Here is a 55252-nt window from a genome sequence, read left to right on the forward strand (position 1 = left end):
AGGCGGGGACCCAAGTCTGCTTGCGCTGCTAGAACGCGTAGCGCCTTGGATCCCCGCCTCCGCGAGGATGACGATGCAAAGTCCACGGGATCATTCCAAGCCGATAAATAAAAACAGGCGCAGCCGTTTCCAGCTGCGCCCGCCTTGTTCAATGAACCGACAATCAGGCCGCGCCGGCCGTCTTGTCCCCGCCCGGTCCCAGTGCGTTGGAACCGATGGCTTGCTGGTTGTTCGCCTCGATGGCGGCGGCTCCCTGGTGGTCCGAGCTGGCGTCAACCTTCTCCGGCGCCACTTCGATGCGCGTGATGCTGGATTGGATGGACACCGGGTCGCTGGCCGGAAAAGTCATCTCGACGGCGTCGTCGATCAGGGCCTCCTTGGCCACATTGCCGCTCGGCTCGGCTTCGGCAAAAGCCATGGTGCGGATCGCACGGGCCCATTTGACGGCCTTGAGTTCAGCCAGTTCGCCGATGGTGTTGATGCCGAAGGCATCGCGCAGGGCGTTGGCCTGCTGCTCAGTCATCCCGCGCAGCGCCGTGACCGGCTGGTCTACCAGTTCGCGGAAGCATTTATCGTGGTGGGTATCATTTACGATGATTTGAATATTCATGTCTGTCCTTTCAAGTTGGCGCCTGTCGTTTTCACTATCTCACACCCGCCTGCGCCGCGTATGTGCGGCACCGAACCATGGACCATGGGGGTGCGTGCTATCATGACCAATTGCAACACTTTTTCTAGAATTATTTTGCAATGGGGTACGCTCTGCTATCCTTTGCGAAGTTTGTGAATACAATGTATTGACCCCTCTGGTAAGAGCCGTGCCGAACACCGATAAGCCGAAAATCCTCGTCGTCAACGACGATGCCGCCAGCCTGCTGGCGCTCACCAGCCTGCTCGAGCAGTGGGCCGAGGAAAGCAATTACGACGTTTTGTCGGCCCGCTCGGGGCAGGACGCGCTGCGCCAGGTGCTGCGCCACGATTTTGCCGTCATCCTGCTGGACGTGAACATGCCGGGCATGGATGGCTTCGAGACCGCGGAGGCGATCCACCAGCGCCCGCGCTCGGCGGACATTCCGATCATTTTCGTGACGGCCTTCCTGGCCGACGAGATCGACCGCCTGAAGGCCTACCAGCGCGGCGCCGCCGACTTCCTGTTCACCCCGGTCATCCCGCAGGTGCTGCGCGCCAAGGTGCAGGTGTTCGTGGCCCTGGCCACCAAGAATGAACAGCTCAAGCGCCAGGCGGAAAAGCTGTCGCAGCGCACCACCGAGCTGACCGCCACCAACAAGCGCCTGGTGCGCGAAATGGAAGAACGGCGCGCGGCCGAGCGCAAGAGCAGCGCCAAGGACGAATTCCTGGCGATGCTCGGCCATGAGCTGCGCAACCCGCTGTCGGCCATCAGCAGCGCCTCTTCGCTGCTCGGCATGCCGGGCGCCGGCGCCGAATCGATCGGGCGCGCGCGCCTGATCATCCAGCGCCAGACCCAGCACCTGTCACGCATCGTGGACGACTTGCTCGATCTGTCGCGTGCGATGTCCGGCAAGATACTGCTGTCGAAAAAACGCATCGATATCGGTCCGCTGGTGTCGAGCTGCCTGGACACTTTTCGCGCCACCGGGCGCACAGCCGGCTACCAGCTGAGCAGCCGGATGAACGCCGGCTGGGTCGACGGCGACCCGACCCGCCTGGAGCAAGTCGCCACCAACCTGATCGATAACGCGCTGAAATACACCCCCAGCGGCGGCGACATCGAGATCGCCGTCGATACCCTTGGCGAGGAAGTGGTGCTGACCGTGCGCGACTCCGGCGTCGGCATTGCCCCCGAACTGTTGCCGCAGGTGTTCGACGTGTTCGTGCAGGGTTCGATCTCGATCGACCGCTCGCAGGGCGGACTGGGCATCGGCCTGTCGCTGGTGCGGCGCCTGGTCGAGCTGCACGGCGGCAGCGTCAGCGCCACCAGCGCCGGCAGCGGCGGCGGTTCGACCTTCGAGATCCGCCTGCCGCGCACCGAGCCGGCCGTGGTCCAGGAAACGCCGGGCGGCGCCGTCACCGTGTCCGCCAGGCCGACCGTGCTGCTGGTCGAAGACAACGACGATGGCCGCGAGATGATGGCGACCATGCTCGCTTCCTATGGGTATCCGGTGCTCCAGGCGCGCGATGGCCTGGAGGGTGTGAAACTGGCCTCCGCCGAGCTGCCCGCCGTCGCCCTGGTCGACATCGGCCTGCCCGGCATCGACGGCTACGAAGTCGCACGCCGGCTGCGCCAGCATCCCGGCACTGCCGACATCCGCCTGATCGCCCTGACCGGCTACGGCCTGGCCGAAGACCAGCGCCGCGTGCTGGACGCAGGTTTCGACCTACACCTGGTCAAGCCGGTCGACCTGGCGACCTTGCTGGCGCGCCTGGCCGAGCCGGCCGAACCGGCACCGAAGGCAGCCAGCCCGGCCAACGCCTGATCGAAACCCTGATTACAGGGTCGACAGGATTTCCTGCTTGCGCTGCGCCATTTCCTGGCCCAGCGCTTTCATGTCCAGGCCGCTTTTCCTGGCCTTCGGGAACATCTCCTCTTCCTCTTCCTTGACGTGGTGCTCGATTTCTTCGCCGAGCACCTTGACCTTGGCGTCGTACAGGTCTTCGTCCGGGTCCATTTCCTGCAGCTGCTGGATCAGGTCCTTTGCGGCCTGGTGCTCGACCACCGCCTCGTCCATCATGTCGTCGGCGTCCTTGACCTCCGCGCGCACGGCCGGATAAAAGATTTCTTCCTCGATCTGGGTGTGGGCAATCAGCGACTTGCAGATCTTTTCGACCAGCTTCTGCTTGCTGGCCTTGGCGCGGTCGCCCAGCTCTTCGAACTGCTTGAACATGTCCGAGACTTCGCGGTGGTCGGCTTTCAGCAGGGCGATCGCATCCTGGCCGCTGATGTTTGCAGCGTGGATGGCGGCGTTTTTCGCGGCGTTAGCGGAAGTTGCATTCGACTTGGTGCTCATGGTATTCCCCTCGTGATTGGATGGCTGCGCTTGTAGCAGTGGCATCAGCTTGGCCCAAGCGTCACTTGCCGACTGTACGGAAACACACATTTCCATTTCCTGCGCGCCGCCTGGAGCCAAGCTGTTGTATCATTTTGGGAAACATTATTTGGTTGCTTTCATGAAAGCCTCGCTACCCCAAGCACCTTCACCCAATCAGGATGGCGACCCGGCCGCGCGCGTCGCGGAAATCACCGAACTGCTCGGCCACCTCACCACCTGCTGGGACGAGGAGCGGCGCCTGCTGGCGCGGCGCCTGCATGACAGCCTGGGTTCGTCGATGACGGCGCTGACCATGCACCTGGGCCTGTTGTCATCGCACCTGAAGGAACAGCCCCAGCGCGACCGCGCCGCGCAGATGAGGCAGCTGCTGAACAACATCATCGAAACCAACCGCAAGATGCAGCTGGCGCTGTGGAACGACAAGCTCGAATTCCTGGGCCCGAAGGCCGCGATCGCCGAGCTGGTCGCCGAATGGGGCCAGGAGCACGGAATCAAAGCGCGCGCCAGCCTGCCGGACGAAGAACCGGAATACTCGCGCGCCCAAGGCGTGGCCCTGCTGCGCGTCGCCGAGGAAGGCCTGCGCAACGTGGCCGCCCATGCACAGGCCAGCGAGGTCCAGGTGATCCTGGACGACGATGGCGACCAGGCGATGCTGACCGTGCGCGACAATGGCGTCGGGACCGGGGCGGATGCTGGCAGTTCGCTGAGCTGCCATGGCCTGCGGCTGCTGCGCGAGCGGGCCAGGCTGCTGGGCGGGTCGATTACGATCGGCCCGGGGCCGGAGGGTGGGACGGCGTTGACTTTGATACTGCCGAAGCAATAGGTTCGTCGTGCCAGGCATGGCCCGACCCGACTTCCCGCGAATTAACCGCCGTCATTCCCGCGCAGGCGGGAATCCAAGTTTTTCGAACCGCAACGAACTTGGGTTCCCGCCTGCGCGGGAAAGACGGTTGAACTCAGTGCAGCTTCACCAAAGGCGTCGTCCGCCGGATCAAGAACCGCGCCAAGGCCAGCACCCCGGTCCGCATCGACCCCAGAATCGCCTGGTGGTGCATCAGGTGCAGGCTCAAGTACATGATGCGCGCCAGGAAGCCCTCGACGAACCAGCTCGCGCGTAGCGAGCCCATCAGGTTGCCGACCGTGGTCTGGTGCCCGATCGACACCAGCGAGCCGTAATCCTTGTAGACATACGGGTCCTTCGGCGGCGCATGCCCCGCGTCCATACTCATGAAGGTCTTGAACAGATAATCGGCCTGCTGGTGCGCGGCCTGGGCGCGCGGCGGGACCGGCTTGCCGCCGCCGTCGATGCAGGCGGCGCAGTCGCCCAGCGCATACACGCCATCCACGCCCTTTACGCGCAGGCGGTCGTCGACTTCGATCGCCCCGCCTTTATTGGTCGGCAAGCCCAGCGAGGCCAGGAATTCCGGCGCGCGGATGCCCGCGGCCCACACGCAGATATCGGACGGATACACATTGCCTTCCTTGTCGATCACCTGGTGGGCGTCGATCTGCGTGACGCGGCAATCGGTGACGACGCGGATCGCGCGTTCGTCGAGCAGGCGCGCGGCCGAGGCGGAGACCTTTTCCGGCAGCGGCGCCAGGATGCGCGGCGCGCCCTCCAGCAAGGTGATGCGCACGTCGCGCTGGACCTGCAGGCGGTTGAAGCCGTAGGCGGCATAGACGCCCGATGCTTCGCGCAGCTCGGCGGCCAGTTCGACGCCGGTCGCGCCGCCGCCGATGATCACGATGTCGAGGCCCGTAGCGGGGCTGTTCGGCTTCAGGCCCGCATCGCTTACGGCGGCCGGGTTCGCCGTCAGGGTCGCTGCCGCGGTGGCGGCCCTTGCGTCCCCGCCCTTGGCTTCGGCGGCGCGCGCGAGAAGGCGCAGCAGGCGCAGGCGGAAGCGCTCGGCGTCTTCGGTGGCGTTCAGGGAAATCGTGTGTTCGCGCGCGCCGGGCACGCCGAAATAATTCGAGGTGCTGCCGACGGCAATCACCAGGGAACGGAAGGAAATCGTGCGCGCGGGGAAGATCTCTTCGCCATCGCTGGCGGCCTTGACGGCGCCCACGCCGATGGACTTGCCGGCGTGATCGAGCGCCGTCATGGCGCCGTAGACGAAGGTGAAGCCGCGGTCGTGGGCCAGCATCTGGTAGGACAGGCCCTCCTGGTGGATGTCCAGGGTGCCGGCCGCCACCTCGTGCAGCGAGGGCTTCCAGACATGGTAGAGCCGGCTGTCCACCAGCATCACTTTGGACGGGCCCAGCTTGCGGCCCAGTTTGCAGGCGAGCTCCAGTCCGCCTGCCCCGCCTCCGACGATCACAATCTCGCTATGCAAAACTGCCTCCCTCGTAGCGCCCGAATTGTCGGGCTAACAAGGCCAGTTTACTACGAGGGCGGAAAGGCCGCTGGCGGGGCATATTGACGGCTCGGGCGGCTTGGCAATCGTGGGCACGGTGTGCCCACCCTACTAGGACTCAGTCGTGACCGCGGCCGTGGCCATTGCCGTGGCCATTGCCGTGGCCATTGCCGTGGCCTTCGCCATGACCGCGTCCGTGCCCCTCGTCACGGCCGCGGCCGTGTTCTTCCCAGCGGCCGCCGTGGTCGCGGCCGCGGTCATGGCCGCGGTCGCGGTCGCGGTATTCGACGCGCTCGACCACGCGCACCTCCGGACGGCGATAGCCGCCGCCGTGGTAATGCTCGCGGTAGCGCGGCACATAGGTGTTGGTATACCAGTCGTCGCGCACGAACAGGACCGGACGGCCGCAGGCGTTGTAGCGGCCGCAGAACCTCGACCAGTGCTTGCGGTGGCCCGGCGGCACCCGCAGGTAGATCGGCTCGGCCGCGTAGTACGGATCCTGGCGGATGATCACCGGCTGCGGCGCGTACAGCACCGGCCGCGGTGCGAAGTCGCCGATGTCGACACGCCCATAGAAGCCGGGCTGGCCGACGCTGATGCTGACATTGGTCTGGGCCAGGGCCGGGAATGCTGCTGCGCAGAGCGCGGCGCCGAAGATGATCGATTTCATGGGCTTCTCTCCATATCAGTATGTGGCGAGTTTACCAAAGGGAAAGTAGCATTCCGTTCGCTGCAACACATAATTACATCCGTTACCGATACAATGCCGGCTTTCCGTTTCTCAATCTTGAAGGCAGAACGATGTTTATGAGATATGTTCCCCTGGCAGCCGCCCTCCTCGCCGCCGGCGCCGCCCAGGCGCAGGTCGGCATCACCGCGGACCTCGGCACCACCGGCGCAGGCTTTCACCTCGTGGTCCCGATGGAGTCCTACCTGAACGGCCGCTTTGGCGCCAACTATTTCAAGCACGACTTCGACCGCCGTACCGACCAGGTCAATTACGCGATCAAGGGCAAACTGCAGACCTTCGACATCCTGTTCGACTGGTATGTGCGCGAAGGCAGCCCCTTCCACCTGACCGGCGGCCTGGTCTACAACGGCAACCGCTTCGACGCCACCGCCCAGGGCGACCAGCTGGGCCAGCTGACCCTGAACGGCCATAGCTATTACGCGCCCGACATCGGCATCGTGAAGGGCCACGTCGATTACCGCAAGGCCGCGCCCTACCTGGGCATCGGCTGGGGCAATGCGCTGAAGAGCCAGGGCCGTTGGAGCTTCAACGCCGACCTCGGCGCCTTCTTCCAGGGCAATCCGAACGTGACGCTGGGCGGTTATGGCTGCACGATCTCGAAGCAGCTCTGCGACGTGATCGCCAATGACATCGCCGCCGAAGGCCTGCGCCTGAAGGACGACATCGACAGCTTCAAGGTCTATCCGGTGCTACGCGCCAGCCTGAACTACAGCTTTTGATTTATCCGGCATTCGGCGCTAGGATGTCTGCATGGAGGGGATCATGCATAATCATGCGCTGCGCTGGAGCCTGGTGCTCCTGGTCTGCCTGATGGCGGTGGCCTGCCAGGACCGGCGCGAGCCGGTCAAGCCGACCGTCGACCTGTCCGGCGGCGCCGTCACCGTATCCTGACGCCGCGGGCCTCCGCGGTCTCGCCCGCCGCCTTCGATGGCGGCGCGGTACACTGTCGCCTTTCCACCCTTATTTTCACCTCTTACAAGACCGCCCGCCCATGTCGTTCGCTTCGCTCGGCCTGATCGACCAGATCGTCCGTACCCTGTCCGCCCTTTCCTACACCACGCCGACGCCGGTCCAGTCGCAGGCGATTCCCGCCGTGCTGGAAGGCCGCGACGTCATGGCCGCCGCCCAGACGGGCACCGGCAAGACCGCCGGCTTCGCCCTGCCGCTGCTGCAGCGCCTGGTCACGGATGGCATGCAGGTGAACAGCAACTCGGCGCGCGCCCTGGTGCTGGTGCCGACCCGCGAGCTGGCCGAGCAGGTACACCAGAGCGTGCGCGCCTACGGCGAAGGGCTGCCGCTGCGCACCATGGTGGCCTACGGCGGCGTCAGCATCAATCCGCAGATGATGCGCCTGCGCAAGGGCGTCGACGTGCTGGTGGCCACGCCCGGCCGCCTGCTCGACCTGCAGCGCCAGAACGCGCTGCGCCTGAACCAGGTGCAGACCCTGGTGCTGGACGAGGCCGACCGCATGCTCGATCTCGGCTTCTCGCGCGACATCGACCAGCTGCTGGCCCTGCTGCCGAAGCGCCGCCAGACCCTGCTGTTCTCGGCCACCTTCTCCGATCCGATCCGCGCGCTCGCCACGAAACTGCTGCGCGACCCGGTCAGCATCGACGCCAGCCCGCGCAACACGACGGTGAAAGCAATCCGCCAGTGGATCGTCCCGGTCGACAAGAAGAGGAAGCCCGAGCTGTTCCTGCACTTGCTGAAGCGCCACGCCTGGCCGCAGGCGCTGGCCTTCGTCAAGACCCGCAAGGGCGTCGACCAGCTGGTCGAGCTGCTGGACGCGAAAGGCATCTCGGCCGACTCGATCCACGGCGACAAGCCGCAGCCCGCGCGCCTGCGCGCGCTGGACCGCTTCAAGGCCGGCGAGGTACGGATCCTGGTGGCGACCGACGTCGCCGCGCGCGGCCTCGACATCGACGAGCTGCCGGTGGTGGTGAACGTGGACTTGCCGATCGTCGCCGAGGATTACGTGCACCGCAGCGGCCGCACGGGCCGCGCCGGCGCCTCGGGCGAGGCGGTGTCGCTGGTCTGCGCCGACGAGGTGCAGCAGCTGGCGGCGATCGAAGCCCTGACCGGCCAGACGCTCGAGCGCAAGGAAGAACCGGGCTTCTCGCCCGACCACCGGGTGCCGGAAACGAATGCCGGCGGCCAGATCGTCAAGAAGCCGAAGAAACCGAAAAAGCCCAAGCACGGGGCTTCTTCGGCCAAGGGCGAGGCGCCGGTGGTGCAGGAAGACGTGCGCTTCAGGCGTTGAACCGATTATCCGTCGTTCCCGCGAAGGCGGGAACCCAAGTTTGCAAGCGCTTCGTTATCGTAAGCAGAACTTGGGGGATTGGTGCCAGTGGCACCAATCCGCCTTCGCGGGGACGACGACCGGATATCGCGCCTTTAATCACTGAGACCGCATCTCCGCATCGATCTTCGACTGCTTGCTGGTATCGCGCATGAACCAGCACACCGCCAGCGTGCAGGCGATCACCGCGGTCGCGTACCAGTAAAAGCCGCTCTCCATCTGCTCGGCCTTGAACCACAGCGCCAGGTACTCGGCGGTGCCGCCGAATACCGACACCGCGAAGGCGTAGGGCACGCCGACGCCGGTGGCGCGGATCGAGGCCGGGAACAGCTCGGCCTTCACCAGCGCGTTGATCGAGGTGTAGCCGGACACGATCATCCAGGCGCAGGCGATCAGGAGGAAGGCTTCCCACGGACCGCTGGCGTGGCGGATCGCGCTCAAGAGAGGCACGGTGAACATCGTGCCGAGCAGAGCGAAGCTAAGGAGCAGCGGACGGCGGCCGATACGGTCGGACAGCGCGCCGTACAGCGGCTGCAGGCACATCGCGAACAGCAGCGAGGCGGCCGAGACGGCGGTGGTCTGCGCGTCCGTCAGGCCGACCGACAGGCGCAGGAACTTCTGCATGTAGGTGGTGTAGACGTAGAAGGCCAGGGTGCCGCCCATGGTCAGGCCGACCACCAGCAGGACTTCCCGCGGATGCTGGGCCAGCTGCTTCAGGCCGCCCATCGGTTTCGACTTTTTACGCGCGGCTTCGAAGGACTGGGTTTCCGGCATGTCGTGGCGCATGCGCAGGGCCAGCAGCGCCAGGCAGGCGCCGGCGAAGAACGGGATGCGCCAGCCCCAGGCTTTCAGCTGCTCGGCGTCGAGCAGGAAGCGCTGCAGGACCAGCAGCAGGAGCAGCGCCAGCAGCTGGCCGCCGATCAGGGTCACGTACTGGAAGCTGGTGTAGAAGCCGCGGCGCTTCGAGTCCGCCATCTCCGACAGATAAGTCGCGCTGGCACCGTACTCGCCGCCCAGGCTCAGGCCCTGCAGCAGGCGCGCCAGCAGCAGGATGCAGGGCGAGAGGATGCCGGCCGTCGCATAGGTCGGCGCGCAGGCGATCAGCAGAGAGCCGAAGCACATCAGCAGCACCGAGGTCATCAGCGCTTTCTTGCGGCCGAGGCGGTCGCCGATATGGCCGAACAGGATGCCGCCGATCGGGCGCACGAAAAAGCCGAGGGCGAAGATGCCGGCGGTGGACATCATCTGCGCGGTCGGGTCCTGCTTCGGGAAGAACGAACCCGCAAAATACAGTGCGAAGGCCGAGTAGCAGTAGAAGTCGAACCACTCGACCAGGTTGCCGGCGGAGCCGACGAAGATCGCGCGCAGGCGCTTGCCGGAGATGCGCTCGGCGGCGCCGGCGCGGCCGTCGAGGGCCGGTTTTGTTGTGACGGTGTTCATTGTTGTCTCCTTTTCCAAGGGCTCCACTATCGCGGCCGACGGGCCGGCGCGCATCCGCAATCTCGGCGCGCCCTGCTCCGTAAAACTACGGAGAGCGGTTCTCAAGCGCCGCCGCAGCTGTTATCGTCTGCCGATGTTCATCACACATCATTGGCGCAAGCTGCTGGGCGCCGCGCTCGCGCTGGTCCTGATCGCGGCCGCCGGGAGCCTGGCCGAGCAGCGCGAGCTGCAATCCCGCACCGAGGCCCTGCGCCAGGCCGCCGCGGCGAATGCGCTGGGCTTGCGCGGCATCGTCGAGAAGCACAACTTCCTGCCGCATGCCGCCGCCCGCCACCCGGACGTGCGGCAGCTGCTGCGCACGCCGCTTGATGCGGCCCTGCGGGCGCGCGTCAACGGCTACTTTGCCGACCTGCAGTCGACCACCGGCGCCGCCGCGCTCTACCTGGTCGACCGGGAGGGCCTGACCCTGGCCGCCAGCAACTGGAACCTGCCGTCCAGCTTCGTCGGCCAGTCCTACCGCCAGCGGCCCTATTTCGAAGACGCCCTGCAGGGCCGGCGCGGCCTGTTCTACGGCCTCGGCCTCACCACCGGCCAATCCGGCCTGTTCATTGCGGACCCCGTGCGCGTGCAGGGCGCGATCGCCGGCGTGATGGTGGTCAAGATCAGCCTCGAGCCGCTGCAGGCGGCCTGGATGCGCGGGCCCGATCCGGTGCTGCTGCGCGACAGCCGCGGGATCGTGTTCCTGAGCGCCGTGCCGGCCTGGCTGTTCCACGCCACCCGGCCCGTCTCCGCCGCCGATGCCCGCTGGGTGGCCGAGCACGGCCAGTACGGCAGCCGCAGGCGTTTCGAGCGCCTGCCATGGCGGATCGAGCCGCGCAGCGACACGCCGGGCTATGTCGTGCGGACGGACGTGGATGGGCGCCGCATGAAGCTGCTCGCGCTGGACACGCCCTTGCCGGAACTGGGCTGGACCCTGACCGTCACCACCGACATGCAGGAGGTGCTGCAGGCGCGCCAGGCCGCGCTCGCGCTCAGCGCGCTGGCGGTGGCGCTGCTGCTGCTCGGGGTGCTGTACTGGCGCCTGCGCGAAAAGCGCTTCGTCGAACAACGCACGGCGCGCCTCGAACTGGAGCACCGGGTCGAGGAACGCACCCGCGACCTGCAGGAGGCCCACGCCTTCCGCAAGGCGATGGAAGACTCGCTGCTGGTGGGCATGCGGGCGCGCGACCCGGAAGGGAAGATCATCTACGTGAATCCGGCCCTGTGCGCGATGGTCGGCTACAGCGCCGAGGAACTGCTGGGCCGCCGCCCGCCCTACCCCTACTGGCACCCGGATGACCTCGAAAAGCAGGCGCGCGAAAGCGACGACGCCCTGCAGGGACGGGCCGCGCCGCACGGCTTCGAATCGCGGATCCGCCACAAGGACGGGCACGACGTCATCACCATGGTCTACGCGGCGCCGCTGGTCGACGCCCAGGGCGTGCACCGCGGCTGGATGAGCTCCGTGGTCGACATCACGGCCCAGAAGCAGGCCGAGGCCCGCCAGCGCGACCAGGAACTGCGCCTGCAGCGCAGCGCGCGCCTCGCCAGCGTCGGCGAAATGGCGTCCACGCTGGCGCACGAACTGAACCAGCCGCTGATGGCGCTATCGAATTTCGCGGTCGCGGCGCGGGCGCTGGCCGCGCGCGGCGCGGCCGACATGCTGCCCGGCGCGCTGGACGGGATCGTCGAGCAATCGAAGCGCGCCAGCGAAATCGTCAAGCGGGTGCGCGCCTTCATCAACCCGCAGCGGGCGCACTACGAAACCCTGAGCATGGACAGCGTCGCCACCCATGTCGAGACGCTGCTGAAACCCGAACTGCAAGCGCACGGCGTCACGCTGCGCCTGATGCTGGAAGGCGCGGACCTGCCGTTGCGCGGCGACCGGGTGCTGCTCGAGCAGGTGCTCGTCAACCTGATCCACAATGCCATGCACGCGATGCAGGACCAGGCCGGGCGGCGCGTCATCGAACTAAGCACCGGGCGCGTCGAGGAGGGATTGCGCGTCACCGTCGCCGACCAGGGGCCAGGCATTCCACCCGAACAGCTCGAGCAGGTGTTCGCGCCCTTCTTCACCACCCGCGCCGACGGCCTGGGCCTCGGGCTGAACATCTGCCGCACCATCGTCGAAGCCCATGGCGGCTTCATGAGCGTCGAAAATCGGGATCGAGGCGGCGCGGCCTTTTCCTTCACGCTGCCTGCCGTATCATGAACACCATGAAAGACCTGCCACTGACCCTGTACGTCGTCGACGACGATGAAGCCCTGCGCCGTTCCCTGCTCCTGCTGCTGTTTTCGCAGGGCCTGGCGGTGCAGGCCTTCGGCTCCGGCGAAGCCTTCCTCGAAGCCGTCGACATGCGCCAGCCCGGCTGCGTGATCCTCGATCTGCGTTTGCAGGGCATGAGCGGCCTGGCCGTGTTCGAGCGCCTGCTGGCCGAGCACAGCCCGCTGGTGACCCTGTTCCTGTCCGCGCACGGCGACATCCCGACCGCACTGGAATCGGTGCGGCGCGGCGCCTGGGACTGGGTCGAAAAACCGGACACCCAGCAGCTGCTCGACAAGCTGCCCGCCGCCATCGCCCAGGCCAGAGCCCGCGCGCAGGCGCTAAAGCTGTGGGCCGAACTGACGCCGCGCGAGCGCGAAGTGGCGCGCCTGGTGGGACTCGGGCAGCCGAACAAGGAGATCGCGCGCATCCTGGTGCCGCCCTGCGGCCCGCGCTCGGTGGAGACCCACCGCGCCAACATCTTCAGCAAGCTGCAGTGCGCCAACGACAATGAGCTGGGCCGCTGGCTGGCGGCCCATCCCTGGCTGGATTAAGCGGCGCTCACGAAAGCGCTGATGAGCCGGTTGAACGACGCAGGATGCGTGACGTTCATGCCGTGCGAGGCGCCGGCGATGCTCTGCTTTTCCGCCTGCGGGATCCACGCCGCCAGCCGGTCGACGTTGTTGCGGTACATGCGCGGGCTGCGTTCGCCCGCGATCAGCAGGGTCGGGCATTGCACGCCGGCCGCATCGCTGCGGGTGTAGGCGGGCAAGGGATCGCGGAACTGCTTGGGCAGCGTGGCCGCATTGTCGGCCGCCATGGTGCGGAACTGCGGCGAGCTGCGGCGCCAGATCCCGGGCATGCTGACCGAGTCCACGAACATCTCCAGGCCCGCCTCGATCTCGCCTTGCGCAATGAGGTCGGCGACGTCCGCGCGCAGGCGCTCGGTGGCGGGCGGCAGCGCCGCCGGCGGCGTGCCCTCGATCTGCAGCGGACCGCCCGGATCGGCCAGCGTCAGGGTCTTGACCAGCTGCGGATACTGGCGCGCCAGGTGGAAGGCGACGCAGCCGCCGCGCGAATGGCCCACCAGGTGCACGGGGCCGAGGTCCATCGCCGCGATGAAGCCGGCGAGTTGGTCGGCGTGCGCCTGCCAGCCGAAGTCGCCCTGCGCGGACGCATCCCCGGCCGGCCAGTAGTGGCTGAGGCTCACCGCAATGCACTTGAACTGCCTGGCCAGAACGGCGGTCTGGCTGTTCCAGTAGCGGTAATCGCACAGCGAGCCGTGCACGAACAGCAGCGGTTCGCCGGCGCCGGTGGCGACATGGGGCATGTGGATGTTGACGCGTGCGTTCATGGTCTTGCTCCTTTGACGCTACTATGCCCGATACACGAAACTAAGAAAATCGCATAATATTGATCGTACCTATTCGATTATCTGATACCAAATGAAAGCACTCGACCTGGACGTGCTGGCCATGATCGTCGCGGTGGCCGACACCGGCAACATCAGCCGCGCGGCGGAAGTCGTGCACCGCTCGCAGTCGGCGGTGAGCATGCAGATCAAGACCCTCGAGACGGCGCTCGGCAAGCCGCTGTTCGTGCGCAAGCCGCGCAGCGTCACGCCGACCCAGGACGGCGAGGTGTTGCTGAGCTTCGCGCGGCGCATGCTGGCCCTGCGCGACGAGGCCTGGGCCGCGGTGGTGCGGCCGGACATCACCGGCCGCGTCGTGATCGGCGTGCCCGACGACTACGCCTCGTCCCTGCTGCCGGGGATCCTGAAGAAGTTTTCCGCGACCTACCCGAAGGTCGAGATCCAGGTGGTCGGCCTGCCCAGCGTGGCGCTGGCGCCGATGGTGAAGGACGGCACGGTGGACCTGGTGTGCGCCACGCGGGTGAAAGGGCTGAGCGGGGAATTCGTCCGCTTCGAGCCGATGGTGTGGGCGGCGAATCCCAGCGCCCAGGGGATCTGGAAGGAGCGGCCGCTGCCGATCGCGGTCTTCCTGCCCGGCAGCGTGGCGCGGGAAAATGCGATCCGCAGCCTGGAGCGGGCGAAGATTCCTTACCGGACCTCCTACGAGAGCCCCAGCCTCATGGGCCTGCTCAGCATGGTCGAGGCGGGGCTGGCGGTGGCGCCGCTGGCGCGTTGCGCCGTGCCCGGCCATCTGAGTTTGCTCGGTCAGGCCCAGGGTTTGCCGGACATCGACCCGCTGGAAGTCATCCTGGCGCGCAGCAGCAAGTCGAAGCGGCCGCCTTGCGATTTCCTGGCCGAGAAAATCATGTCGGAACTTCGGCGCTAAGAGCGCGTAACAAAGGCCTCATGGCGGCGTTGCATCGGCTCGCCGTACTAACGTACTGTCTTCGCCGATGCGCCTTGCCCTGAAGCCTTTGTTACGCGCTCTAGATCGGCTATCCTATCGACCTTGTCATCCAGCAAGTTTAAGTCATGCAAATCTTCGGAATCGGCCTCCACATCCTCGTCGCCATCTTCTTCGCGATCCACGTCGTGCGTACCGGACGCGAGATGTACTGGCTGCTGGTGCTCTTCCTGTTCCCGCTGCTGGGCAGCATCGTCTATTTCTTCGCCGTCTTCCTGCCGGCCTCGCGCTTCGACCAGTCCGCGGCCAAGGCCGGCCGGGCGCTGCAGGCCACGCTGGACCCGGGCCGCGAAGTGCGCGACGCCCAGCGCGCCTTCGAGCTGACCCCGACCGCGCACAACCAGATGCGCCTCGCGAAGGCCCTGCTGGAAACCGGCCAGGCCGCGAAGGCCGCCGAACAATACGAAGCCTGCCTGCAGGGACCGTTCGCGCGCGACGCCGAGCTGCGCCTGGGCGCGGCGCGCGCCCGCCTGGCCAGCGGCAGCGCGGCCGGCGCCATCGCGCTGCTGGAACTGCTTACCGCCGAGCAGCCGGGCTTCCGCCCCGAACAGACCGGCATCCTGCTCGGCCAGGCCTACGCCGCGGCCGGGCGCCAGGACGAAGCCGGCTCGCAGTTCGCCGCCGCGGCCCACCGCTCCGGCAGCCTGGAAGCGCGCGCCGAACTGGCCATCTGGGCGCTCGCCAACGGCAAGCCGCACATCGCCGAACCGGAACTGCAGGAGATCGAGCGCACCCGCAAGCACATGCCGGGGCATTCGCGCAAACTGAATGCGGACCTGTTCAGGCGCGTCGATGCGGCGCGGGCGCAGGCGCGCTGAAGCCGGGCGCCGCTCAGCGCAAGTTCAGCCAGAACTTGCGCACCCCCTCGTCCTCGTCCAGCGGCCCGACCGTAAAGCCCAGTTTCTTCACCAGCCCGATCACCGGCGCGTTCTGCGGCAGCGCTTCGCCGACGATCTCGCGGGTGCCGCGCGCGCGGCAGTAGGCGATCAGCTTGTCCATCAGCATGCGGCCCAGGCCCTTGCCCTTCAGGTCCGAGCGCACCGTCACCGCGAACTCCGCGCTGATGTTGTCCGGGTCCGCCACCACCCTGCCCACCCCCAGCGTCTCGTCATGGCCGTCCGGTCCCGGGCGGATGGCGACGAAGGCCATTTCGCGGTCGTAGTCGATCTGCGTGAAGCGCGCCAGCTGGGCCGGCTGCAGCTCGCGCACGCGCACGAACATGCGGTAGCGGACGTCGTCGGGCGTCAGCGCATTGAAGAAGGCGACGTGGGCCGGGCCGTCCTCGGGGCGGATCGGGCGCAGCAGCACGGTGCCCTCGGCCCAGGGAAGGACTTCTTCCAGCTCGGCCGGATAGGGACGGATCGCCAGCCGGTCCAGCGTGGAACCTGAGCGGTCGGCCATCGCAATGCGCATGCGCGCATCCAGCACCACGGCGCCGCGGCTGTCGGCCAGCAGCGGGTTGATGTCCAGTTCGACGATCTCCGGCACGTCGGCCACGAGGCGCGAGACCTGCACCAGCACCGCCTCGATCGCGTCCATGTCGGCCTTCGGGTGGTTGCGGTAGCCCTCGAGCAGGCGCGCGACGCGGGTGCGCGCCACCAGTTCCCGGGCCAGCACCGTGTTCAGCGGCGGCAGCGCCACCGCGTGGTCGCCTGCCGCCTCCACCGCCAGTCCTCCCTGGCCGAACAGGATCACCGGCCCGAAGACGGGATCGGTGGCGGCGCCGGCGATCAGTTCGTGGGCTTCGGGATTCCTCGCCATGGCCTGGACGATGAAGCCTTCCAGGCGCGCGTTCGGCCGCAGCTCGGCCAGGCGGCGGCGCATGCGCTCGGCCGCCGCCAGCACCGCTTCCGCGCTGTCGAGGTCCAGCGTGACGCCGCCGACGTCGCTCTTTTGCGCCACGTCCGGCGACAGGATCTTCACCGCCACCGGATAGCCGATCTCGCCGGCCGCGCGCACCGCCTCCTCGGGTGTGGCGGCGGCGCGGGTCGGCACCACCGGGATGCCGTAGGCTTCGAGGATGGCCTTGGTGTCCGGGTCGGCCAGCATGTAGCGGCCCTTCGCCAGCGCCTCGCGCACCAGGCGCCGCGCTTTTTCCCGGTCAGGTTCGCCGTCGCCGACCGAGGCCGGCACCTGCATCAGCAGGTTCTGGCTTTCGCGGTAGTGCACGATCTGCAGGAAGCCGTTGACCGCGTCTTCGGGCGTGCGGTAGGCCGGCATGCCGGCTTCCGCGGCGATCGTTCTCGCTTCCAGCACCGACTGCACGCCCAGCCAGCAGCCCAGCACATTGCGCGAGGAATTCTTCGCCAGCGGCGCCACCGCGCGCGCGACGTCCGCCGGGTCGACCACCGCGTTCGGCGCGTGGATCATCAGCACCGCGTTGGCGCCGGGGTCTTGCAGCAGCACTTCGATGACGTCGTGGTAGCGCTCGGGCGGGGCGTCGCCGCGCAGGTTGAGCGGACCGTCGCCGCGCCATTCGGGCACCATGTCGCGCAGCTTGCGCACCGTCTCGTCCTGCAGCACCGCCGGATGGCCGCCGCCGTATTGAAGGGCGTCCAGCGCCAGCACCACCGGCCCGGCGCCGTTGCCGAGGATGGCGAGGCGCTCGCCGTACAGGGGCTTGGCGCGCGCCAGGGTCTCGACCGCGGCGAACAGCTGCTCGGTGGTATACACGCGCAGCATGCCGGCGCGCCGGATCGCGGCGTCGTAGACGTCGTCCGGGGTGGCCAGCACGCCGGACAGGCAGGCGCCCGCCGCCGCCGCTTCCAGCGAACGCCCGGCCTTCAGCACCAGCGTCGGCTTGCTGCGCGCCGCCGCGCGGGCCGCCGACATGAACTTGCGCGCATAGCGCAGGCTTTCGATGTGCAGCAGGATGGCGCTGGTGCCGCCGTCGCTGGCCAGGTAGTCGAGCACGTCGCCGAAATCCACGTCCGCCGATTCGCCCAGCGACACGAAGCTGGAAAAGCCGATCCCGCGCGTGCGCGCCCAGTCCAGCACCCCGGTCATCAGCGCGCCCGATTCCGACACGAAGGCGATCCGTCCCGGCGTGGCGCCCCCGGCGGCGATGCTGGCGTTCAGCCCGATGCCGGGCGCCAGCAGGCCGGCGCTGTTGGCGCCGAGGATGCGCAGCAAATACGGGTTGGCCGCGTCCAGCATCGCCTGCTTCAGGCTGCGCCCGCGCGCATCGCGGCCGGTGGCGACGCCGGCGCTCATCACGATGGCGGCGCGGGTGCCCAGTTCGCCGAGCGCGCGCACGATGCCGGGCACGGTCTGCGGCGGGGTGCAGATGATCGCGAGTTCCGGCGCCGCCGGCAGGCTGGCGACGTCGGGCCAGGCGCGCAGGCCGCCGATGCTGTCGTACTTCGGGTTGACCGGATACACCTGGCCCTTGAATCCGCCCTCGCGCAGGTTGCGCAGCATGGTGGCGCCGACGCTGCCCGGGCGCTCGGTGGCGCCGACCAGGGCCACGGATCCGGGTGCGAACAGCTGGCGCAGGTTACGGACGCTCATGCCGGGCTCCCCCAGCCGTGCAAGCCGATGCTGTCGAATTGGCTACACTGGTCCCAAGAGCAGACAAGGCACAGGACCAGGACATGACGACCGGGCAGGACCAGGAAGAAAAGAAAAGCGGCTCGCTGAAGGTGATCTACGCGGCCATCGTCGCCAACCTCGGCATCGCGGTCAGCAAATTCATCGTCGCCGCCATCACGGGCAGCGCCGCCATGATGGCCGAGGGCATCCACTCGGCGGTGGACACCGGCAACGAATTGCTGCTGCTCGTCGGCGAGCGAAACAGCGCCAAGCCGGCCGACGCCAAGCATCCTTTCGGCTACGGCAAGGAGCTGTATTTCTGGGCCCTGATCGTGGCCCTGTCGATCTTTTCGCTGGGCGGCGGGCTGTCGATCTACCACGGCATCGACGCGCTGCGCCATCCGGAGCCGCTGCAGGACCCGACCTGGAACTACGTGGTGCTGGGCGTCTCGGCGCTGTTCGAGGGCTATAGCTGGAACGTGTCGCGCAAGGCCCTGAACAAGCTGAGAAAACCCGGCGCCTCGCTGTGGCAGGCGGTCCATGCGAGCAAGGACGCCACCGTGTTCACCGTCTTCATCGAGGATAGCGCGGCCCTGATCGGCCTCGCGATCGCGGCGCTCGGCATCGTCCTCGGCCACTTCTTCGACAACCCTTACTTCGACCCGGCGGCCTCGGTGCTGATCGGCCTGCTGCTGGTGGGCGCCGCCTTCACGCTGGCGCGCGAGACCGGCGGGCTGCTGGTCGGCGAGAGCATCGGCGTCGAGGCCACGCGCAAGGTGCGCGACCTGTTCGAGAAGGACCCTGCCATCGACAGCATCGCCAGCCTGCAAAGCATGCAGCTGGGCCCCGACGAGGCGCTGCTGACGGCGGCCGTGCAGTTCCGGCGCGGCATGCGCATCGACGAAGTCGAGGATGCCATCGAGCGGCTGGAAAAGGCGGTGATGGCGCTCTACCCCTCGATCAAGCATATCTATTTCGAATCGGGCGCGCTGCGCTCGGCGATGGCCTGACGGTGCCGCTGGACTCATCTTGTATGCCTCCGTGGACGATGGCGCTGCTTGGAATAATGCTATCACGGCCATGGCCGCGCCACGCCAGCCGGCTTGTCACGCGTGCTAGAATGAAGACGTGAAATCCATGTTCCGATTACTCGTGGTCTGCTTCCTGATGCTGGCGCTGCCCTTCCAGGCATTCGCTTCGGCAAGCATGCTGCCGCGCGTCGTGGACGCATCGCTGGCTGCGCACGCAATGCCGGCCGCGGAACCGCCGCCTTGCCACCAGCAGATGGCGAAGGATCACCTAGCCAAGGCGCCGTCCGCACACGATGGCGCCGCCAGCCAGCACGACAAGGGCAAGTGCGGCACTTGCGCCGCCTGCTGCGTCGGCGCGGCGATGGCTTCCAGCATGCCTGCCACGCCGGCGCCGGCGCCGCCGTCCACCACCTCGATTCCCTTCCGCGCCGGCCATCTGCCCAGCGTCGATCCCGTCCTGCCCGAACGGCCTCCCAGCCCCCTCCTCGCCTGATACCGCGCGCCGTCCTGCCCCATGGCCGACGGCTGACATCACGTTTCATTCAACGAGGAATCCGATGAAAATCCAATATCCATTGGCGCGCGCCGCCGCCTGCCTGCTGGTGGCCGCGTCCAGCGTGCACGCTCACGCCCAGCAAGCGGCCGATCCGCAAGCGCCCGTACCCGCCACCGGCTATCAATCGACCCTGGCCAAACCTGGGGAGGCCGCGCCTGCCGCCACCCCCGACGCCAACTGGGTCAAGAGCAACCAGACCGTCGCCGCCACCAACTCGATGGCCCTGACCATGAAACCGATGGCCAGCCAGGCCGCCGATCCGCATGCCGGCCACGCCATGCACGACCACGCGGCCATGCAGGGTATGCAAGGCATGAACATGGGCAAGCAGGACAGCCCGGCCATGTGCGCGCCGGGCGGCGACACCTCCGGCAAGGACAAGATGTCCTGCTGCGGCGCCGCTTGCGGGTCCTGCTGCGGCAAGGACAAGATAAAAAAGGCCAAGGAGGCGCCATGAAGCTGAAGACGCTGGGCGCGCCGCTGGCGCTGGCCGTGCTGGCCGGCTGCACGACGGTGGCGCCGGATGGCGGCTTCGCCTCGGTCGCCGCCGGCGCGCGCGAACGCATCGGCGCCGAACCCCGCCTCGCGCGCGACGATGCCGCCGCGCGCGAACTGGCGCAGCAGGTGCAAGCCACGCTGGCGCAGCCGCTGGGCATGGACGAGGCGGTGAAAGTCGCGGTGCTGGCCAACCCCGGCCTGCAGGCCAGCTACTGGAAGGTCGGCATCGCCGATGCCGACCTGGCCCAGGCCGGACGGCTGCCGAATCCGGTGCTCGCCTACAAGCATGTATCGAACGCCGGCGACCTCGCCATCGAGCGCACCTTCACCATGAACCTGGTGCAGTTGCTGACCCTGCCGCTGGCCTCGCGCCTGGAGGCCCGGCGCTTCGAGCAGGCCAGGCTGGAAGTCGCGCGCGAAATCGAGCAGCATGCGCGCGACACCCGCGTGGCCTGGGTCGATGCGGTAGCGGCCGGACAGGCGCTGGACTACGCGCGCCAGGTCGACGCCGCCGCCGAGGCCAGCGCCGAACTGGCCGGGCGCATGGCGAAGGCCGGCAACATGAGCCAGCTCGACCTGTCGCGCGAGCAGCTCTACCACCTTGAAACCCAGGCCGCGCTGGCCCGCGCCGGCAAGCAGGCCGTGGCCGCGCGAGAGAAGCTCACGCGCCTGCTCGGCCTGTGGGGCAAGGATGCGCAATACAGCCTGCCCGTGCACCTGCCCGAGTTGCCGGCGTCCCCGGCGCAGCTGACGGACATCGAGCGCATCGCCATCGGACAGCGCCTCGACGTGCAGGCCGCGAAGCTCGACGCCCAGGCGACCGCGGCCAACCTGGGGCTGACGAAGACGACGCGCTTCGTCAACGTGCTCGATCTCGGCTACGTGAACGAGACCACGACCGGTGCGCCGACCGCGCGCGGCTACGAGCTCACGCTGGAACTGCCGCTGTTCGACTGGGGCGGCGCGCGGGTGGCGCGCGCCGAGGGTGTCTACATGCAGGCGGTGCAGCGCGTGGCCCAGGCGGCCGTCACGGCGCGCAGCGAGGCGCGCGAGGGCTATCTGGATTACCGCGCGGCCTATGACCTCGCGGCCCACTACCGCGACCGCATCATCCCGCTGCGCAAGCGGATCTCGAAGGAGGTCCTGCTGCGCTACAACGGCATGCTGATGTCGACCCAGGAACTGCTTGCCGATTCGCGCGAGCAGGCCGGCGCGGTATCCGGCTACATCGAGGCATTGAAGGCGTTCTGGACCGCGCATGCGCAGCTGGAGGCGGCGCTCGGCGTGCGCCTCGGCGCGCAACACGTCGAACACCAGAGCCAGGAACACAAGGAACACGCAGAATGACATCCCGCAGGAATTTTCTCTTCAACGGCGCCGGCGCAGGCGCCGCCATGGTCGGCGCTTCGCTGGTGAGCAAGGCCGCCGCGGCCGCCATCCCCGAAGCCCCGGTCCAGAGCTCGGCCGGCACCGCGCCGCCGCTCGTGCCGCCGAACGGCCGCCCCTACAACCCGGTCGTCACCCTCAACAGCTGGACCTTGCCCTGGCGCATGAAGGACGGCGTCAAGGAATTCCACCTGGTCGCGGAGCCCGTGGTGCGCGAGATCGCGCCCGGCATGAAGGCCAATCTGTGGGGCTACAACGGCCAGAGCCCGGGTCCGACCATCGAGGTGGTCGAGGGCGACCGCGTGCGCATCTTCGTCACCAACAAGCTGCCGGAAGCGACCAGCGTGCACTGGCACGGCCAGCTGCTGCCGAACGGGATGGACGGCGTGGCGGGACTGACCCAGCCGCGCATCGAACCGGGAAAAACCTACGTCTACGAGTTCGTCGCGCGCTACGCCGGCACCTTCATGTACCACCCGCACGCCGACGAAATGGCGCAGATCGGCATGGGCATGATGGGTTCCTGGGTGACCCACCCGAAAGACCCGCGCCAGCACGCGGTGGACCGCGACTTCGTGTTCCTGCTGAACGCCTACGACATCGAGCCGGGCAGCTACACGCCCAATGTCAACACCATGCTGGAACAGAACATCTGGACCATCAACAGCCGCGCCTTCCCCGGCACCGACGCCATGGTGGTGAGGAAGGACGACCGCGTGCGCATCCGCATCGGCAACCTGTCGATGACCAACCACCCCTTCCACATCCACGGCCACCGCTTCGAAGTCGCGGGTACGGACGGCGGCTGGATTCCACCGGCCGCGCGCTGGCCGGAAGTCACGGTCGACATCGGCGTAGGGCAGATGCGCGCCATCGAATTCATCGCCGATGCGCCGGGCGACTGGGCCTTCCACTGCCACAAGTCGCACCACACGATGAATGCGATGGGCCACCAGGTGCCCAACCTGATCGGCGTCGACCACAGCGGCGTGGCCAGGAAGATCAACGACCTGGTGCCCGGCTACATGGTGATGGGCGAAAAAGGCGGCTCGATGGGCGGCATGCGCATGCCCCTGCCCGAGAACACCCTGCCGATGATGGACGGCAAAGGTCCCTTCGGCGAGATCGAAATGGGCGGCATGTTCACGATGATCAAGGTGCGCGAAGGCCTCGCGCGCGGCGATTTCCGCGATCCCGGCTGGTTCAGGCATCCGAAGGGCACGGTGGCAAAGGAGTGGACCGGCGCGATGCCGGAGCCGGTCCGGGCTCCGGCGACGGCGGCGGCGCCCGGCGAACCGGTGGCCACCGTCAAGCGCGGCGGCGGCCACGGCGGGCATTAGCCTTCGGCCTGGCCGAAGGCTGGGCCCGGAATTGCCGGATTGCGGACAAGGTCGCAGGCCCCTATGATCGGCACATGAATGCAATGATCATGACCTTTTCCGCAGGAATGGTGGCCGGGGCGATGAATGCGCTGGCCGGCGGCGGTTCCTTCGTCAGCCTGCCGGCGCTGATCGCGGCGGGCGTGCCTCCGGTACAGGCGAACACTTCCAGCACGGTGGCCCTGTTCCCGGGCGGCCTCGCCAGCGCCTGGGCCTACCGCGACGGCGCCAGATCCGTCGGCGCCGTCCCGATCCGCGCCCTGCTGGCTGCCACCCTGTGCGGCGGCCTGGTGGGCGCCCTCCTGCTGCTGCGGACCCCGTCCGCGACGTTCAGCTTCGTGCTGCCCTGGCTGCTGCTGGCGGCCTCGCTGGCGCTCGCCTTCGGCCGGCGCGTCGGCGAGGCGCTGCGCGCACGCTGGCACATCCACGCGCATGCGGTGCTGGCGCTGCAATTCGGGCTCGGGATCTATGGCGGCTATTTCGGCGGCGCGGTCGGGATCATGATGATCGCGGTCTGGGGACTGCTGGACAACGGCGATATAAAACGCCTGAATGCGCCGCGCACCTTGCTGGTCAGCGCGGCGAACACGGTGGCGGTGCTGGCATTCATCGCGGCCGGCGCGGTGCGCTGGCCGGAGACGCTGGCGATGCTGGCGGGCGCCGTCATCGGCGGCTACGGCGGCGCGCATGTCGGCAAGCGCGCGCCGGCGAACGTGATCCGCGCTGTGACGCTATGCGCCACCGCCTGCATCACACTGGTATTCTTCCTGAAGACGTACGCGCCCACGCTATTGCAGCACTGAGTCCATGCGAGGTAGCCATGCTCGAGGCACTGGCAGCAACGATAGGCACGCTGGCGATCCTGGCAAGCATCGCCGCGAAGTTCTTCCTGCATTCGGCCGGCAGCGGCGAGACCGCGGCCGCCAGCCTCCGTACGGCGCCCAGCGCTTGCGCGGGGCCGCGATCTGCTTGCGCAGGTCCGCGTTCTCGGCTTGCAGGCTGTCGCGCGCCGTCCTGGCGCCGACCAGTTCCATCTCGGCCGCCAGCCGCGCGTCCGGCAGCGTCGCATTTTGCGCCACGCCTTTCTCGAGCTGGGTCCGCAAGTCCGCCAGCTGGGCATCCTTGCCCTCGATCGCCAGCTGGTCCTTGGCCTTGCCGACCGGGGCATCCATCACCACCTGCCTGGCGTTACGCAGCTCGGCGTTGAGGCGCTCGCTTTCCAATGCATCGCCGGCTTCGCGCAGCGCTTCCAGCTCTTCCTGGTGTCGAAGGCCGTATCATACGCCGCCCCCGCCTCACTCATATCCGGAAGTCGTCCAGCGACTTGCCACCTGAGAGCCCCTCGGCGATCCACTTCGGCTGGCGCCCGCGGCCGGTCCAGGTCTGCGACTCGTCGGCCGGGTTGCGGAAGCGCGCCTGGCCGGCCTGGCCGTTGCCGCCCTTCTTCGCGCCCTTCTTGCCGCCGCCCTCCCCGGACAGCAGCGCCGACACCGGCACGCCCATGTCCTGGGCAATCGCGAGGATCTGCTCGCGCGCCTTCCTGACCTCGTCATGCTGGCGGGACTTGATCTCCTTTTCGATATCGAATTGCAGGCCCTTGAGCTCGGCGAGGTTGTAGTTCGACAGGTCGGTCTTTGCCATGTGTGCGCCTTTCATGTTCCCGGTTGTTTATTTGGCATTCTTGGCGATTCTACATGAGTGGGGAAATGCTGACGCACTGGTCAAGCGCCCAGGCTTACAGTAGAGTTGTTGCCATGCTCGAAGCCCTCCTCGAACTCCTCGGCGAATTCCTGCTCCAGGCCGCCGTCGAACTGCTGGTCGAACTCGGCCTGCACTCCCTGGCCGAGCCTTTCCAGCGGCGGCCGAATCCGTGGCTGGCCGCGCTGGCCTACGCCACCTTCGGCGCCCTGCTGGGCGGCCTCAGCCTGCTGGTCTTCCCCGCCAACTTCACGCACGGCGCCTGGCGCATCGTCAACCTGGCCGTGACGCCGGTCGCGGCCGGCCTGCTGATGTGCGTGGCCGGCCGCTGGCGGGCGCGCCGCGGCGACGATCTGCTGCGCATCGACCGCTTCGCCTACGGCTACCTGTTCGCCCTGTCGCTGGCGCTGGTCCGCTTCACGCTCGCGCACTGACCGGATAGCCGGCCGCGTCGATCGCCCGCGCAATCCTGTCCAGGTCGGCGGCGCTGTCGATCTTGACCTTCTTGGTCGGCAGGTCGATATCGACCTTCGCCGCCTGGTCGATCTCCTGCACGGCCTTGGTCACGCGGCCCACGCAGTGTTTGCAAGTCATGTCTTCCACGGTCAATTCGTACATCGTCGTTGCTCCTTCGTTTGAAACAGGGATTGAAAAAGAAACCGGCGTCCAGCGCCGCAGCAGCAAGGCATTCGTCACCACGCTGACGGAACTGAGCGCCATCGCCGCACCGGCCAGCACCGGATTGAGCAGGCCCAGCGCCGCGACCGGGATGCCGACCACGTTGTAGACGAAGGCCCAGCCCAGGTTCTGGCGGATCTTGCGGTAGGTGGCCGACGAGATCGCGATGGCGTCCGCCACCAGTTGCGGGTCGCCGCGCATCAGCGTGATGCCGGCCGTGTGCATGGCCACGTCGGTGCCGCCGGCCATGGCGATGCCGACGTCGGCCGCGGCCAGGGCCGGGGCGTCGTTGATGCCGTCGCCGACCATCGCCACCTTGCCGCGGCCGGCGTCCGCCATCAGTTCGCGCACCGCGGCGGCCTTGCCGGCCGGGAGGACCTCGGCCACGTAGCGCGTCAGGCCCAGTTCGCGCGCCACCAGCGCCGCCGCGCCGCGGTTGTCGCCGGTCAGCATGACGGTCTCGACGCCCATCGCCTGCAGGCGCGCCACTGCCGCCGCGCTGGCCGGCTTCAGGCGGTCGCCGAAGGCCAGCAAGCCCTCGACCCGCAGCGCGCCGCCCTCTTCCGCGGCCAGCCAGGACACGGTGCGGCCATCCTGCTCGTGCCGGCGCGCGGCCTCGTCCCAGGCGTCCGTGTCGGCGCCGAGCTCCTGCATCAGGCGCCGGTTACCGAGATTTACGGTGGCGGTCCCGACCCGCGCCCGCACGCCGCGGCCCGGCAAGGCGGCGGCCTCGCCCACGGCCGGCGGCAGCGGCAAGCCGCGTTCCCGCGCCGCCTGCGCCACCGCCTTCGCCAGCGGGTGCTCGCTGTACTGCTGCACGGCCCAGGCCAGCGGCAACAGCGATTCGCCGCCCTCGACCGCCACCACGCGCGGCTTGCCCTCGGTGAGCGTGCCGGTCTTGTCGAACACCACGGTGCGCAGCGCGTGCGCCGTCTCCAGCGCTTCCGCGTCCTTGATCAGGATGCCGTGGCGGGCGGCCACGCCGGTGCCGACCATGATCCCGGTCGGCGTCGCCAGGCCCAGCGCGCACGGGCAGGCGATCACCTGCACCGCCACCGCGTTCAGCAAGGCCTGCTGCCAGTCGCCGGTGGCCAGGCCCCAGACTAGCAGCGTGACGACGGAGATCAGCAGCACCGCCGGCACGAACACGGCGCTGACGCGGTCGACCAGGCGCTGGATCGGCGCCTTGACCGCCTGCGCATCCTCGACCATGCGGATGATTTGCGCCAGCATGGTGTCGGCGCCGACCTTGGTCGCTTCGACCAGCAACAGGCCCTCGCCATTCACGGCGCCGCCCAGCACCGCCTCGCCGGCGCCGCGCGCCACCGGCAGGCTTTCGCCGGTCAGCAGGGATTCGTCCAGGTGGCTGCCGCCCTCGATGACGCGGCCGTCGGCCGGCACGCGCTCGCCGGGGCGCACCACCATCAGGTCGCCGCTACGCAGCTCGGCCAGCGCGACTTCGATATCACGGCCGCCGCGCCTCACCATGGCGCTATCGGGACGCAAGGATTCGAGGGCGCGGATCGCTGCCACGGTCTGGTATTTTGCCCGGCCTTCCAGCCACTTGCCGAGCAGGACCAGGGTGATCACCACGGCCGAGGATTCGAAATACAGGTGCGGCAGCCCGTGGCCGGCCGGCGCGGCAAACAGCTGGTACACCGACAAGGCGTAGGCCGCCGAAGTGCCGATCGCCACCAGCAGGTCCATGTTGCCCGACCCCGCGCGCAGCGCCTTCCAGCCGGCGCGGTAGAAGCGCGCGCCCAGCCAGAACTGGACCGGGGTCGCCAGCAGCAGCTGGGTCCACCCCGGCAGCAGCATCTTAAAAAAGAACATCGGCAGCACCAGCGGCAGGCTGAGGATGGCGGCGGCGGCCACCGGCCACCACGCAGGCAGCGCGTGCGGGCGCGGCGCGGGCCGCGGCTGGCCGCGCTCGATCGGCGCCGCCTGATAGCCGGCCTGCACCACCGCCGCGACGATGGCGTCCGCATCCAGCGCCGTCCCATGCACGGTGGCCTGTTCAAGCGCCAGGTTAACGCTGGCCTCCGTGACGCCGGGGACCTTCATCAGCGCCTTTTCGACGCGCGCCACGCAGGACGCGCAGGTCATGCCTTGTACCGCGAGCTGCAGCCCGGCGGTGGAATCCCTGGTTTCCATGATTACTCCTGTCAGTTAATGACAGGATAATCCTTCCCACGATGGGAAGGTCAAGCGCCGTTCGCCGGATCTTCGAGATCGAAGGGTGAGGCGGCTGGCGGCAGCGGCGGCATGGGCCGCAGGTCGTAGACCATGTCGGCGCGGTCGCCGGCCGCCGGCCGGGTGATCAGGAAGCTGTCGCGGCCCAGGCGCTGCGGGCCGCCGGCCAGGCGCACGGGCCGCAGTTCGCTGTGCGCCAGCACCAGCACCACCTCGTAGCTGAGGGTCGGCGCGGCGAACAGGCCGAGCATGGTGCGCAGGGCGCGGGCGCCCTCCGCATGCGGCAGGAAGCGCTCGAACCGGGCGCGGCGCAGCGGCCCGATGCGCACGCGCACGCGCAGGTCCGGGCGCCAGCAGCGCTCGCCCAGCACCGCGGCCTGGCCGAGGACCGCGCCGGGATGCGTCATGGAGCCGCCCAGCCTGGATTGCTCCTCACGCGACAGCGCATCCCAGAAGCCGATCCCCTCTTCCAGCCCGATCGGCACGCCGAAGTGATGCGACAGCACCCGCGCCAGCACCACGGCCGAAGCCGGGCGCTGCCTGAGCACCCCGGCATAGCGCGCCAGCGTGGCGTCGTCCACCGCGCCGTGCGGCGAGCCCGGACTGAAACCCGCCAGCGCCAGCAGCAGCGGCAGGAAGGCGTCGCCGCCCTCGGCGCCAGTCACCGCGTGCTCGACCCGGTACTTGCGCCACGCGCCATAGAACAGGGCCAGCATGCGCGTGCTGAAGATGTCGAGGAAGGCGCGCGGCGCATCGGCCAGCTCGTCGTCCGGCTGCCCGGCTTCCCAGGCGGCGATGCGCTCGGTCACGTGTGCCGGCAGGGTGCCGTGGGCGCCCAGCAGGCCCATGAAGGTGGGCGTCAGGTGGAATCGGGGCGGCAGCCCGTCGAGCGCGAGGGATGGTGCGAGCGCCTCGACCTGGCCGGCCGGGAAGCCCAGCGCCAGGCTGTTACGGAAGCGAAGGTGGCGTTCCAGCGCGCGCCGCGGCGGCACGCCCTGCTCGCCCAGCCACAACAGCAGCAGCCGCACCGCCTGGAAGAATTCGAAGCGCTGCGGCTCGGCCAGCAGCCGCGCGATCAGCCCAGTGGCCGGCTGCTGTGGCGGGGTTCGCATGCAAGGAGCTCCTGGCCGGTCTGGCGCGACACGACCTGCAGCCGTGTAAAACAGTTGAGCTGTCCGTTCAGCGCAAAATAATGGTCGAGCACCCGTGCGAACACGAACAGGCTGGCGCCGGCGAAGGCTTCCTCGTCCACCGTCAGACGGATGGCGATGCCCGGCATCAGGGTCGAGACCGGCGCCGTCCGCACCCAAGCGCGCACCGCGCCGTGCTCCAGGCCCTGGATGCCGGCGATCAGGCGCTGCGCGGCCGGCGAATGCGGCAGGTCGTACAGCGCCAGCATCTTGCGGAAGTCGTCGAGGCCGGCCATGGTCAGGCTGGTGTGGCTGAGCGACAAATGGGAGATCAGGCGCCAGTGCGCGCCGCGCGCGCTGCCGAAGCGGTAGCTCGCGCTCGGTTTGCGCAGCATGCGGATCGGCGCCACGCCGGACAGCTCGTCGGTGCGCAGGTCGCCCTGCGGATCGCCGTAGCGCAGCTGGGCCGGCAGGTCGCGGTTGGTGCAGGTGAGCGTGGTCGACAGCGTGGTCCGGCACCCCGGGGCGCCGGCGCTGTCGGTGCTGCGGAAGTCGGCGTCGATCAGGGCGATGCGCATCTCGTGCCCGGGGCTGACCGCCGCCACCGCATGGTCGCGCCGCGTGATCCAGTAGTGATTGCCTTCCTGGGCTTCGCCGCCCTCGGCGTCGCCGTTCGCGGCATACAGGGGCGCGAAGCGGGTGACGCTGCTCGAGCCCTGCCCTTCGCGCACCAGGCGCACCGCGTCGACGCTGTGGATCTCGTAGTCGGCCGCGTGGGCGCCGTCGGCCAGCAGCGGGTAATCGGCGCTGGTGTAGGACAGCTGCAGCGGCGCGCCGGCTTTCGGGAACAGGTTGATGACCGGGGTGCAGGACGGCAGCAGGTTGCCCGGCTTGAGCCCGGCAAGCAGGCGCGCCGGGTCCGAATCGACGCTCAAGCCGTTCAGCACCACCTGCAGGGTGAAGCTGGTGCAGCGCGGCGGCAGCAGCGCGCGCAGGGCCGTGGTGTCGAGGTCGATGAAGTGGAATTTCTCGGGATAGCAGAAGTATTCGCTCAGCAGGCGCAGCGCCGGATGGGCGCGCGCCGGGAACGGGATCATCGCATCGTCTTCCGCGAAGCCGGCCAGCGCCAGCGGAACGGCAGGCAGCGGCAGCCACGCCGCCTCGCCACCGGCCTGGACGTAGGCGCAGGCGCCGCGCAGGAACAGCGCGTCGATCAGGGCCGCGCGCGTGGACGCTTCGCCGTCGACGAACAGGCGCAGGCGCGCCGGCAGCACCTCGGCCAGCGGCCGCGGGCCGGGCGTGTCGATGGTGATGCCGATGCTGCTTCCGGCGCCGCGCGGCAGGCGCAGCGAGCGCGGGCTTCCCGCCAGCGGCGCGAACTGCAGTCCGGCCACGCGCAGCGGCGCCAGCAGCACATCGTAGACGGTGCGGAACAGGATCACGCTGTCGTGGCGGGCGCTGGTGCGCAGCATGGTCCCGCGCGGCATCGCTACCTGCGCGTCGGGCAGTTCGGCGTCGCCATGGCCGCCCACCTGCACGATGGTGTGCGAGGGCATGGGCCGCAGGTAGTGGGGATACAGGCTTTCCAGCAGCGATTCGGTGAACTTCGGGTAGTCGTCGTCGAGGCGCTTGCGTATCCTGGCGCTCATCAGGGCCACCGACTGGATCAGGCGCGCCACGCTCGGGTCTTCGTAGGTCTCGCCGGCCAGGTGCAGCTCGCTGGCCGGCTTCGGGTAACGGGCGCGGAATTCGCGCGCGAACTGGCCGAACAGGCCCAACTCTTCCTCGTAGTAGCGCAGTAGCTCGTCCATCCAAGGATACTCCCACCCACGCTGCAAACGTATCTTGAGTACAATCAACATGGACCATCTACCCAGGAGAGACGCGCATGGCTGACCTGAACAATTTCCCCATCACCCGCAAGTGGCCCGCGCAGCATCCCGAGCGCCTGCAGCTGTACTCGCTGCCCACGCCGAACGGCGTCAAGGCCGCGATCATGCTGGAAGAAACCGGCCTGCCCTACGAGGTGCACCGCGTCGATTTCGGCAAGAACGACCAGCTCTCGCCCGAGTTCCTGTCGCTGAACCCGAACAACAAGATCCCGGCGATCATCGACCCGGACGGCCCCGGCGGCAAGCCGCTGCCGCTGTGGGAATCGGGCGCGATCCTGCTCTATCTGGCCGAGAAGACCGGCAAGCTGCTGCCCGCCGACCCGGCGCTGCGCTACCAGGCCATCCAGTGGCTGATGTTCCAAATGGGCGGCCTGGGCCCGATGTTCGGCCAGCTCGGCTTCTTCCACAAGTTCGCCGGCAAGGACTACGAGGACAAGCGCCCGCGCGACCGCTACGTGGCCGAGTCGAAGCGCCTGCTGGGGGTGCTGGACCGGCACCTGGAAGGCCGCAGCTGGATCATGGGCGAGGAATACACGATCGCCGACATCGCCACCTTCCCCTGGGTGAACAACCTGGTCGGCTTCTATGGCGCGGGCGAGCTGGTGGGCTACCAGGATTTCGCCAACGTGGCGCGCGTGGTGCAGGCGTTCGTCGCGCGTCCTGCCGTGGCGCGCGGCCTGGCGATCCCGCCGGCGCCGAGCGCCTGAAAGCCGCCCATGGCGGCGTTGCATCGTCTCGCCGTACGGGCGTACTGTCTTCGACGATGCGCCTTGTCCTGAGCGGCTTTCAGGTGCTCGGAAAACCTTAACAGCCCAGGGTACGGAGGTCGGCCACCACCTCATCGCCGAAGGACTTGCCGAGCAGGTAGTCGACCAGCTGCTCGGCGCAATCGTCCGGATCGACCAGGCTGCCGGTTTCCTTCAGGTCGACGAAGCGCTGGCGCAGCGGGAAGTTCGCTTCCGAGGTGGCGCGGATCTCGCTCTGCATGGCGGTGTCGATGGTGCCCGGGGCCAGGCTGCAGATCTGCACGTCCTGGCCGCCGTCCAGCACCACCGCGCGCGCATGGTGGTCGAGCGCCGCCTTGGTGGCGCAATACACGCTCCAGCCGGGATAGGGATGGCGCCCGGCGCCGCTGGAGATGTGCATGATGCGCTTTTGCCCGCCGTCGCTGGCGCGCACCACGGCCGCCGCCAGCGCCATCGGCGCCGCCACGTTCAGGGTCACGGCGCGCAGCACCGCGCGCGGGTCCTGCTCCTCGAGGGGCCCGACCGGGGCCATCATCCCCGCATTGTTGAGCAGAAGCACGGCGCCGGTGCCGTCCAGGTAGTCGGTCAGCGCGTTCCCGGCCAGCCAGTCGACCAGCGCCGGCCCGTCCGCCAGGTCCAGTTCGACCTCCTCGAACAGCTCGGGCCAGGATTGCGCCAGGCCGTCGGAACGGGTGCGGGCCAGGCCCAGCACCGGCACCCCGCGCGCCAGCAGGTTGCGGGCAAGAGCAGCCCCGAGGCCCTTGGTATGGCCGGTTACGATCGCTTTCATTTCTCTCTCCATCCCGCCGCGGCGCGCGGTTCCCACCTGGATGTTATCCCAAGCGGGCGCGCACGATAAAGTCAAACGTGCTGCCCCTGCACCCTTGCCTCTGCTCCAGTTCGCTCCGCCATGGCAGAATGGGCCGCAAAGCACCGCCCGATGCATCGCAAGGAGGACCATGAAAGTTCCTGACATTCCTGTCGACGAAGCGCGCCGCCTGGCCGCCCTACACGCCACCCGCCTGCTCGGCAGCCCTCCCGAGGAAGCCTTCGACCGCATCACGCGCATGGCCGCGCGCCTGCTGAACGCGCCCACCGCCCTGGTTTCGCTGGTCGACAAGGACGTCCAGTGGTTCAAGTCGCGCTGCGGCTTCGAAGGCGCCGGGACCGCGCGCGAGATCTCCTTCTGCGGCCACGCGATCCTCCAGCACGCACCGCTGGTGGTCGGCGACGCCACCCAGGACCCGCGCTTTCGCGACAACCCGATGGTGACCGGCGACGCCCATGTGCGCTTCTACGCCGGGGTGCCGCTGTATTCGGTGGACCGGATGCCGATCGGGACCCTGTGCGTGATCGACCGCGAGCCGCGCCAGCTGAGCGGCGAGGAGCTGGACCTGCTGCGCGACCTCGCGCGCATGGTCGAACAGCTGATCCACCACCGCCAGCTGGCCAGCGCGGCCCAGGCCCTGTGTTCGCACGTGCTGCTGGACACCGCCAATCCGGAACTGAGCGCGGCCGCCGGCCAGGTCGAGTTCCTGCTGAACCACGACCAGCTGACCGGGCTGTCGAACCGCCAGGCGCTGGTGCGCACCATCGGCGCCGGCATCGAGGCATGGCGCAGGCAGGACACGCCGACCCTGGTCGCCTCGATCAACCTCGACAAGTTCAAGCGCCTGAACGAAGCCCTCGGCCACCACGCCGGCGATCAGGCCCTGGTCTCGATCACCTGGAGCCTGCAAAGCGTGCTGCGGCCGGAAGATTTGCTGGCGCGGATCGGCAACGACGAATTCATGGTGCTGCTGCCCGGCCTCGGCGACGACAGCGTGGCCCGCGACCGCCTGCGCCAGCTCATGCAGGCGGTGCACCGCGAGTTCAAGAACCCGGGCGGCGGCGCCATCCCGCTCACCTGCAGCATCGGCTACGCGATCTACCCGCAGGACGGCGACAGCGCCGACATCCTGATGAATAACGCCGCCATGGCCACCCGCCGCGCCAAGCTGATGGGCGGCGGCCAGATCCAGCATTTCTCCGAGGAGCTGAAGGCGGCCTTCAAGCGCAAGCTGACCATGGAAAGCCAGCTCCGCGCCGCGCTCGACCACAAGGAGCTGTTCCTGATGTACCAGCCGAAGATCGCGCTGAAGGACGGCTCGGTGGCGGGGCTCGAAGTGCTGCTGCGCTGGCGCCATCCGCGGCATGGCGTGGTGTCGCCGGTGGAATTCATTCCGGTGGCGGAAGAAGCCGGGCTGATCGTCGAGATCGGCGAGTGGGTGCTGAAAAGCGCGGTCGACCAGTGCCGCGCCTGGCGCGTCGAGGGCGTGCCGACGGTGCCGGTGGCCGTCAACCTGTCGGCGCGCCAGTTCCACCGCACCGACATCGTCGGCTGCGTGGCCAGCGTGGTGCGCGATGCCGGGCTGGCGCCGGGCGACCTGGAACTGGAACTCACCGAAAGCATGTCGGTGCAATGCCCCGAGCGCAGCGCCGGCCTGATGGCGCGCCTGCGCGGACTCGGCTGCACCATCAGCATCGACGATTTCGGTACCGGCTATTCCAGCCTCAGCTACCTCAAGCAGCTGCCGGTCGACAAGCTCAAGATCGACCGCTCCTTCGTCCAGGACATGCACCAGAGCGCCGAATCGATGGCGATGGTGAAGGCGATCATCGCCATGGCCCACGGCCTGCGCCTGGAGGTGATCGCCGAAGGCGTCGAGTTGCAGGAGCAACTGGACGGACTGCGCGCGGCCGGCTGCGACCAGATCCAGGGCTTTTATTACAGCAAACCGCTGAGCCCCGAGGACTGCGCTGGCTACCTGCGCGAACAAGCCGCGCCGCGGGCGCCAGGCTAATTGCCCGTCATTCCGGGCATTGCCCGAAATGACTTCCCGCGCAGGCGGGAATCCAAGTCTAAGGATAACGCACCGGCCGGCCCAGGGTATCCGGCAGCGGGATGAACTCGGTTTCGCCCGGCACTTTCGGGAAGCGCATTTCGCGCCAGTCTTCCTTGGCCTGCTCGATGCGGTCCGCCGAGCTGGAGACGAAATTCCAGGTCAGGTAACGCGGACCGTCCATCGGCTCGCCGCCCAGCAGCATCAGACGGGCGCCGGCGCCGTTGGCGGCGGCCAGGGTGACGGCGGCGCCGGGCTTCAGCACCAGCAGCTGGCCGGGACCGAAGCTGCCGTCGCGGCCAAGGTCCAGCGTGCCTTCCACCACATAGATCGCCTGCTCGCCGTACTCGGCCGGCATCGTCATGCGCGCACCCGGCTGCAGCGCCAGGTCGACGTAGAACATCGGCGACTCGACCGGCACCGGGGCGCGCTTGCCGAAGTATTCGCCGGCGATGATGCGGGCGGTGGCGCCCTCGCCTTCGAGCACCGGCAGCTGGTCGGCGGCGATGTGCGAGAAGCTCGGATCCTTTTCTTCGCTGGCCTTCGGCAGCGCCACCCAGCATTGCAGGCCGTGCAGGGTCGAGCCGTTCGCGCGCACCAGCGGCCCGGTGCGCTCGGAGTGGACGATGCCCTTCCCGGCCGTCATCCAGTTGACCGCGCCGGGACGGATGTCCTGCACGGTGCCGAGGCTGTCGCGATGCGAGATCTCGCCTTCCAGCAGATAGGTCACGGTGGACAGGCCGATGTGCGGGTGCGGACGGACGTCGATGCCGGTGCCGGCATTGAACACGTGCGGGCCCATCTGGTCGAGGAAGACGAAGGGGCCGACCATGCGGCGGTCCTTGTGCGGCAGCGCGCGCCGGACTTCGAAGCCGCCGCCCAGGTCATGCGTGCGCGGGACCACGATGGTTTCCAGCATGCTCTGCTCATCGTGCTTGTCGTGGGCGTCGTGTTGGTCGAGTTCCATTTATTCTGCCTCCGTGGTGATCTGGATCTGCCCGGACAGGGTCTTGTGGACCGGGCACTTGTTGGCGATGTCCGTCAGGCGCTGCTTTTCTTCTTCGCTCAGGGCGCCGAGGTAGCGGATGCTGCGATGCAGGGCGTAGGCCGCGCCTTCCTGGCCGTGCTGGATACTGACCTGGACCTCGTCGAGCGCGTAGCCCTTGCGCCTGGCGTACAGGTTGACCGTCAGCGTGGTGCAGGCCGCCAGCGCCGCCGCCAGCAGGTCGTGCGGTTCGGGGCCGCTGCCCTCGCCGCCGGATTCCGGCGCCACGTCGGTCAGGAGCCGGTGCGGCCCGATTTCGATGACCTGCTGCAGCGGCCCCTGGCCGCGGTGGGTCCTTACTTCCATGTCGGTCTCCCTGTCGTTGAACGATTGTACGTGATGCACATGCCATCCTGGGCTTGTCGATGGCGTTCATTATGGACGCCCGGGGAGCGGAAGAAAAACGAGTTATTTGACCGTCTGGCATCGAAATTTTCGATCATATCCAAGCCAGCAGCCGTCCGCAGGCGATCAGCGCACCCGCCGTGCGGCTGGACGTAGCCGGCTTCCTGGATGGTGCCGGTGAGCTGCAGGGGTTTGTCGGCCTGGTATTCGGACCCGCCGTGGTGGGCGGAAGCGGTGGCGGCCGCGGCCAAGGCGGCGAGCAGGAACCAGCGTTTCATGTGGACTCCTTCGAGATCGGGTCGAGGCGATTCTACGCCGCCGGATGGGTACGCACGACTGCCAGGCTTTCGTCGCGATCAAGGCCGGACTGGCGTGCGAGATATGGAATTTTTTGAGTTTTCACGCGGCAAGCGCTGTTACCATGGATGGATGAACTACAAACGCAACTTCGGCATCGACTGCCTGCGCGGCCTCGCCATCCTGCTGGTGGTCGTCCACCACCTGGCCCTGCCCTTCCGCCTGCCGCTGGGGCCGAGCCTGTTGAAGGACTGGCTGCCCAAGCGCCTGCTGGACGCGGTCAGCTTCAACGGCTACGAAGCCGTCTTCATCTTCTTCGTCATCTCCGGCTTCCTGATTGCCACACGCATCATGGAACGCGACGGCGGCCTCGATCGCGTGAACCTGCGCCGCTTCTACCGCGCCCGCGCGCTGCGCATCCTGCCGCTGCTGCTGCTCACGCTGGCCGCGCTGTCGGTGCTGGCCCTGTTCGGCGTCACGGGCTTCGCGCCCGATGGCGACAGACAGAGCCTGGGCGGCCTGCTCGGCTCCGCCCTCAGCTTCACCTTCAACTGGTACGAGGGGCGCACCGGCTGGGCGCCCGCGGGCTGGGACGTGCTGTGGTCGCTGTCGATCGAGGAAGTGTTTTATATCGGCTTCCCGCTGCTTTGCCTGTGGCTGCCGCGCCGGCTCCTGGTCGGCGGCCTGATCGTGTGGGCGCTGCTCCTGAACCCGCTGCGCAACCTGGTGCCGGCCGCCGACGAAGTCTGGCGCGAGAAAGCTTATCTACCGGGGATGGCGGCGATCGCCTGGGGCGTGCTGACCGCCTTGCTGGCCCAGCGTTGGCGCCCGGCGCGGCGCGATGCGCGCGCGATGGCGATCTTCGGCGCCTTCTGCATCCTGATGGTGCTGGGCTGGGGCGAGCTGGTGCACCGCCACCTGTTCAAGTCCGGCATGGTCGGGCTGGTGCTGGGCGCTGCGCTGATGCTGCTGGCCTTCCATGCGCATCCGCCGGCGCCGCGCGCCGGTTTGCGCTGGCTGGCGCGCATGGGCAGCCTGAGCTACGAGCTGTATCTGTCGCACATGTTCGTGGTGCTCGGCGCCGTCGGTTTGTACCGCGGGCTGCTGGGCAAGGAGCAGGCCTGGACTTTCACGGTCTATCTGCCGGTGCTGCTGGTCTGCTTCGGGCTGGCGCTGGTGCTGGAAAAGTTCACGTCGCGCTTTGCCCGCCAGGGGTCTTGCGCTGAGACCGAAGCCAAGCGAGAATTGATAATCCAACAATAGGACCGCACACATGGACCACTCGACTTCCGGCAGCCTCCAGCTCAGCAAGCACCGCATCGAAGCCCTGGTCGACGGCATCTTCGCCGTCGCCATGACCCTGCTGGTGATCGACCTGCGCCTGCCCGAGCACCTGCATATCAGCAGCGACGCGCAACTGCGCGAGGCGCTGGCGGAACTGCTGCCCAACCTGTATTCCTGGCTGGTCAGCTTCGTCGTGCTGGGAATCTTCTGGGTCGGCAACCACCGCGTCTACAGCCATGTGCGGCATGTGGACGGCGGCCTGGTATGGCGCACCATCCTGATGCTGGGCGGGGCCAGCCTGCTGCCCTTCGCGTCCGCCGTCAACGGCCACTTCTTCTCGCAGCTGGCGCAGGGCGTGTATTCAATCGTGATGGTCCTGATCGCTGTCGGCTCGCTGCTGGTGGCGCGCTACATCCACCGCAATCCGCAGCTTTGCGCGCACCCGATGGATGACGCGACCTATGTCGCCATCTGCGCCCGGCTGGGCGGCCTGGGCGTGATCGCCCTGCTGGCGGTGATGCTGGCCGGCCTGTTCCCGGGCTCGGCCAACTGCGCCTTCATCCTCGGCTTCGGACTGCGCCCGTTGGGCAATGCGATGGCGCGCCGCTATGCCGCCGCGCCCGCCGGGCAGCCGTCCTGACTTACTTCGACGCCTCGATCCAGCGGTTCACCTGGCTTTCCAGGATGGGCAGCGGCAGCGTGCCGTCGCCCAGCACCACCTCGTGGAACTTCGCATAGCTGAACTTCGGCCCCAGCGCCTGCCGGGCCCTGGCGCGCAGTTCCAGGATCTTCAGGGCGCCGGTCTTGTAGGCCAGCGCCTGGGCCGGCCACACCATGTAGCGTTCGATCTGGTTGGCGGCGCGCGCCTCGCTGTAGCCGAGGTTTTCCATCGCATAGGCGATCGCCTTCTCGCGCGACCAGCCCTGGGCGTGCATGCCGGTGTCGACCACCAGGCGCACCGCGCGCAGCAGCTCGTCGTTCAGGTGGCCGTAGTAATACGCCGGATCCTCGTAAAAACCGAACTCGCGGCCCAGGGTCTCGCAATATAGCGCCCAGCCCTCGGTGTAGGCGGCGGCGCTCGGGTGCTCGGTGAAGAACTTGCGGAAGTCCGGCAGCGGCAGTTCCTTCAGCAGCGCGGCGTGGAAGTGGTGGCCGGGCACGCCCTCGTGCAGCAGCAGGGTGGCCATGCCGACCGTGTCGTAGTCCTTCGGATCGTTGACCACGGCCCAGAACACGCCCGGATGCGAACCATCCGCCGCCACCGGCGTGTAGTGGTCCGACGCGGTGGCGCGGGTCAGTTCGGGTTCCAGCTGGATGTCCAGCTTCGCCTTCGGCAGCAGGCTGAAATACTGCGGCAGTTTCGCATCCACCTGCGTGTAGATCTGGCGGTAGCGCTCCAGCACCTGCTGCTCGCTGGTGAAGGGCTTGAACTTCTGCTGGGCCGCGACCCACTGCGGGAAGCCGTTCAAGGGGCCGTCGTAGCCGAGCTTGGGCGCCAGCCTGGCCATCTCGCCCTGGATGCGTGCGACTTCCTTCAGGCCCAGTTCGTGGATCTGCGCTGGCGGCGTATCGAGGTTCGTATTGTTCCTGATGCGGGCCTGGTACCAGGCGGCGCCGTCGGGCAGCGCGCCATAGCCGGCGGTAGCGCGGCCGGCCGGCAGGTAGTCCTTTTCCAGGTAGGCGCACAGGCGGTCCAGGGCCTGGCCGATCTTCAGCGCGGCCTGGCGATAGCCGTTCGTGAGCTCGCGCTTGTCCTTGTCAGAGAAAGCGGCTGGCAGGCGCGTGGCCGGCGAGTAGAACACGCTGGCCTGCGGGTCGCTGCTGCGCAGCTGCTGGAACTGCGGCAGCATGCGGGTGGTGACGATCTTCGGCTGCACCACGCCCGTGCGCACGCCCTCCTTCATGTTGACGATGGCCTGGTCGATCCAGGCCGGCAGCTGCTGCAGGCGATGCAGGTAGGCGCGATACTGGGCCGGCGTCTCCAGCGGCTGCGAGCCGGTGCCGCCGGCGTAGTTGGCCAGGTTGCTCGGCACGTTGTCGAAGTGGTTCAGCGGCAGCAGGTGCTCGGGGAAGCGTTCGAGATCGAGCTGGGCCTGGATCTCGGCGGCCAGGATGTCGTAGTTCAGCCGGGCCTTGTCCGCCAAGCCCTTGCGGTCGACCGCCTGCAGCTGCTTCAGGAAAGCGTGGTTCGCGGCGAGGTAGCGCTTGCGCACCTTGGGATCGATGGCCATGCCGATCTGGTCGTCGTAGCGGCTGTCGCCGTTGGCGGTCGCGTAGAGCAGCGGGTCGTACTTCGCGCGGGCGTCGTAGAACCTGGCGGCGATCTGGTCGAGCTTCTTTTCCGCGGCCGACACCGCGGCGGCGGCGGGCGCAGCGGCGGCGTGGACGGAGGTGATCGGCGCGCCGGCGGCGAGAATCGCGGCGGCCAGGCTGGCTGCGCGCATGGAGTGGGTAAACGGGAACATGCATCTCCTTTTTTATGATTGAAATCTATGCGCCGAAACGCCCGAAGGCGCGCTCCACTGCCGCATGCGCCTCATGCTCCACGATCGAATTGTGCGCCGTGATCACCCGCGTGAACGGCCACTGCAGGATCACCCGCGCGCTGCCGGCCGCCAGCGCCTTGTCGCGCGTGATGAGACGGACCGTGCGCGGCACGTCGAGGTGCGAGCGCACGCCGGTCAGGCGCGCATACAGCGAGGTGTTCCAGGGCAGCTTGCCGCACCAGCACTGCAGCACGTCGGTCATGATCAGGGTCGTTGACGCCTTGTGGAAGAACACCACCTCGTTCACGAAGGGCATGCCGCGGACGACCACCTGGCCGAGCTCCTTCTCCCACTCGCGCGGGATGCTGTCGCCCAGCTCGACCAGGCCTTCCAGGTCCGGCCGCTTGGCGGCCAGGCCGGGCGCGCCGTACAAGGCCGCCTGCGGGAACGCGCGCAGCGCATGCTTCGCGAACATGTGGTGCGCGCGGTTCGGCGCCACGATCCAGCTGACCTTGCCGAGGCTGCGCAGCTGTTCCGCCACGGCCTCGCTGAAGCGCACCGGCGAATGGAGCCACAGCCGGCCGTCTTCGAAACGGACCACGGTCATGCGCGAGGAGACGGCCAGGCCGGCGGCCTTGAAGCCGCGTTCCATGTGCCAGAGATTGGGGGCGATCTGAATGAGCATGGCGATGATTGTAAAGTAAAATAATTACATGTTAAGAATCAGCCTCGATGCACTGCTCACCGTCGACACCATCGCCCGCCGCGGCAGCTTCTCGGCCGCCGCCAAGGAACTGTTCCGGGTGCCGTCGACGATTTCCTATACCGTGTCCAAGCTCGAGGAAGACCTCGGCGTGCAGCTGTTCGAGCGCTTCGGCCCGCGCGTGGTGCTCACCGCGGCCGGCGAGGAACTCCTGAAGGAAGGCCGCTACCTGCTGAAGGCAGCCGGTGACCTGGAAAGCCGGGTGCGCCGCGTCGCCTCCGGCTGGGAGACCGAATTCACCATCGGCGTCGACTCGGCGCTGTCGCCGCTCGGCCTGCAGGACGACATCCGCGCCTTTTATGAAGTGGCCGACCAGACCCGCCTGCGCATCGTCAAGGAAGCCCTGTCCGGCACCTGGGAAAGCCTGCTGGACCGCCGCGTCGACTTCCTGGCGGGCGCCGCCGGCGAAGGCCCGTCCGGCGGCGGCTACACCGCCGAGCCGCTGGGGAAGATGTCCTTCGTGTTCGTGGTCGCGCCCTCGCATCCGCTGGCAAGGGTCGGACACCGGCTCGGCAAGGCCGAGCTGAGCGAGCATCGCGCGGTGTCCGTGGCGGACTCGGTGCGCCTGCTGCAGGCGCGCACCGTCGGCCTGCTGTTCGGCCAGGACACGCTCACGGTCCCGGACATGCAGACCAAATACGACTTCCAGCTGGCCGGCCTGGGCTTCGGCTTCCTGCCCGAAGCCTGGGCCCGTCCGGCGATCGCCGCCGGGCGCCTGGTGGAGAAGGCAGTCGAGGAGCCGCGGCCGGACGAGACTCTGTACATGGCCTGGCGCACCGGCGAGGAAGGCGCGGCGCTGAAGTGGTGGCGCGAACGTTTGCGTTCGGCGCCGCCGCTGGAGCGGATGCTGGCGATGAACTGTCCTGTGGAGCGGCTGCTATAAGCGACCGGATGTCTTCTGAAGGAGTGCTTGGGCGATGGTGGCATTCCGTCTGTGAAAATGGTCACCGTCCTAATGCTTGGACTGAGCTTGTGTACGTCCTCTATCGACCCATTTCAGACGTTCACCATATGAAGTGCAGCAGACTGTTTTCTCTCCGACCGAAGACCAGTGTCATTGCCCGAACGGGAACTTCTGCAGGATTTGTTTGTGCTCTGCTTTCAGCCGTAATCCCCAAGATGGTCTCAATTCTGCCATTAATTTCTCTTGATATGGGAACCACACAGCCCTGCCATCATCGGTCGGCTTTCGATTGCGTAATTCGTACGAAGTGGCCATGACAGAGGTGACCCCCTCAAAAAGCAGGTACAGAACCTCATCTGTATCAAGCCCCGATATTCTTTCAAGCTCCGAGCCACGCTCAGTTACCACGAATTCAAACTTTCCGGACCTTATCTCAACATGGGGCGTCCCGTCATGCTGCGGAGACGTATGAAATGCCTTGTAGTACGGCTCTACGTCCAGTTGCTCAGCCAATGAACGAAACTCGGCCTCAAGACCGGATAGCGACAGTTTTTCCATCGTAGCTCGTTTTCCGTAACAGGTCGATTTGATGATCGCGAAAGGTTCGTTTCTGGCCGCCTGCTGCCGTTCAGTATACGGCAGTTTTCGACCTCGAAGCAGACGAAATTTTCTATTTCCACTCGTATGACGCGCCACGAATCAATGAGTCAACCGCGCCCTTACTCAGCCACGGATACGTCCGCTCTAACTCTTGACGAATCAGTGCATCAGAAGTTTGAAAACTCGGTTCCCGCCAATACTTCGTATCAGTTACTTCGGCCCAGAGTTCGTTAATCGTCTGTATATCCGGGCTCTCAAGCCCCTGATGCACAAGCACAGCGTGAATGTATTCCCAAGGTCGCCCCCACTCGTGAAAGCCCCCAAGCGCATCGTTCACCCGACTCCTGTCTGCCATATGTGGTCACCGTGTTCAGGTTGCGAAAGAGGTTGCTCAGCAAAGTCCGCTTCTGACCGATCCCAAACGGCCGATAAGGCCCAGTGTACGCGGCTGTTTCTCACACGCCAACCATTGCTTTTCTTTAGGCATTCCTAGTGTACTAGGAGCATTGCTGTTAAAGCGAGTAACCCAGCACCCCGCGCCACCATTCCCGAAGGCGCGCTATGATCCGAGCAGAATCCGGCCTCGGTGGCCGGGACAATCATCACTCGCCCGGCACAGCCGTTTTCACGCGCCTGTCACATTCGGCCTCCATAATCTGTTGCCACGAGTGAAATATTCGAGCCCAATGGATATGAAGTCAAAAACGGACGCGGCACTGGCCGCGCCCACCGGCGACAGCCCGGCGCCTTTTCTGAACCGGGAAATATCGCTGCTGGAATTTAACCGAAGGGTCCTGGCGCAGGCCGAAGACCCGTCCGTGCCGCTGCTGGAGCGCCTGCGCTTCCTGTGCATCGTCAGCAGCAACCTCGACGAATTCTTCGAGGTCCGGGTCGCCAGCCTGCTGGCCCAGCACCGCCACCAGAGCGGCGCCGACGATACCGCCAGCATCAACCTCGACGGCGCCAGCGAGGAATGCCGCCAGATCATCGCGCGCCAGTACGCCCAGCTGAACGACGAGATCCTGCCGCGCCTGTCCGAGAACGGCATCCACCTGCTGCGCCGCTCGGACCGCAACGCCGCCCAGAAGGCCTGGGTCAAGCAGTACTTCGACAAGGAAGTGCGGCCCCTGCTCACGCCGGTCGGCCTGGATCCGGCCCACCCCTTCCCGCGCGTGATCAACAAGAGCCTGAACTTCATCGTCGAACTGTCCGGCAAGGACGCCTTCGGGCGCGGCACCGGCATCGCGATCATGAAGGCGCCGCGCGTGCTGCCGCGCGTGATCCGCCTGCCGGACGAGCTGTCCGACAAGCCGGGCGCCTCCTACTGTTTGCTGTCCTCGGTGATCCAGGCCCACATGTCCGAGCTGTTCACCGGGCGCGAAGTGGTGTCCTACTCGCAGTTCCGCGTGACCCGCAACAGCGACCTCTGGGTCGACGAGGAAGAGGTCAAGAACCTGCGCCAGGCGCTGCAGAGCGAACTCCATAGCCGCAACTACGGCTTTGCGGTGCGCCTGGAAGTGGCGCGCGGCTGCCCGCGCCACCTGGCCGACTTCCTGCTCGACCAGTTCGCGGTCGAGCGCTCGCGCCTGTTCAGCGTGGACGGTCCGGTCAACATGGGCCGCCTGCTGGAACTGGTCAACAGCAATGCGCGGCCCGAGCTGAAGTTCGCGCCCTTCGTGCCGGGCTTCCCGGCCAAGCTGGTCAACCACCAGGACATCTTCGCGGTGCTGGGCCGCCAGGACGTGCTGCTGCACCATCCCTTCCAGTCCTTCGAGCCGGTCATCGACTTCATCCGCTGCGCCGCCGCCGATCCCAGCGTGCTGGCGATCAAGCAGACCATCTACCGCGCCGGCGCCGACTCCGAGCTGATGGAAGCGCTGATCGAGGCGGCCCTGCGCGGCAAGGAAGTGACGGTCATCGTCGAGCTGATGGCGCGCTTCGACGAGGAAGCCAACATCAACTGGGCCGAGCGCCTGGAAGAAGCCGGCGCCCAGGTCGTGTACGGCGTGGTCGGCCTGAAGACCCACGCCAAACTGGCGCTGGTGCTGCGCCGCGAACAGGACGGCCTGCGCCGCTACGCCCACCTCGGCACCGGCAACTACAACCCGACCACCGCCAAGCACTACACCGACTTCGGCCTGCTGACCTCGGACGAAGAGATCACCCTGGATGTCAACGAGGTCTTCATCCACCTCACCAGCATGACGCGCCCGACCCAGCTGTCGAGCATCTGGCTGGCGCCCTTCTCGCTGCAGAAGGAAATCGTGAAAGCGATCCGCCAGGAAGCGGCGATCGCGCGCGACGGCAAGCCGGGGCGCATCATCGCCAAGATGAATTCCCTGACCGACGAATCGGTGATCCGCGCGCTGTACGACGCCTCGAACGACGGCGTGCGCATCGACCTGATCGTGCGCGGCGCCTGCGCGCTGCGGCCCGGCGTGCCGGGGCTGTCCGAGAATATCAAGGTGCGCTCCATCGTCGGCCGCTTCCTGGAACACAGCCGCATCTTCTATTTCAGGAACAAGCTGCAGCACGACGTCTACCTCAGCAGCGCCGACTGGATGAACCGCAACCTGTTCCGCCGCGTGGAGATCGCCTTCCCGATCCGCTCCCCCAGCTTGAAGAAACGCGTGATCCGCGAAGGCCTGCAGGTCTACCTGAAGGACAACGTCAACGCCTGGGAGCTGGGCAGCGACGGCCACTATCGCCGCAAGAAACCGCGTGGCAGCCAGGCGGCCCACAGCGCCCAGCTGGAGCTGATGGCGTCACTAGGCCTGGGCGCATCGAGCGATCAACACAACAAGGATAACGAGAATGGAACTGATCCTGTGGCGTCACGCCGAGGCTGAAGCGCACAAGCCGGACGAAGCGGCCGACCAGCTGCGGGTGCTGACGCCGAAGGGCTCGCGCCACGCCTCGCGGGTCGGCGCCTGGCTCGACCGCCAGCTGCCCTCGCAGTGCCGCATCCTCACCAGCCCCGCCACCCGCTGCGTGCAGACCGCCGAGGCGCTGGGCCGCAAGTTCCACACCGTCGACGCCCTCAACACCGATTCGACGCCGCAGGCCATCCTGGAAGCGAGCGGCTGGCCGGACGCGCGCCAGGCGGTGGTCATCGTCGGCCACAACCCGCTGCTGGGCCAGGTGGCCTCGCTGATCTTCAGCGGCGCGCCGCACGAGTGGAAGATCCGCAAGGCCAGCGTGTTCTGGATTGCGCACAAGGGCGAGGCAGATCCGGCGCCTTTCGTGCGGCTGGCGGTGGGGCCGGATCTGGTAGGGAAGCTGCGCTGAGCCTTCTGTCTGGTGGCTTGCGGGGCCGATGAGGCCCCGACTTGCCGGTTCTCTGCCGTCCATTGTCGGTTAGTTGCAAAATCGAGAAGGGGCAGCACCCTTGGAAACGGGCGCCGACTTTCTACTTCAAGCTGCGCAAAGCCTGCTCCAGCGTCGGATAACGAAACGTGAAACCTTCCCGTTCCAGCCGCGCCGGCGCCACCCGCTGCCCTTCCAGCAGCAGGTCGGCCTGCTCGCCCAGCGCCAGCCGCATCGGCCAGCCCGGGGTCGGCAGGATCGCCGGACGATGCCAGACGCGCGCCGCGGTGCGGCTGAAGTCCGCCTGGCTGACGCATTCCGGGGCCGTGAAATTGGTCACACCAGCGCCAGCGCCGGACTGCCCTGCCCGCAGCGCCTGCTGCCAGCGGTGCGCCATCGCACGCACCACATCGTCCACATGGATCCAGGACAGCCACTGGCGCCCGCTCCCCAGCCTGCCGCCCAGCCCGAGCATCACCGGCAGCAGCATCATCGGCAGCGCGCCGCCCATGCCGAGCACCAGGCCGAAGCGCATGCATTCCACCCGCACGCCATATTGCGCCGCCTCCCCCGCGGCTTCTTCCCATTCGCGGCACAGGTCGGACATGAAGACCGGCTGCGGCGGCGCGCTTTCCGTCAGCGCGGCCTGGTCGCCGATCGCCTGGATGCCGTAGTAGCCGATCGCGGACGCCGACAGGAACAGGAAAGGCTTGTGTTCCGCCCGCGCGATCCATGCCACCACGCGCCGGGTCAGCGCGACGCGGCTGCGGCGCAGCGCCTCCTTGCGCCCCGCGTTCCAGCGCGGCCCGAGGATGCGCGCGCCGGCCAGGTTGACGACCACGTCGACGCGCGTCGCCGATGTCAGCTCGTCCATCGCTTCGATGCAGCGCACCTTGCCGCCGAATGTCCACGCGGCCTGCCTCGCCTGCCGCGTCAGCGCGATCACCTGATGGCCGTCGCGCAGCAGTGCGCCGACCAGGTTCCGGCCGACGAAGCCGGTGGCGCCGGTGACCAGCACCGTGCGTTTGACCGCATCGAAGACGACAGGCGCCGTGTCGCGTCCGCCCTCGGCCAGCCGCCCGAGCCGCAGCGCCGCCAGTCCGTCGCGCACCCCGGACAGGCCGACGCCGACGCCGCACAGCGCGAGGAAGACGCTCAACCAGCCGTGCGCGTTGAAAGACAGGCCGGTCGGCAAGGCAGCCCACGCGGCCACGTTCAGCGCCAGCAGGGTAATGAAGGCGCCGCCATTGATGGCCAGGACCGTGTGCGTGACGCGCTCGGTGGCGGGCAGCAGGCGGCTGCGGTCTTCGACCACGAAGTCCCACAGGGTCAGCCCGATTTCGACCGCGAACACGGCCAGCAGCAGGTAGGCCAGCACGCCGTGCCATTCCCAACACGCCAGGCCGACGAACAGCGCCGCGTAGATCAGCGCCCGCAGCGCGTGGATCCCCAGCTCCTGGCGCGCCGTCGTCTTCTGCGCCAGGGTCTCGGTCAGCTCGTGGTGATAGAGCGTATCGAAGGCGCCCAGGCAGCCTTGCGCCGCCATCAGCTGCAATGCGAGGGTGTGCGTGTTCATGCAGTGGCCCTCCTGTCGTGCAGCCAGAGCCACAGCAAGGGCGGCAGCATCAGGGCCAGCGCGAAGGCGTCCGCCGCCACATGGGCCCAGCAGTCGGCGCGCAGCGAGACCAGCATGTCCTGCGGCCCCCATAGCGCGAGGCCCGCGATCAGCCACAGCCAGATCGACGGCTGGCGCAAGCGGTCCGCCAGCTTGACCAATGCGAACATGAACAGCGCCATCGCCTGGATGGTCGCACCGAACAGCGCGATCCACCAGGTCTGCAATCCGCGCGCCTCGACAGGCGCACCGCCTGGCCAGAAAGCGCTTTCGATGCTGCGATGGTAGCCGTCGAACAGCGCGGCCCCGCCCAGCCAGGGCAGCAGCGCGCCCACCGCCACGTGCACCGCGCACACCAGCAGCAGCCAGTTCACCGCCCACTTCCGTATTCTGGAATCTCCCATGATCCGCCCTCTTATCGCTTCAGGAATGGATTGCCGATGGCGCAGCTGACGCCGTCGCAGGCCGCCGGCAGGCGGTAGCCGAGCCGCTTCGATATCGCATAGCGGTGCCGCGCGAACCAGCGGTAGGACGCCGCCAGCGCGGGCCGCAGCAGGCGCACCCGCAGCGGCCACACCAGCCATCCGCGGCCTGCCAGCGTGTAGGCCGCCAGCATGGTATCGATGCCGGCCAGGACCTCGCCTTCGCGCGTCAAGCCATGCACTTCACGGTTCAGCGCCGCCATGTCCACGCCCAGCGGCGACGGGTCGAATCCGGCCGCCGCGATATCGACGAAGGCCAGCCTGCCGGCCGCGTCCCAGGTCTTCAGCCGGCGCATCGAATGCGCGCAGAAGGGGCAGAGCCCATCGAAATACAGGGTCAGTGCGGCGCTCATGAGGCCTCCTTCCCGGCCGGCAGGAAGCGCGCCACCGCCCCGCCCATTTTCAGGACGCGCTGCAGGGTCTGCGGCGACAGGTGCTTGTAATCCTCGAAGCTTGCGCTCAGCAGCTCGAGGAAGTCGAGCGTGACCTGCATGCGCGCCAGGGCCGCGGCGCCGAGTTCCGGGTCCTGCGTGCCTTCGATCGCGCATTCGCGCAGCACGCTCAGGGTCGGATCGATCTCGCGGCGCTTGCGCTCCTCGACGATGACGCGGAAGATTTCCCACACATCCTGCAGCGCCGTGAAGTGGTCGCGGCGGTCGCCGAGCACGTGGGTCACCTTCACCAGCTTCCAGCTCTGCAGCTCCTTCAGGCTGTTGCTGACGTTGGAGCGCGCCACGCCCAGGGTCTCGACGATGTCGTCGGCGCTGAGCGGCCGTTCGGCCAGGAACAGCAGCGCGTGGATCTGGGCCACGGTCCGGTTGACGCCCCAGCGGGTGCCCATTTCGCCCCAGTGGAGGATGAATTTCTGTGCCGTCGGACTGTTCAGCATGATTTTCTCTTATTTCTGTTAATGCAGAAATTAAAGAACATACTGAAAACAATGTCAACCAAATTCGATAAATATTTCCGTTGTGACATTTCGCGAGTCTTTTGGCGGCCTGGCTTTTGTAAGATGTTCAGGACAGGAGACTCCATGCCAAGACACACTCTGCTTTCCGCCGCCATCCCGGCCGGCGCTTTCGCCGTCCACGCCGCCGGCCGCGCCTGCGCGGGCGTGAAATGAAGGCCAAACGCTACTGGTTTCCGGTGCGCCCGGCCCGCAATGGCTGGGGCTGGGGCCTGCCGGTGGTGTGGCAGGGCTGGATGGTGCTGCTGGTGTTCGTGGTGGTGCTGACCGGCGGCGAAATCGCGCTGGCGCGCCATGGACCGCTGGTGCTGAGCACCTGGGGCCTGCTGATGGGCGCCCTGCTGCTCGGCGTCTTCTTCTGGAAGGGCGAGCCGCAAAGCGCGCGCGACGAAAGTTCGCCCTGAACCGTTTTCTGCCTCACCTCTACAAGGGAGTATCGATGAATAAACGCTTGACCGGACTCGCGGTGCTGGCCTTGATCGGCGGATGGTCCTCTGCTTCGTACGCCGCAAGCGCGGCGCAGTGGGCAAGCGCCGGCGCGTTCGCGAAGCCGCACCAGCTGGTCGATATCGGCGGCCGCAAGATGAACCTGTATTGCAGCGGCCGGGGCGCCACCACGGTCGTCTTCGATTCGCCGTCCGGCCAGGCCGGCTGGAACTGGTTCAAGGTCCAGCCCGCGGTGGCACGGCACACGCGCGCCTGCGTATTCGACCGCGCCGGTTTCGGATTCAGCGATCCCGCAAAGCGCCCGAACACGGCGGAAAACGTGGCCGAGGATTTGCACAAGCTGCTGGCCGCCGCGGGCATCAAGCCGCCCTATGTCCTGGTCGGCAATTCGCTGGGCGGCGCCAACGTGCAGGTCTACGCCTATCGCTATCCCGCCGAGGTCAAGGGACTGGTGCTGGCCGAGCCGGCGCACGAAGATGATGTCAGCCGCCTGGACAAGGCCAGCCAGGGCAATCTCAAGAAGGTGCTTGCGATGGGCGAGCAGCAGAACGCCTACTGCCTGGCCGCCGCCGATAAAGGCTTCAAGCCGGGCAGCGAAGAGCAGGCGAACTGCATCGGCAAGCCGGCCGACGATTACGGACCCGTCCTGGGCGCGGCGGTGCAGTCGGCGACGGCCAAGCCGGCTTACTGGCGCGCCGTCGTCGACGAAGGGAAGGCCATGGACGCCACCGGCGAGCAGCTGCGCAAGCGGCGGCGGCCTTTCGGCGATTTGCCGGTGCTGGTGCTGACCCGCGGCGTCAGCCCCTACGCGGTCCCGGGCAAGCCGCAGAGCGCGCTGAACAAGGCCTTCGAAGACGAGAACTTCGCCATCCAGAAAGAGATTGCCGCCCTGTCGACCCGCGGCAAGCAGCGCGTGGTCGCGGGCGCCGGCCATATCGTTCATGCCGACAAGCCGGAAGCTGTTATCGAGGCCGTGCTGGAAGTACTGAAGCCTTAAACCTGCGTCACCTGGAAGCCGACGCCGACCTCGCCCCAGGCCGCGGCTTCCTTGTCGAACCAGGCGGCCACCGTCGGATGCTGCTTCAGCCAGCCGCGCGGGGTGTCGATCTCGATGCGGTTCTTCATGCGCAGGCGCAGGCCATCGAGGTCGCCGTCCACGCGCGCGTGCATGAACACGGCGGCCAGGCGGATCGCCAGCACCGCCCGCGCCAGGTCCGGCTCGCCCAGGGCCTCCCTCACCTTGCGCAGATTGCCCTTCTGGGCCAGCACCATGGTGCTCATCAGGCGCTGCTCGCGGTTGGTGAAGCCCGGCAGGTCGGCGTGTTCGAGGATGTAGGCGGCGTGCTTGTGGGCGCCGGTATGCGAGACCGCCTGCCCCACTTCGTGCAGCATGCAGCTCCATTGCAGGTGGCGGCGCAGGTTGTCGTCGGTGGCCGCGAGGCGCTCGTAGAGCCGGCGCGCGATGGCGGCGGTGCGCCGCGCACGCTCGCCGTCGACGCCGAAGCGCCGCATGCAATCCTGGATCGCACTGTCGCGGCGGTCGCTGCGGCACGCGCGCAGTTCGAGGTCGGACAGCACGCCCAGGCGCAGGCCGGCGTTGATCGCGCTCATCGCCCGCACCCCGAACTCCTGCATGGCGGCCAGCAGCACGCTCAGGCCGCCCGCCATCACGATCACCCGCTCGCGCTTGATGCCCGGCAGGTCGAAGGCGTCGACATGGCCGGCCGCGATCAGCCGGTCGCGCAGGGCCAGCATGCTGTCGACCGACATCGTGCCGTCGCCGAGGCGGTTGCGGGTGATGACTTCGTTGATCGCGCGGATCGTGCCGGAGGAGCCGTAGGCTGCCTGCCAGCCATGCGCGCGGTAGCGGCTGGCGGCGTCCTCGAACAGCGCGCGCGCGGCGTTGACGGCGGCGTCGAAGGAGACGGCGCCGATGTGGCCGCCGGGGAACCAGGCGGCGCTCTGCGGATGGGTGCCGATGCTGAAGGACTCGACCAGCTCGATCCCGTCGCCGCGGCCGGCGATCACCTCGGTCGAGCCGCCGCCGACGTCGATCACCAGGCGCTGCTCGCCGGGACGCGCCAGCGCGGCCGACACGCCCATGTAGATCAGGCGCCCCTCTTCCTCGCCGGAGATGATTTCGACCGGATGGCCGATCGCCGCCTCCAGGCGCGGCAGCAGCTGCTCGGCATTGGTGGCCACGCGCATGGTGTTGGTGGCGACCACGCGCACCGCGTCCAGCCGGTGCTGGCGCAGGATGGCGCCGAAATCGCGCATGCTGCGCACCGCCATTTCCATCGCCTCGGGCGTCAGCGCCCCATCCGGGGCCAGGCCGGCGGCCAGGCGGATCGGGTCGCGCGCGGTGCGCACGATGTGCATCTGGCCCGCGATGGGTTCGCCGATGTGGAGGCGGAAGCTGTTGGAGCCCAGGTCGACTGCTGCGTACATGAAATCTGTCCGAAATGGCGTTGTGTGCAGTATAGCCGCCACGCGGATTGCCGCAACGCGCGTCTCAGGGAATGCGACGCACCGACTCCCGCACCATCAGGCTGAGCTGGGGCACCTCGAGGTCCAGCGGCTCCTGGCCGATCATCCTGACGATCGCCTTACCCAGGCAGCGGCCGACGTCGAACAGCGGCTGGCGCACCGTGGTCAGCGGCGGCGTCGTGTACATGGAGCTGTGCAGATCGTCGAAGCCGACCACCGAGATATCGTCGGGCACGCGGATGCCGCGCCGGTACAGGGCCAGTCGCGCGCCATACGCCGTCAAGTCGTTCGCGGCGAAGATGGCGGAAAAGCGCCGGCCGGACTCCAGCAGGCGCTCGACCGCCAGCAGGCCGCCGGATTCCGAGAAATCCCCGTCCACCAGCAGTTGGGCGCTTTCCTTGATCTTGTGCTTCTTGAGGGTGTCGCGGTAGCCGGCCAGGCGCGCCTGCGCATCCTGGTGGTCCGGCGGGCCGGCGATGAAGGCGATCTGGCGGTGGCCCTGCAGGATCAGGTGCTCGACCGCCTCGCAGGCGCCCCAGTAGTTGTCGAGGCTGAAGCCGTAGGCCTGCGGGCCGTCCAGCTTGCGGCCGAAGGCGACGATGGGCACGCGCTGGGCCAGCTTCAGGATCTGCGCGTCCTTCAGTTTGCCGCTCAGGATGACCAGGCCGTCGACGCGGCGCGCGATCAGCAGCTCGACGCGTTCGGCCTCCTCGTCGGCATGCCAGTGGCCGGACACGATCAGCGGCGCGTAGCCGGTGCCCTGCAGGACGTCGTCGATGCCGGCCATGGCGTCGGCAAAATAGCCCGACACCAGCGACTGGGTCAGCACGCCGATGGTGCGCGAACTGCCGGTCTTGAGATTTTGCGCCAGCACGTTGGGCTTGTAGTTCAGCTTGTCGATCACGCTTTCGATCGCCTTGCGCTTCTCGTCGGAGACCTTGGCGGTGCCGTTCAGGAAGCGCGAGACGGTCGCCGCCGACACGCCGGCGACGCGGGCGACTTCGTGGACGGTGGCGCCGCTGGCCGTGCCTGGGCTGGATGCTTTTCTCATCGGCACAGTATAGCACCGAACAAGGCCTATGAAACCGGTTTCAGAAACACCTTCAAACCGATGCCGGCGCCTGCCGCTGGACGGTGCGCCCGCCGGCCGCCTTGCGCACCATCTGCTCGACCATCGCCCGGTGCTGCGGCAGGTCGGCCAGCGCCCTGCCCGACATCTGCGCGATCATGCCGAATTCGCGGCGCGCCTCGGCAATCCTGGCCGGGTCGACCGCGCCGGGATGCAGGCGGGTGCCGAACTCCATACCGTACAGCACATACTGCCAGCTCGAGGGCGGATACATCTCGAGGTCGGTGACGAAATCGAGGCGGTGCGGCGGGCGGCTCTTCCACATTGCCAGCTTGTCGCGCAGGGTCTGCGGGATCGTCGCCGGGTCGGCATTGTCCAGCCAGAAGCGCGCGTCGGTCCGCTGGGTCAGGCAGTAGTGCAGCTTGATGAAGTCGACGACGCGCGCATAGCGCTCGCGCATCAGTTCATTGAAGAGGCGCGCGGTGGACTCCAGCGCGCCATCGTGCGGGAACAGGAAGCCGACCAGGTAGGCGGCGGTCTCGATCAGGCCGATGCCCGAGGATTCGAGCGGCTCCAGGAAGCCGCCGGACAGGCCGACCGCCACGCAGTTCCTGATCCACTGCGTTTCGCGGTAGCCGACCTTCAATTCGAGCCGGCGCGGATGCAAGCCTTCCGACCGCGGGCCGATGTAGTCGCGCAGCACCTGCTCGGCGCGGGCATCATAGGTATGCCGGCTCGAATACACGTAGCCGATGCCGCGCCGGTCCTGCAGGCCGATGTCCCAGGTCCAGCCGGCTTCGTGGGCGGTCGAGATCGTGTATGAGGGGATGGGCGTGTCCGGCGTTTCGTACGGCACCTGCAGGGCCAGCGCGCGATCGACGAACAGGACATCGCCGGCGCTTTTGAAGGGCGAGCCGAGCGCCTCGCCGATCAGGAGCGCACGAAAGCCGGTGCAGTCGACATACAGGCCGGCCGACAAGGCGCCGTGCTCGCGCGCGTGCACGGCGGCGATGGCGCCCTCTTCATCGAGTTCGACCCGCTCGACATTGCCCTGCAGGTGGCGCACGCCCAGCGACTTCGCGTGCGACGCCAGCAGCGCGGCAAAACGCCCGGCGTCGAAGTGGTAGGCGTAGTTCATCGGCCCCAGGAAGTCGCCGTCGTGCGGGCGCTTGGGCGCGTGCGCGGCGTCGGCCACGCGCTTCTGCATCGTCACCGCCTCGGCGAAGCCTGCGTCTGCGCCGGCATCGCCGTTCAGCCAGTAAGGCAGGAGCTCGAAGCCGCCGGGACGCTGGCTGGGCTGGCTGAAGGGATGGAAGTAGTGGTCCGTACCGGGCTGGCCGGGCGCGCGCACCCAGTGGCGGAAGTGCACGCCCTGCTTGAAGGTCGCGTTGCATTCCTTGATGAAGCGCGCTTCGTCGATGCCGATCGCGGACAGGGTGCCGCGGATCGAGGGGAAGCTGCCCTCGCCCACGCCGACGATGCCGATCTCGGGCGACTCCACCAGCGTCACGCGCACGCCCTGGGCCTCGCGCGCCGCCAGGGTCTTCGCCAGGAAGCAGGCGGTGAGCCAGCCGGCGGCGCCGCCGCCGACGATCAGGACTTCGGTGGTGGGGGAAGCTGGGCGCATTGCGGTCTCCTTGATGATGTTGCTTTTTTGTTGATAAACAGTTTGACATCCAATAATTCATGAATGTACTATGAAATCGATTTCACGAACAATGAAATCGATTGCAGATGCAAATCGCATTCGAAGCCTGATCGCAGCAAACAACACGCAAGACATAACTATTCAGGAGACAGTCATGAAGAACACCGCCCGCGCCGGACGGCGCACCGTCACGCCCATCCAGCTTGCCATCCTCACCCTCTGCGCCGGCTTCAACGCCGCCGCCCACGCCCAGAGCGCCGAGCCGTCCGCGCCGGCCGCCCAGGCCAATGACAGCGGCAAGATCGCCGAAGTGATCGTGACCGCCACCAAGCGTTCGACCTCGCTGCAAAAGACCCCGATCGCGATCACCGCCCTGAACGCCCAGACCCTGGAAGACAACCACGTCCAGACCCTGCTCGACGTGGTCAACCTGGTGCCGGGCTTCCAGGCCACCGGCCAGGGCGACCACGGCGTGACCACCATGACCCTGCGCGGCATCGGCAACGACAGCGCCAAGACGGAATACGCCGATCCGGAAGTCGCCACCTTCGTGGACGGCATCTACTCGCCGCGTCCGGAGGGCGCCACCGCCCTGCTGTTCGACCTCGACGCCATCGAAGTCCTGCGCGGCCCCCAGGGCACGCTGTGGGGCCGCAACTCCACCGTCGGCGCGGTCAATATGCAGACCGCCAAGCCCGTCCTCGGCAGCAAGAGCGGCAGCGTGGAAGCCGGCCTGGGCGACTACCGCCGTTACGGCGCGCGCGGCGCCTTCAACATCCCGCTGGGCGAGACCGCCGCGCTGCGCATCGCCGCCGTGCATGAGCAGCACGACGGCTATGTCGACTACCAGGCTTTCAATGTGCCCTCGCTGGCCGACCAGCGCGCGGCCTGGAAGGCTTCCGGCGGCGCCGACGCGGCCTTCCAGCCGATCAACCCGAATCTGTTCGTGCGCACCGGCCCCAAATACAGCGCCCAGGACCAGACCGCGGTGCGCCTGTCCTACCTGTGGCAGCCGAGCAGCCAGCTGCGCTGGAACATCGCCTACGAGCGCTTCACGGACCGCGGCACGCCCTCGATGAACCTGATGCAGAGCCCGCGCCCCGGCCAGGACTTCTGGTCGGCCCTGATCGACACCGCGCCCACCCTGAAGCGCGATTCGGATTCGGTGCGCTCGCGCCTGGAGTACCAGCTGAACCCGGACATGCAGCTGACTTATATTGCCGGCTGGTCCAAGTTCGACGGCTCCTCGACCTTCGACCAGGACGCCGGCGCCGACCTGCCGACCAGCTTCTCGACCGGCGGCAACCACCAGGAAAACAATACCGTCTATTCGCACTACACCAACTACAGCCACGAA

General features: G+C 67.6%; 52 protein-coding genes (1 of these 52 running past the window's edge). 26 read left to right on the forward strand and 26 right to left on the reverse strand.

Translation table 11 applies throughout. The features are described 5' to 3' along the window. Window positions 1-163: 163 nt before the first annotated feature. A complete protein-coding gene (locus ACFPO9_RS03075; protein WP_379766873.1) occupies window positions 164-610 on the reverse strand; it encodes a hypothetical protein in 447 nt (148 codons plus the stop codon). A gap of 208 nt (window positions 611-818) precedes the next feature. Between ACFPO9_RS03075 and ACFPO9_RS03080 the strand changes: the two genes are divergently transcribed. Further along, window positions 819-2456: a response regulator gene (locus ACFPO9_RS03080; RefSeq protein WP_379766876.1), complete on the forward strand. Its 1638-nt coding sequence runs from the start codon at window positions 819-821 to the stop codon at window positions 2454-2456. A gap of 12 nt (window positions 2457-2468) precedes the next feature. Here the strand turns inward: ACFPO9_RS03080 and ACFPO9_RS03085 are convergent, their stop codons facing one another. After that, on the reverse strand, window positions 2469-2987 hold the full coding sequence (locus ACFPO9_RS03085; RefSeq protein ID WP_379766879.1) for a hemerythrin domain-containing protein: 519 nt from the start codon (window positions 2985-2987) through the stop codon (window positions 2469-2471). A 160-nt stretch (window positions 2988-3147) separates the two neighbouring features. On the opposite strand from ACFPO9_RS03085, the gene ACFPO9_RS03090 reads away from it, so the two are divergent. Further along, window positions 3148-3852 (forward strand): sensor histidine kinase, encoded by a 705-nt coding sequence (locus tag ACFPO9_RS03090; RefSeq protein WP_379766882.1) that lies wholly within the window; start codon window positions 3148-3150, stop codon window positions 3850-3852. 133 nt (window positions 3853-3985) lie between these two features. On the opposite strand, the gene ACFPO9_RS03095 is transcribed toward ACFPO9_RS03090, so the two are convergent. Together ACFPO9_RS03095 and ACFPO9_RS03100 are read right to left on the reverse strand one after the other, a co-directional pair. Then, window positions 3986-5362, reverse strand: a complete 1377-nt coding sequence (locus ACFPO9_RS03095; protein ID WP_379766885.1) for an NAD(P)/FAD-dependent oxidoreductase — start codon at window positions 5360-5362, stop codon at window positions 3986-3988. 139 nt (window positions 5363-5501) lie between these two features. Further along, window positions 5502-6053, reverse strand: a complete 552-nt coding sequence (locus ACFPO9_RS03100) for a hypothetical protein (protein WP_379766888.1) — start codon at window positions 6051-6053, stop codon at window positions 5502-5504. A gap of 137 nt (window positions 6054-6190) precedes the next feature. Here ACFPO9_RS03100 and ACFPO9_RS03105 point away from each other — a divergent pair, with 137 nt between their 5' ends. The 3 genes from ACFPO9_RS03105 (at window position 6191) to ACFPO9_RS03115 (ending at window position 8394) form a co-directional block, all read left to right on the forward strand. Further along, complete coding sequence (locus ACFPO9_RS03105; protein ID WP_379766891.1) at window positions 6191-6853, forward strand: hypothetical protein; 663 nt, start codon at window positions 6191-6193, stop codon at window positions 6851-6853. Between the two features lie 43 nt (window positions 6854-6896). After that, window positions 6897-7025: a hypothetical protein gene (locus tag ACFPO9_RS03110; protein ID WP_379766894.1), complete on the forward strand. Its 129-nt coding sequence runs from the start codon at window positions 6897-6899 to the stop codon at window positions 7023-7025. Between the two features lie 100 nt (window positions 7026-7125). Beyond that, a complete protein-coding gene (locus tag ACFPO9_RS03115) occupies window positions 7126-8394 on the forward strand; it encodes a DEAD/DEAH box helicase (protein WP_379766897.1) in 1269 nt (422 codons plus the stop codon). Between the two features lie 138 nt (window positions 8395-8532). On the opposite strand, the gene ACFPO9_RS03120 is transcribed toward ACFPO9_RS03115, so the two are convergent. Continuing rightward, complete coding sequence (locus tag ACFPO9_RS03120) at window positions 8533-9900, reverse strand: MFS transporter (RefSeq protein WP_379767591.1); 1368 nt, start codon at window positions 9898-9900, stop codon at window positions 8533-8535. A gap of 106 nt (window positions 9901-10006) precedes the next feature. Between ACFPO9_RS03120 and ACFPO9_RS03125 the strand changes: the two genes are divergently transcribed. Both ACFPO9_RS03125 and ACFPO9_RS03130 read left to right on the forward strand, forming a co-directional pair. Next, window positions 10007-12124, forward strand: coding sequence for a sensor histidine kinase (locus tag ACFPO9_RS03125; protein ID WP_379766900.1), 2118 nt, complete (start codon window positions 10007-10009; stop codon window positions 12122-12124). A gap of 5 nt (window positions 12125-12129) precedes the next feature. Continuing rightward, on the forward strand, window positions 12130-12729 hold the full coding sequence (locus tag ACFPO9_RS03130; RefSeq protein WP_379766903.1) for a response regulator transcription factor: 600 nt from the start codon (window positions 12130-12132) through the stop codon (window positions 12727-12729). On the opposite strand, the gene ACFPO9_RS03135 is transcribed toward ACFPO9_RS03130, so the two are convergent. Beyond that, the gene (locus ACFPO9_RS03135; protein ID WP_379766906.1) at window positions 12726-13529 is read right to left on the reverse strand and encodes an alpha/beta fold hydrolase; all 804 of its coding nucleotides are present in this window, start codon (window positions 13527-13529) and stop codon (window positions 12726-12728) included. The two genes, ACFPO9_RS03130 and ACFPO9_RS03135, sit on opposite strands and share 4 nt — an antisense overlap. A gap of 91 nt (window positions 13530-13620) precedes the next feature. Here ACFPO9_RS03135 and ACFPO9_RS03140 point away from each other — a divergent pair, with 91 nt between their 5' ends. Both ACFPO9_RS03140 and ACFPO9_RS03145 read left to right on the forward strand, forming a co-directional pair. Then, window positions 13621-14472, forward strand: coding sequence for a LysR family transcriptional regulator (locus ACFPO9_RS03140; RefSeq protein WP_379766909.1), 852 nt, complete (start codon window positions 13621-13623; stop codon window positions 14470-14472). Window positions 14473-14618: 146 nt separating this feature from the next. After that, window positions 14619-15368 carry a PLDc N-terminal domain-containing protein gene (locus ACFPO9_RS03145; RefSeq protein ID WP_379766912.1) on the forward strand — a complete coding sequence of 250 codons (750 nt, stop codon included), beginning with the start codon at window positions 14619-14621 and terminating at the stop codon, window positions 15366-15368. 13 nt (window positions 15369-15381) lie between these two features. On the opposite strand, the gene ACFPO9_RS03150 is transcribed toward ACFPO9_RS03145, so the two are convergent. After that, complete coding sequence (locus ACFPO9_RS03150) at window positions 15382-18060, reverse strand: bifunctional acetate--CoA ligase family protein/GNAT family N-acetyltransferase (protein ID WP_379766915.1); 2679 nt, start codon at window positions 18058-18060, stop codon at window positions 15382-15384. 83 nt (window positions 18061-18143) lie between these two features. Here ACFPO9_RS03150 and ACFPO9_RS03155 point away from each other — a divergent pair, with 83 nt between their 5' ends. From ACFPO9_RS03155 to ACFPO9_RS03180, 6 genes are all read left to right on the forward strand, one after another. Continuing rightward, window positions 18144-19091, forward strand: coding sequence for a cation diffusion facilitator family transporter (locus ACFPO9_RS03155; protein WP_379766918.1), 948 nt, complete (start codon window positions 18144-18146; stop codon window positions 19089-19091). A 127-nt stretch (window positions 19092-19218) separates the two neighbouring features. Further along, the gene (locus tag ACFPO9_RS03160) at window positions 19219-19605 is read left to right on the forward strand and encodes a hypothetical protein (RefSeq protein WP_379766921.1); all 387 of its coding nucleotides are present in this window, start codon (window positions 19219-19221) and stop codon (window positions 19603-19605) included. A 64-nt stretch (window positions 19606-19669) separates the two neighbouring features. Beyond that, complete coding sequence (locus ACFPO9_RS03165; protein ID WP_379766924.1) at window positions 19670-20125, forward strand: hypothetical protein; 456 nt, start codon at window positions 19670-19672, stop codon at window positions 20123-20125. Continuing rightward, window positions 20122-21513, forward strand: a complete 1392-nt coding sequence (locus tag ACFPO9_RS03170) for a TolC family protein (protein ID WP_379766927.1) — start codon at window positions 20122-20124, stop codon at window positions 21511-21513. The genes ACFPO9_RS03165 and ACFPO9_RS03170 overlap by 4 nt, the downstream gene beginning before the upstream one ends. Next, the gene (locus ACFPO9_RS03175) at window positions 21510-22892 is read left to right on the forward strand and encodes a multicopper oxidase family protein (RefSeq protein ID WP_379766930.1); all 1383 of its coding nucleotides are present in this window, start codon (window positions 21510-21512) and stop codon (window positions 22890-22892) included. Before ACFPO9_RS03170 ends, ACFPO9_RS03175 begins: the two co-directional genes overlap by 4 nt. Window positions 22893-22966: 74 nt before the next feature. Continuing rightward, on the forward strand, window positions 22967-23734 hold the full coding sequence (locus ACFPO9_RS03180; RefSeq protein WP_379766933.1) for a sulfite exporter TauE/SafE family protein: 768 nt from the start codon (window positions 22967-22969) through the stop codon (window positions 23732-23734). Here the strand turns inward: ACFPO9_RS03180 and ACFPO9_RS03185 are convergent. Both ACFPO9_RS03185 and ACFPO9_RS03190 read right to left on the reverse strand, forming a co-directional pair. Continuing rightward, a complete protein-coding gene (locus ACFPO9_RS03185; RefSeq protein WP_379766936.1) occupies window positions 23720-24154 on the reverse strand; it encodes a hypothetical protein in 435 nt (144 codons plus the stop codon). The genes ACFPO9_RS03180 and ACFPO9_RS03185 overlap by 15 nt on opposite strands. A gap of 76 nt (window positions 24155-24230) precedes the next feature. After that, window positions 24231-24572, reverse strand: a complete 342-nt coding sequence (locus ACFPO9_RS03190) for an H-NS histone family protein (RefSeq protein ID WP_379766939.1) — start codon at window positions 24570-24572, stop codon at window positions 24231-24233. 113 nt (window positions 24573-24685) lie between these two features. On the opposite strand from ACFPO9_RS03190, the gene ACFPO9_RS03195 reads away from it, so the two are divergent. Continuing rightward, the gene (locus ACFPO9_RS03195; protein ID WP_379766942.1) at window positions 24686-25063 is read left to right on the forward strand and encodes a hypothetical protein; all 378 of its coding nucleotides are present in this window, start codon (window positions 24686-24688) and stop codon (window positions 25061-25063) included. Here the strand turns inward: ACFPO9_RS03195 and ACFPO9_RS03200 are convergent. Genes ACFPO9_RS03200 through tssF form a run of 3 tightly spaced genes read right to left on the reverse strand, consistent with a single transcriptional unit; the run spans window position 25047 to window position 30441 of the window. Next, complete coding sequence (locus ACFPO9_RS03200) at window positions 25047-27461, reverse strand: heavy metal translocating P-type ATPase (protein WP_379766945.1); 2415 nt, start codon at window positions 27459-27461, stop codon at window positions 25047-25049. The genes ACFPO9_RS03195 and ACFPO9_RS03200 overlap by 17 nt on opposite strands. A gap of 50 nt (window positions 27462-27511) precedes the next feature. Beyond that, window positions 27512-28612, reverse strand: a complete 1101-nt coding sequence (gene tssG, locus ACFPO9_RS03205; protein ID WP_379766948.1) for a type VI secretion system baseplate subunit TssG — start codon at window positions 28610-28612, stop codon at window positions 27512-27514. Further along, window positions 28576-30441 carry a type VI secretion system baseplate subunit TssF gene (tssF, locus tag ACFPO9_RS03210; protein WP_379766951.1) on the reverse strand — a complete coding sequence of 622 codons (1866 nt, stop codon included), beginning with the start codon at window positions 30439-30441 and terminating at the stop codon, window positions 28576-28578. Before tssF ends, tssG begins: the two co-directional genes overlap by 37 nt. 77 nt (window positions 30442-30518) lie before the next feature. Here tssF and ACFPO9_RS03215 point away from each other — a divergent pair, with 77 nt between their 5' ends. Beyond that, a complete protein-coding gene (locus ACFPO9_RS03215; protein ID WP_379766954.1) occupies window positions 30519-31229 on the forward strand; it encodes a glutathione S-transferase N-terminal domain-containing protein in 711 nt (236 codons plus the stop codon). 97 nt (window positions 31230-31326) lie between these two features. Here the strand turns inward: ACFPO9_RS03215 and ACFPO9_RS03220 are convergent, their stop codons facing one another. Continuing rightward, window positions 31327-32058: an SDR family oxidoreductase gene (locus tag ACFPO9_RS03220; protein ID WP_379766957.1), complete on the reverse strand. Its 732-nt coding sequence runs from the start codon at window positions 32056-32058 to the stop codon at window positions 31327-31329. A gap of 169 nt (window positions 32059-32227) precedes the next feature. On the opposite strand from ACFPO9_RS03220, the gene ACFPO9_RS03225 reads away from it, so the two are divergent. Further along, on the forward strand, window positions 32228-34111 hold the full coding sequence (locus ACFPO9_RS03225) for a putative bifunctional diguanylate cyclase/phosphodiesterase (protein WP_379766960.1): 1884 nt from the start codon (window positions 32228-32230) through the stop codon (window positions 34109-34111). A 58-nt stretch (window positions 34112-34169) separates the two neighbouring features. Here the strand turns inward: ACFPO9_RS03225 and ACFPO9_RS03230 are convergent, their stop codons facing one another. Genes ACFPO9_RS03230 through ACFPO9_RS03240 form a run of 3 tightly spaced genes read right to left on the reverse strand, consistent with a single transcriptional unit; the run spans window position 34170 to window position 35818 of the window. Then, window positions 34170-35117, reverse strand: coding sequence for a pirin family protein (locus ACFPO9_RS03230; protein WP_379766963.1), 948 nt, complete (start codon window positions 35115-35117; stop codon window positions 34170-34172). Then, entirely contained in the window at window positions 35118-35501 is a 384-nt protein-coding gene (locus ACFPO9_RS03235) for an OsmC family protein (protein WP_379766966.1), read from the reverse strand. Then, complete coding sequence (locus ACFPO9_RS03240; protein WP_379766969.1) at window positions 35492-35818, reverse strand: DUF6152 family protein; 327 nt, start codon at window positions 35816-35818, stop codon at window positions 35492-35494. Before ACFPO9_RS03240 ends, ACFPO9_RS03235 begins: the two co-directional genes overlap by 10 nt. A 151-nt stretch (window positions 35819-35969) precedes the next feature. Here ACFPO9_RS03240 and ACFPO9_RS03245 point away from each other — a divergent pair, with 151 nt between their 5' ends. Both ACFPO9_RS03245 and ACFPO9_RS03250 read left to right on the forward strand, forming a co-directional pair. Next, complete coding sequence (locus ACFPO9_RS03245) at window positions 35970-37100, forward strand: acyltransferase family protein (protein WP_379766972.1); 1131 nt, start codon at window positions 35970-35972, stop codon at window positions 37098-37100. A 10-nt stretch (window positions 37101-37110) separates the two neighbouring features. After that, entirely contained in the window at window positions 37111-37761 is a 651-nt protein-coding gene (locus tag ACFPO9_RS03250; protein WP_379766975.1) for a TMEM175 family protein, read from the forward strand. A gap of 1 nt (window position 37762) precedes the next feature. On the opposite strand, the gene ACFPO9_RS03255 is transcribed toward ACFPO9_RS03250, so the two are convergent. Further along, on the reverse strand, window positions 37763-39586 hold the full coding sequence (locus tag ACFPO9_RS03255; RefSeq protein WP_379766977.1) for a DUF885 domain-containing protein: 1824 nt from the start codon (window positions 39584-39586) through the stop codon (window positions 37763-37765). Window positions 39587-39611: 25 nt separating this feature from the next. After that, entirely contained in the window at window positions 39612-40292 is a 681-nt protein-coding gene (locus ACFPO9_RS03260; RefSeq protein WP_379766980.1) for a DUF4336 domain-containing protein, read from the reverse strand. Between the two features lie 28 nt (window positions 40293-40320). On the opposite strand from ACFPO9_RS03260, the gene ACFPO9_RS03265 reads away from it, so the two are divergent. Continuing rightward, window positions 40321-41253 carry a LysR family transcriptional regulator gene (locus ACFPO9_RS03265; RefSeq protein ID WP_379766983.1) on the forward strand — a complete coding sequence of 311 codons (933 nt, stop codon included), beginning with the start codon at window positions 40321-40323 and terminating at the stop codon, window positions 41251-41253. A 171-nt stretch (window positions 41254-41424) separates the two neighbouring features. On the opposite strand, the gene ACFPO9_RS03270 is transcribed toward ACFPO9_RS03265, so the two are convergent. Beyond that, complete coding sequence (locus tag ACFPO9_RS03270; RefSeq protein ID WP_379766986.1) at window positions 41425-41832, reverse strand: Imm63 family immunity protein; 408 nt, start codon at window positions 41830-41832, stop codon at window positions 41425-41427. Between the two features lie 728 nt (window positions 41833-42560). Between ACFPO9_RS03270 and ppk1 the strand changes: the two genes are divergently transcribed. Next, window positions 42561-44723: a polyphosphate kinase 1 gene (ppk1, locus tag ACFPO9_RS03275; RefSeq protein WP_379766989.1), complete on the forward strand. Its 2163-nt coding sequence runs from the start codon at window positions 42561-42563 to the stop codon at window positions 44721-44723. Continuing rightward, window positions 44689-45162, forward strand: coding sequence for a SixA phosphatase family protein (locus ACFPO9_RS03280; RefSeq protein ID WP_379766993.1), 474 nt, complete (start codon window positions 44689-44691; stop codon window positions 45160-45162). Before ppk1 ends, ACFPO9_RS03280 begins: the two co-directional genes overlap by 35 nt. 121 nt (window positions 45163-45283) lie before the next feature. Here ACFPO9_RS03280 and ACFPO9_RS03285 read toward each other — a convergent pair whose 3' ends face one another. From ACFPO9_RS03285 to ACFPO9_RS03300, 4 genes are read right to left on the reverse strand one after another with little or no spacing between them, the layout of a single operon-like run. Next, complete coding sequence (locus tag ACFPO9_RS03285; RefSeq protein ID WP_379766996.1) at window positions 45284-46756, reverse strand: TIGR01777 family oxidoreductase; 1473 nt, start codon at window positions 46754-46756, stop codon at window positions 45284-45286. Continuing rightward, window positions 46753-47199: a cell division protein gene (locus ACFPO9_RS03290; protein ID WP_379766999.1), complete on the reverse strand. Its 447-nt coding sequence runs from the start codon at window positions 47197-47199 to the stop codon at window positions 46753-46755. Before ACFPO9_RS03290 ends, ACFPO9_RS03285 begins: the two co-directional genes overlap by 4 nt. 11 nt (window positions 47200-47210) lie before the next feature. Then, the gene (locus ACFPO9_RS03295) at window positions 47211-47630 is read right to left on the reverse strand and encodes a thiol-disulfide oxidoreductase DCC family protein (RefSeq protein ID WP_379767002.1); all 420 of its coding nucleotides are present in this window, start codon (window positions 47628-47630) and stop codon (window positions 47211-47213) included. Then, window positions 47627-48166, reverse strand: coding sequence for a GbsR/MarR family transcriptional regulator (locus tag ACFPO9_RS03300; RefSeq protein WP_379767005.1), 540 nt, complete (start codon window positions 48164-48166; stop codon window positions 47627-47629). Before ACFPO9_RS03300 ends, ACFPO9_RS03295 begins: the two co-directional genes overlap by 4 nt. Window positions 48167-48396: 230 nt before the next feature. Here ACFPO9_RS03300 and ACFPO9_RS03305 point away from each other — a divergent pair, with 230 nt between their 5' ends. Both ACFPO9_RS03305 and ACFPO9_RS03310 read left to right on the forward strand, forming a co-directional pair. Beyond that, entirely contained in the window at window positions 48397-48648 is a 252-nt protein-coding gene (locus tag ACFPO9_RS03305; protein ID WP_379767008.1) for a hypothetical protein, read from the forward strand. Window positions 48649-48683: 35 nt separating this feature from the next. After that, window positions 48684-49688 (forward strand): alpha/beta fold hydrolase, encoded by a 1005-nt coding sequence (locus tag ACFPO9_RS03310; RefSeq protein WP_379767011.1) that lies wholly within the window; start codon window positions 48684-48686, stop codon window positions 49686-49688. On the opposite strand, the gene ACFPO9_RS03315 is transcribed toward ACFPO9_RS03310, so the two are convergent. The 3 genes from ACFPO9_RS03315 to ACFPO9_RS03325 form a co-directional block, all read right to left on the reverse strand. Continuing rightward, entirely contained in the window at window positions 49685-51139 is a 1455-nt protein-coding gene (locus ACFPO9_RS03315) for a Ppx/GppA phosphatase family protein (protein WP_379767014.1), read from the reverse strand. The genes ACFPO9_RS03310 and ACFPO9_RS03315 overlap by 4 nt on opposite strands. Before the next feature lie 64 nt (window positions 51140-51203). Then, on the reverse strand, window positions 51204-52229 hold the full coding sequence (locus ACFPO9_RS03320; RefSeq protein WP_379767017.1) for a LacI family DNA-binding transcriptional regulator: 1026 nt from the start codon (window positions 52227-52229) through the stop codon (window positions 51204-51206). 52 nt (window positions 52230-52281) lie between these two features. Next, window positions 52282-53874, reverse strand: a complete 1593-nt coding sequence (locus tag ACFPO9_RS03325) for a tryptophan halogenase family protein (RefSeq protein WP_379767020.1) — start codon at window positions 53872-53874, stop codon at window positions 52282-52284. 175 nt (window positions 53875-54049) lie between these two features. Between ACFPO9_RS03325 and ACFPO9_RS03330 the strand changes: the two genes are divergently transcribed. Beyond that, window positions 54050-55252 carry the beginning of a TonB-dependent receptor gene (locus ACFPO9_RS03330; RefSeq protein ID WP_379767023.1) on the forward strand. Its footprint extends 1209 nt past the window's final position, so only the first 1203 of its 2412 coding nucleotides appear in the window; its start codon is at window positions 54050-54052; its stop codon lies beyond the right edge, outside the window.

The organism is Massilia aerilata, assembly GCF_042656905.1.
GTDB lineage: Bacteria > Pseudomonadota > Gammaproteobacteria > Burkholderiales > Burkholderiaceae_D > Telluria > Telluria aerilata.

Coding starts and splice junctions, on each gene's coding strand:
- ACFPO9_RS03260 (WP_379766980.1), bottom strand. CDS start 40,292: ATGCTCATTCAGATCGCCCCCAATCTCTGGCACATGGAACGCGGCTTC.
- ACFPO9_RS03305 (WP_379767008.1), top strand. CDS start 48,397: ATGAAGGCCAAACGCTACTGGTTTCCGGTGCGCCCGGCCCGCAATGGC.
- ACFPO9_RS03140 (WP_379766909.1), top strand. CDS start 13,621: ATGAAAGCACTCGACCTGGACGTGCTGGCCATGATCGTCGCGGTGGCC.
- ACFPO9_RS03310 (WP_379767011.1), top strand. CDS start 48,684: ATGAATAAACGCTTGACCGGACTCGCGGTGCTGGCCTTGATCGGCGGA.
- ACFPO9_RS03235 (WP_379766966.1), bottom strand. CDS start 35,501: ATGGAAGTAAGGACCCACCGCGGCCAGGGGCCGCTGCAGCAGGTCATC.
- ACFPO9_RS03270 (WP_379766986.1), bottom strand. CDS start 41,832: ATGGAAAAACTGTCGCTATCCGGTCTTGAGGCCGAGTTTCGTTCATTG.
- ppk1 (WP_379766989.1), top strand. CDS start 42,561: ATGGATATGAAGTCAAAAACGGACGCGGCACTGGCCGCGCCCACCGGC.
- ACFPO9_RS03135 (WP_379766906.1), bottom strand. CDS start 13,529: ATGAACGCACGCGTCAACATCCACATGCCCCATGTCGCCACCGGCGCC.
- ACFPO9_RS03280 (WP_379766993.1), top strand. CDS start 44,689: ATGGAACTGATCCTGTGGCGTCACGCCGAGGCTGAAGCGCACAAGCCG.
- ACFPO9_RS03220 (WP_379766957.1), bottom strand. CDS start 32,058: ATGAAAGCGATCGTAACCGGCCATACCAAGGGCCTCGGGGCTGCTCTT.
- ACFPO9_RS03255 (WP_379766977.1), bottom strand. CDS start 39,586: ATGTTCCCGTTTACCCACTCCATGCGCGCAGCCAGCCTGGCCGCCGCG.
- ACFPO9_RS03155 (WP_379766918.1), top strand. CDS start 18,144: ATGACGACCGGGCAGGACCAGGAAGAAAAGAAAAGCGGCTCGCTGAAG.
- ACFPO9_RS03225 (WP_379766960.1), top strand. CDS start 32,228: ATGAAAGTTCCTGACATTCCTGTCGACGAAGCGCGCCGCCTGGCCGCC.
- ACFPO9_RS03175 (WP_379766930.1), top strand. CDS start 21,510: ATGACATCCCGCAGGAATTTTCTCTTCAACGGCGCCGGCGCAGGCGCC.
- ACFPO9_RS03150 (WP_379766915.1), bottom strand. CDS start 18,060: ATGAGCGTCCGTAACCTGCGCCAGCTGTTCGCACCCGGATCCGTGGCC.
- ACFPO9_RS03265 (WP_379766983.1), top strand. CDS start 40,321: ATGTTAAGAATCAGCCTCGATGCACTGCTCACCGTCGACACCATCGCC.
- ACFPO9_RS03160 (WP_379766921.1), top strand. CDS start 19,219: ATGTTCCGATTACTCGTGGTCTGCTTCCTGATGCTGGCGCTGCCCTTC.
- ACFPO9_RS03125 (WP_379766900.1), top strand. CDS start 10,007: ATGTTCATCACACATCATTGGCGCAAGCTGCTGGGCGCCGCGCTCGCG.
- ACFPO9_RS03145 (WP_379766912.1), top strand. CDS start 14,619: ATGCAAATCTTCGGAATCGGCCTCCACATCCTCGTCGCCATCTTCTTC.
- ACFPO9_RS03315 (WP_379767014.1), bottom strand. CDS start 51,139: ATGTACGCAGCAGTCGACCTGGGCTCCAACAGCTTCCGCCTCCACATC.
- ACFPO9_RS03115 (WP_379766897.1), top strand. CDS start 7,126: ATGTCGTTCGCTTCGCTCGGCCTGATCGACCAGATCGTCCGTACCCTG.
- ACFPO9_RS03300 (WP_379767005.1), bottom strand. CDS start 48,166: ATGCTGAACAGTCCGACGGCACAGAAATTCATCCTCCACTGGGGCGAA.
- ACFPO9_RS03295 (WP_379767002.1), bottom strand. CDS start 47,630: ATGAGCGCCGCACTGACCCTGTATTTCGATGGGCTCTGCCCCTTCTGC.
- ACFPO9_RS03230 (WP_379766963.1), bottom strand. CDS start 35,117: ATGGAACTCGACCAACACGACGCCCACGACAAGCACGATGAGCAGAGC.
- ACFPO9_RS03190 (WP_379766939.1), bottom strand. CDS start 24,572: ATGGCAAAGACCGACCTGTCGAACTACAACCTCGCCGAGCTCAAGGGC.
- ACFPO9_RS03130 (WP_379766903.1), top strand. CDS start 12,130: ATGAAAGACCTGCCACTGACCCTGTACGTCGTCGACGACGATGAAGCC.
- ACFPO9_RS03195 (WP_379766942.1), top strand. CDS start 24,686: ATGCTCGAAGCCCTCCTCGAACTCCTCGGCGAATTCCTGCTCCAGGCC.
- ACFPO9_RS03180 (WP_379766933.1), top strand. CDS start 22,967: ATGAATGCAATGATCATGACCTTTTCCGCAGGAATGGTGGCCGGGGCG.
- ACFPO9_RS03105 (WP_379766891.1), top strand. CDS start 6,191: ATGAGATATGTTCCCCTGGCAGCCGCCCTCCTCGCCGCCGGCGCCGCC.
- tssF (WP_379766951.1), bottom strand. CDS start 30,441: ATGGACGAGCTACTGCGCTACTACGAGGAAGAGTTGGGCCTGTTCGGC.
- ACFPO9_RS03110 (WP_379766894.1), top strand. CDS start 6,897: ATGCATAATCATGCGCTGCGCTGGAGCCTGGTGCTCCTGGTCTGCCTG.
- ACFPO9_RS03200 (WP_379766945.1), bottom strand. CDS start 27,461: ATGGAAACCAGGGATTCCACCGCCGGGCTGCAGCTCGCGGTACAAGGC.
- ACFPO9_RS03085 (WP_379766879.1), bottom strand. CDS start 2,987: ATGAGCACCAAGTCGAATGCAACTTCCGCTAACGCCGCGAAAAACGCC.
- ACFPO9_RS03245 (WP_379766972.1), top strand. CDS start 35,970: ATGAACTACAAACGCAACTTCGGCATCGACTGCCTGCGCGGCCTCGCC.
- ACFPO9_RS03285 (WP_379766996.1), bottom strand. CDS start 46,756: ATGAACACGCACACCCTCGCATTGCAGCTGATGGCGGCGCAAGGCTGC.
- ACFPO9_RS03250 (WP_379766975.1), top strand. CDS start 37,111: ATGGACCACTCGACTTCCGGCAGCCTCCAGCTCAGCAAGCACCGCATC.
- ACFPO9_RS03240 (WP_379766969.1), bottom strand. CDS start 35,818: ATGAAACGCTGGTTCCTGCTCGCCGCCTTGGCCGCGGCCGCCACCGCT.
- ACFPO9_RS03290 (WP_379766999.1), bottom strand. CDS start 47,199: ATGGGAGATTCCAGAATACGGAAGTGGGCGGTGAACTGGCTGCTGCTG.
- ACFPO9_RS03165 (WP_379766924.1), top strand. CDS start 19,670: ATGAAAATCCAATATCCATTGGCGCGCGCCGCCGCCTGCCTGCTGGTG.
- ACFPO9_RS03100 (WP_379766888.1), bottom strand. CDS start 6,053: ATGAAATCGATCATCTTCGGCGCCGCGCTCTGCGCAGCAGCATTCCCG.
- ACFPO9_RS03170 (WP_379766927.1), top strand. CDS start 20,122: ATGAAGCTGAAGACGCTGGGCGCGCCGCTGGCGCTGGCCGTGCTGGCC.
- ACFPO9_RS03325 (WP_379767020.1), bottom strand. CDS start 53,874: ATGCGCCCAGCTTCCCCCACCACCGAAGTCCTGATCGTCGGCGGCGGC.
- ACFPO9_RS03090 (WP_379766882.1), top strand. CDS start 3,148: ATGAAAGCCTCGCTACCCCAAGCACCTTCACCCAATCAGGATGGCGAC.
- ACFPO9_RS03075 (WP_379766873.1), bottom strand. CDS start 610: ATGAATATTCAAATCATCGTAAATGATACCCACCACGATAAATGCTTC.
- tssG (WP_379766948.1), bottom strand. CDS start 28,612: ATGCGAACCCCGCCACAGCAGCCGGCCACTGGGCTGATCGCGCGGCTG.
- ACFPO9_RS03215 (WP_379766954.1), top strand. CDS start 30,519: ATGGCTGACCTGAACAATTTCCCCATCACCCGCAAGTGGCCCGCGCAG.
- ACFPO9_RS03320 (WP_379767017.1), bottom strand. CDS start 52,229: ATGAGAAAAGCATCCAGCCCAGGCACGGCCAGCGGCGCCACCGTCCAC.